The 57671-nt window shown below is 48.3% G+C and carries 59 protein-coding genes and 1 tRNA gene; 39 read left to right on the forward strand and 21 right to left on the reverse strand.

The annotated features are described in order from the left end of the window. Window positions 1–206: 206 nt before the first annotated feature. The gene (locus LBQ00_06910; GenBank protein ID MDR2018583.1) at window positions 207–1658 is read right to left on the reverse strand and encodes a sigma-54 dependent transcriptional regulator; all 1452 of its coding nucleotides are present in this window, start codon (window positions 1656–1658) and stop codon (window positions 207–209) included. 723 nt (window positions 1659–2381) lie between these two features. Between LBQ00_06910 and LBQ00_06915 the strand changes: the two genes are divergently transcribed. The 3 genes from LBQ00_06915 (at window position 2382) to LBQ00_06925 (ending at window position 5049) form a co-directional block, all read left to right on the forward strand. Further along, complete coding sequence (locus tag LBQ00_06915) at window positions 2382–2747, forward strand: hypothetical protein (GenBank protein ID MDR2018584.1); 366 nt, start codon at window positions 2382–2384, stop codon at window positions 2745–2747. A 509-nt stretch (window positions 2748–3256) separates the two neighbouring features. After that, window positions 3257–3418, forward strand: coding sequence for a hypothetical protein (locus tag LBQ00_06920; GenBank protein ID MDR2018585.1), 162 nt, complete (start codon window positions 3257–3259; stop codon window positions 3416–3418). A gap of 146 nt (window positions 3419–3564) precedes the next feature. Then, a complete protein-coding gene (locus LBQ00_06925) occupies window positions 3565–5049 on the forward strand; it encodes a response regulator (GenBank protein MDR2018586.1) in 1485 nt (494 codons plus the stop codon). Window positions 5050–5501: 452 nt separating this feature from the next. Here the strand turns inward: LBQ00_06925 and LBQ00_06930 are convergent, their stop codons facing one another. Next, entirely contained in the window at window positions 5502–5669 is a 168-nt protein-coding gene (locus LBQ00_06930; protein MDR2018587.1) for a hypothetical protein, read from the reverse strand. Between LBQ00_06930 and LBQ00_06935 the strand changes: the two genes are divergently transcribed. The 5 genes from LBQ00_06935 to LBQ00_06955 all read left to right on the forward strand — a co-directional run bounded on the left by LBQ00_06935 (window position 5639) and on the right by LBQ00_06955 (window position 8791). Then, entirely contained in the window at window positions 5639–5938 is a 300-nt protein-coding gene (locus LBQ00_06935) for an HDOD domain-containing protein (protein MDR2018588.1), read from the forward strand. The genes LBQ00_06930 and LBQ00_06935 overlap by 31 nt on opposite strands. Window positions 5939–6070: 132 nt before the next feature. Then, window positions 6071–6304, forward strand: a complete 234-nt coding sequence (locus tag LBQ00_06940) for a hypothetical protein (protein ID MDR2018589.1) — start codon at window positions 6071–6073, stop codon at window positions 6302–6304. A 14-nt stretch (window positions 6305–6318) separates the two neighbouring features. Then, a complete protein-coding gene (locus tag LBQ00_06945) occupies window positions 6319–7269 on the forward strand; it encodes a diguanylate cyclase (protein MDR2018590.1) in 951 nt (316 codons plus the stop codon). 74 nt (window positions 7270–7343) lie between these two features. Then, window positions 7344–8501 carry a DNA/RNA nuclease SfsA gene (sfsA, locus tag LBQ00_06950; GenBank protein MDR2018591.1) on the forward strand — a complete coding sequence of 386 codons (1158 nt, stop codon included), beginning with the start codon at window positions 7344–7346 and terminating at the stop codon, window positions 8499–8501. A gap of 38 nt (window positions 8502–8539) precedes the next feature. Continuing rightward, on the forward strand, window positions 8540–8791 hold the full coding sequence (locus LBQ00_06955; GenBank protein MDR2018592.1) for a hypothetical protein: 252 nt from the start codon (window positions 8540–8542) through the stop codon (window positions 8789–8791). Between the two features lie 164 nt (window positions 8792–8955). On the opposite strand, the gene LBQ00_06960 is transcribed toward LBQ00_06955, so the two are convergent. The 3 genes from LBQ00_06960 to pyrF all read right to left on the reverse strand — a co-directional run bounded on the left by LBQ00_06960 (window position 8956) and on the right by pyrF (window position 11258). After that, window positions 8956–9567, reverse strand: a complete 612-nt coding sequence (locus LBQ00_06960; GenBank protein MDR2018593.1) for a nitroreductase family protein — start codon at window positions 9565–9567, stop codon at window positions 8956–8958. A 235-nt stretch (window positions 9568–9802) separates the two neighbouring features. Continuing rightward, complete coding sequence (locus tag LBQ00_06965) at window positions 9803–10552, reverse strand: RNA methyltransferase (GenBank protein ID MDR2018594.1); 750 nt, start codon at window positions 10550–10552, stop codon at window positions 9803–9805. Then, window positions 10527–11258 carry an orotidine-5'-phosphate decarboxylase gene (gene pyrF / locus LBQ00_06970; protein ID MDR2018595.1) on the reverse strand — a complete coding sequence of 244 codons (732 nt, stop codon included), beginning with the start codon at window positions 11256–11258 and terminating at the stop codon, window positions 10527–10529. The genes LBQ00_06965 and pyrF overlap by 26 nt, the downstream gene beginning before the upstream one ends. A 289-nt stretch (window positions 11259–11547) precedes the next feature. On the opposite strand from pyrF, the gene LBQ00_06975 reads away from it, so the two are divergent. From LBQ00_06975 to LBQ00_07020, 10 genes are all read left to right on the forward strand, one after another. Next, window positions 11548–12909, forward strand: a complete 1362-nt coding sequence (locus tag LBQ00_06975; GenBank protein ID MDR2018596.1) for a hypothetical protein — start codon at window positions 11548–11550, stop codon at window positions 12907–12909. 138 nt (window positions 12910–13047) lie between these two features. Beyond that, a tRNA-Leu gene (locus tag LBQ00_06980) sits at window positions 13048–13132 on the forward strand. Between the two features lie 478 nt (window positions 13133–13610). Continuing rightward, window positions 13611–14363, forward strand: coding sequence for a 3-oxoacyl-ACP reductase FabG (locus tag LBQ00_06985; GenBank protein MDR2018597.1), 753 nt, complete (start codon window positions 13611–13613; stop codon window positions 14361–14363). Between the two features lie 48 nt (window positions 14364–14411). Beyond that, a complete protein-coding gene (gene had, locus LBQ00_06990; GenBank protein ID MDR2018598.1) occupies window positions 14412–15521 on the forward strand; it encodes a 6-hydroxycyclohex-1-ene-1-carbonyl-CoA dehydrogenase in 1110 nt (369 codons plus the stop codon). 31 nt (window positions 15522–15552) lie between these two features. Then, a complete protein-coding gene (gene oah, locus LBQ00_06995) occupies window positions 15553–16695 on the forward strand; it encodes a 6-oxocyclohex-1-ene-1-carbonyl-CoA hydratase (GenBank protein ID MDR2018599.1) in 1143 nt (380 codons plus the stop codon). 132 nt (window positions 16696–16827) lie between these two features. Next, entirely contained in the window at window positions 16828–17598 is a 771-nt protein-coding gene (locus LBQ00_07000) for an enoyl-CoA hydratase/isomerase family protein (GenBank protein MDR2018600.1), read from the forward strand. Window positions 17599–17617: 19 nt separating this feature from the next. Then, window positions 17618–18790: a Xaa-Pro peptidase family protein gene (locus LBQ00_07005; protein ID MDR2018601.1), complete on the forward strand. Its 1173-nt coding sequence runs from the start codon at window positions 17618–17620 to the stop codon at window positions 18788–18790. Between the two features lie 481 nt (window positions 18791–19271). Then, window positions 19272–20597 carry a DNA repair protein RadA gene (gene radA, locus LBQ00_07010; protein ID MDR2018602.1) on the forward strand — a complete coding sequence of 442 codons (1326 nt, stop codon included), beginning with the start codon at window positions 19272–19274 and terminating at the stop codon, window positions 20595–20597. Between the two features lie 90 nt (window positions 20598–20687). After that, a complete protein-coding gene (locus LBQ00_07015) occupies window positions 20688–21314 on the forward strand; it encodes a hypothetical protein (protein ID MDR2018603.1) in 627 nt (208 codons plus the stop codon). 284 nt (window positions 21315–21598) lie between these two features. Next, a complete protein-coding gene (locus tag LBQ00_07020) occupies window positions 21599–23398 on the forward strand; it encodes a hypothetical protein (GenBank protein MDR2018604.1) in 1800 nt (599 codons plus the stop codon). A gap of 3 nt (window positions 23399–23401) precedes the next feature. Here the strand turns inward: LBQ00_07020 and LBQ00_07025 are convergent, their stop codons facing one another. The 4 genes from LBQ00_07025 to LBQ00_07040 form a co-directional block, all read right to left on the reverse strand. Continuing rightward, window positions 23402–24133, reverse strand: coding sequence for a glycosyltransferase family 2 protein (locus tag LBQ00_07025; GenBank protein MDR2018605.1), 732 nt, complete (start codon window positions 24131–24133; stop codon window positions 23402–23404). 213 nt (window positions 24134–24346) lie between these two features. After that, the gene (locus tag LBQ00_07030; protein ID MDR2018606.1) at window positions 24347–25474 is read right to left on the reverse strand and encodes a hypothetical protein; all 1128 of its coding nucleotides are present in this window, start codon (window positions 25472–25474) and stop codon (window positions 24347–24349) included. A gap of 8 nt (window positions 25475–25482) precedes the next feature. Continuing rightward, window positions 25483–26949: an MBOAT family protein gene (locus LBQ00_07035; protein MDR2018607.1), complete on the reverse strand. Its 1467-nt coding sequence runs from the start codon at window positions 26947–26949 to the stop codon at window positions 25483–25485. Between the two features lie 274 nt (window positions 26950–27223). Then, a complete protein-coding gene (locus LBQ00_07040) occupies window positions 27224–27586 on the reverse strand; it encodes a hypothetical protein (protein ID MDR2018608.1) in 363 nt (120 codons plus the stop codon). Between the two features lie 766 nt (window positions 27587–28352). Here LBQ00_07040 and LBQ00_07045 point away from each other — a divergent pair. The 11 genes from LBQ00_07045 to LBQ00_07095 all read left to right on the forward strand — a co-directional run bounded on the left by LBQ00_07045 (window position 28353) and on the right by LBQ00_07095 (window position 40004). Then, window positions 28353–30317 (forward strand): aldehyde dehydrogenase, encoded by a 1965-nt coding sequence (locus LBQ00_07045; protein ID MDR2018609.1) that lies wholly within the window; start codon window positions 28353–28355, stop codon window positions 30315–30317. Next, the gene (locus LBQ00_07050) at window positions 30310–30849 is read left to right on the forward strand and encodes a (4Fe-4S)-binding protein (protein MDR2018610.1); all 540 of its coding nucleotides are present in this window, start codon (window positions 30310–30312) and stop codon (window positions 30847–30849) included. The genes LBQ00_07045 and LBQ00_07050 overlap by 8 nt, the downstream gene beginning before the upstream one ends. A gap of 34 nt (window positions 30850–30883) precedes the next feature. After that, the gene (locus tag LBQ00_07055) at window positions 30884–32035 is read left to right on the forward strand and encodes a (Fe-S)-binding protein (GenBank protein ID MDR2018611.1); all 1152 of its coding nucleotides are present in this window, start codon (window positions 30884–30886) and stop codon (window positions 32033–32035) included. 24 nt (window positions 32036–32059) lie between these two features. Beyond that, on the forward strand, window positions 32060–32290 hold the full coding sequence (locus LBQ00_07060; protein MDR2018612.1) for an FAD-dependent oxidoreductase: 231 nt from the start codon (window positions 32060–32062) through the stop codon (window positions 32288–32290). 132 nt (window positions 32291–32422) lie between these two features. Continuing rightward, window positions 32423–35200 carry an FAD-dependent oxidoreductase gene (locus tag LBQ00_07065; GenBank protein MDR2018613.1) on the forward strand — a complete coding sequence of 926 codons (2778 nt, stop codon included), beginning with the start codon at window positions 32423–32425 and terminating at the stop codon, window positions 35198–35200. 102 nt (window positions 35201–35302) lie between these two features. Continuing rightward, on the forward strand, window positions 35303–35995 hold the full coding sequence (locus LBQ00_07070) for a hydrogenase iron-sulfur subunit (protein ID MDR2018614.1): 693 nt from the start codon (window positions 35303–35305) through the stop codon (window positions 35993–35995). Window positions 35996–36013: 18 nt separating this feature from the next. Beyond that, the gene (nuoE, locus tag LBQ00_07075) at window positions 36014–36466 is read left to right on the forward strand and encodes an NADH-quinone oxidoreductase subunit NuoE (protein ID MDR2018615.1); all 453 of its coding nucleotides are present in this window, start codon (window positions 36014–36016) and stop codon (window positions 36464–36466) included. Window positions 36467–36476: 10 nt separating this feature from the next. Continuing rightward, on the forward strand, window positions 36477–38402 hold the full coding sequence (locus LBQ00_07080; GenBank protein ID MDR2018616.1) for a 4Fe-4S binding protein: 1926 nt from the start codon (window positions 36477–36479) through the stop codon (window positions 38400–38402). Next, window positions 38399–39004 carry a (2Fe-2S)-binding protein gene (locus LBQ00_07085; GenBank protein ID MDR2018617.1) on the forward strand — a complete coding sequence of 202 codons (606 nt, stop codon included), beginning with the start codon at window positions 38399–38401 and terminating at the stop codon, window positions 39002–39004. Before LBQ00_07080 ends, LBQ00_07085 begins: the two co-directional genes overlap by 4 nt. A gap of 381 nt (window positions 39005–39385) precedes the next feature. Next, window positions 39386–39568, forward strand: coding sequence for a hypothetical protein (locus tag LBQ00_07090; GenBank protein ID MDR2018618.1), 183 nt, complete (start codon window positions 39386–39388; stop codon window positions 39566–39568). Window position 39569: 1 nt separating this feature from the next. Then, a complete protein-coding gene (locus LBQ00_07095; GenBank protein MDR2018619.1) occupies window positions 39570–40004 on the forward strand; it encodes a hypothetical protein in 435 nt (144 codons plus the stop codon). Here the strand turns inward: LBQ00_07095 and LBQ00_07100 are convergent. Next, window positions 40001–41425 (reverse strand): glycosyltransferase family 39 protein, encoded by a 1425-nt coding sequence (locus LBQ00_07100; protein MDR2018620.1) that lies wholly within the window; start codon window positions 41423–41425, stop codon window positions 40001–40003. The two genes, LBQ00_07095 and LBQ00_07100, sit on opposite strands and share 4 nt — an antisense overlap. Before the next feature lie 335 nt (window positions 41426–41760). Here LBQ00_07100 and LBQ00_07105 point away from each other — a divergent pair, with 335 nt between their 5' ends. The 10 genes from LBQ00_07105 (at window position 41761) to tsaB (ending at window position 50150) form a co-directional block, all read left to right on the forward strand. Further along, window positions 41761–42453, forward strand: coding sequence for a methyltransferase domain-containing protein (locus LBQ00_07105; protein MDR2018621.1), 693 nt, complete (start codon window positions 41761–41763; stop codon window positions 42451–42453). Window positions 42454–43042: 589 nt separating this feature from the next. Then, window positions 43043–43834 carry a 30S ribosomal protein S2 gene (gene rpsB, locus LBQ00_07110; GenBank protein ID MDR2018622.1) on the forward strand — a complete coding sequence of 264 codons (792 nt, stop codon included), beginning with the start codon at window positions 43043–43045 and terminating at the stop codon, window positions 43832–43834. 14 nt (window positions 43835–43848) lie between these two features. Then, window positions 43849–44454 carry a translation elongation factor Ts gene (tsf, locus tag LBQ00_07115; GenBank protein ID MDR2018623.1) on the forward strand — a complete coding sequence of 202 codons (606 nt, stop codon included), beginning with the start codon at window positions 43849–43851 and terminating at the stop codon, window positions 44452–44454. Window positions 44455–44458: 4 nt separating this feature from the next. Next, window positions 44459–45163, forward strand: a complete 705-nt coding sequence (gene pyrH / locus LBQ00_07120) for a UMP kinase (protein ID MDR2018624.1) — start codon at window positions 44459–44461, stop codon at window positions 45161–45163. Between the two features lies 1 nt (window position 45164). Further along, window positions 45165–45722: a ribosome recycling factor gene (frr, locus tag LBQ00_07125; GenBank protein MDR2018625.1), complete on the forward strand. Its 558-nt coding sequence runs from the start codon at window positions 45165–45167 to the stop codon at window positions 45720–45722. An 8-nt stretch (window positions 45723–45730) separates the two neighbouring features. Further along, window positions 45731–46450, forward strand: a complete 720-nt coding sequence (locus LBQ00_07130) for an isoprenyl transferase (GenBank protein MDR2018626.1) — start codon at window positions 45731–45733, stop codon at window positions 46448–46450. Continuing rightward, window positions 46451–47248 carry a phosphatidate cytidylyltransferase gene (locus LBQ00_07135; GenBank protein ID MDR2018627.1) on the forward strand — a complete coding sequence of 266 codons (798 nt, stop codon included), beginning with the start codon at window positions 46451–46453 and terminating at the stop codon, window positions 47246–47248. It begins immediately after the preceding gene. Further along, window positions 47245–48396, forward strand: coding sequence for a 1-deoxy-D-xylulose-5-phosphate reductoisomerase (dxr, locus tag LBQ00_07140; GenBank protein ID MDR2018628.1), 1152 nt, complete (start codon window positions 47245–47247; stop codon window positions 48394–48396). Before LBQ00_07135 ends, dxr begins: the two co-directional genes overlap by 4 nt. Continuing rightward, window positions 48389–49471 carry an RIP metalloprotease RseP gene (gene rseP, locus LBQ00_07145; protein MDR2018629.1) on the forward strand — a complete coding sequence of 361 codons (1083 nt, stop codon included), beginning with the start codon at window positions 48389–48391 and terminating at the stop codon, window positions 49469–49471. Before dxr ends, rseP begins: the two co-directional genes overlap by 8 nt. Beyond that, window positions 49461–50150, forward strand: coding sequence for a tRNA (adenosine(37)-N6)-threonylcarbamoyltransferase complex dimerization subunit type 1 TsaB (gene tsaB, locus LBQ00_07150; GenBank protein MDR2018630.1), 690 nt, complete (start codon window positions 49461–49463; stop codon window positions 50148–50150). The genes rseP and tsaB overlap by 11 nt, the downstream gene beginning before the upstream one ends. Before the next feature lie 317 nt (window positions 50151–50467). Here tsaB and larC read toward each other — a convergent pair whose 3' ends face one another. From larC to ffh, 11 genes are read right to left on the reverse strand one after another with little or no spacing between them, the layout of a single operon-like run. Further along, entirely contained in the window at window positions 50468–51619 is a 1152-nt protein-coding gene (gene larC, locus LBQ00_07155; GenBank protein MDR2018631.1) for a nickel pincer cofactor biosynthesis protein LarC, read from the reverse strand. After that, the gene (gene larB, locus LBQ00_07160; protein ID MDR2018632.1) at window positions 51616–52356 is read right to left on the reverse strand and encodes a nickel pincer cofactor biosynthesis protein LarB; all 741 of its coding nucleotides are present in this window, start codon (window positions 52354–52356) and stop codon (window positions 51616–51618) included. The genes larC and larB overlap by 4 nt, the downstream gene beginning before the upstream one ends. Window positions 52357–52384: 28 nt before the next feature. Then, the gene (locus LBQ00_07165) at window positions 52385–52750 is read right to left on the reverse strand and encodes a YraN family protein (GenBank protein MDR2018633.1); all 366 of its coding nucleotides are present in this window, start codon (window positions 52748–52750) and stop codon (window positions 52385–52387) included. Next, window positions 52740–53330, reverse strand: a complete 591-nt coding sequence (locus LBQ00_07170) for a ribonuclease HII (protein MDR2018634.1) — start codon at window positions 53328–53330, stop codon at window positions 52740–52742. Before LBQ00_07170 ends, LBQ00_07165 begins: the two co-directional genes overlap by 11 nt. Next, window positions 53330–53677, reverse strand: a complete 348-nt coding sequence (gene rplS, locus LBQ00_07175) for a 50S ribosomal protein L19 (GenBank protein ID MDR2018635.1) — start codon at window positions 53675–53677, stop codon at window positions 53330–53332. The genes LBQ00_07170 and rplS overlap by 1 nt, the downstream gene beginning before the upstream one ends. Further along, a complete protein-coding gene (locus LBQ00_07180) occupies window positions 53661–54236 on the reverse strand; it encodes an RNA methyltransferase (protein MDR2018636.1) in 576 nt (191 codons plus the stop codon). The genes rplS and LBQ00_07180 overlap by 17 nt, the downstream gene beginning before the upstream one ends. Beyond that, the gene (gene trmD / locus LBQ00_07185; protein MDR2018637.1) at window positions 54229–54963 is read right to left on the reverse strand and encodes a tRNA (guanosine(37)-N1)-methyltransferase TrmD; all 735 of its coding nucleotides are present in this window, start codon (window positions 54961–54963) and stop codon (window positions 54229–54231) included. Before trmD ends, LBQ00_07180 begins: the two co-directional genes overlap by 8 nt. Then, complete coding sequence (gene rimM / locus LBQ00_07190; protein ID MDR2018638.1) at window positions 54960–55460, reverse strand: ribosome maturation factor RimM; 501 nt, start codon at window positions 55458–55460, stop codon at window positions 54960–54962. Before rimM ends, trmD begins: the two co-directional genes overlap by 4 nt. Then, on the reverse strand, window positions 55460–55693 hold the full coding sequence (locus LBQ00_07195) for a KH domain-containing protein (GenBank protein MDR2018639.1): 234 nt from the start codon (window positions 55691–55693) through the stop codon (window positions 55460–55462). The genes rimM and LBQ00_07195 overlap by 1 nt, the downstream gene beginning before the upstream one ends. Window positions 55694–55716: 23 nt before the next feature. Beyond that, the gene (gene rpsP / locus LBQ00_07200) at window positions 55717–55971 is read right to left on the reverse strand and encodes a 30S ribosomal protein S16 (protein MDR2018640.1); all 255 of its coding nucleotides are present in this window, start codon (window positions 55969–55971) and stop codon (window positions 55717–55719) included. An 11-nt stretch (window positions 55972–55982) separates the two neighbouring features. After that, window positions 55983–57314, reverse strand: coding sequence for a signal recognition particle protein (ffh, locus tag LBQ00_07205; protein MDR2018641.1), 1332 nt, complete (start codon window positions 57312–57314; stop codon window positions 55983–55985). Window positions 57315–57671 lie beyond the last annotated feature (357 nt).

The raw sequence follows: 57671 nt of genomic DNA on the forward strand, positions 1-57671 counted from the left end.
TGCATCTATTATGCGTTTACGTAAGTCCTTCGATAATGGCGCTGGCGTCCTGTAAACACCCCTTCTTCTTGGATATTTACAGAATATTCTATAGTATGTGTTTTGTTAAGTTGGTATAAGTTGGTAAGGAGAATGGGAGAATGGGAGAATGGGAGAATGGAAAGCGAAACAGCGGGCGATAAGGTCTTGAGATATCAGGACCGGTATTACTTCAGCCCGAGTCTTTTCATCTTTTCTATTAGAGTGGTCCTGTTCATATTTAGGGCTTGGGCTGCCTTGCTCTTGACTCCTTTGGTTTCGTTGAGGGCCTGGAGGATCAGTGATTTCTCGAATTCAGTTACGAGTGTTTCGTAACCTTTCCCGATGTCGACGGGGACCTCCTCCTGTCTTTTGTCCGCGGTATAAAATTTTTCCGGAAGATCTTCAACATCTATATACCCGGTTTTTTTCAGTACCACGAGCCTCTCTACGAGGTTCTGAAGCTCTCGTACATTGCCGGGATAATCATAGTCTATGAGCGCGTTCATGGCCTCTTCGCTGAAACCTTCTATTACGGCGTTATTCAACTTGTTAGACCTTCCAAGAAAGTAATCGAACAACAGGGGGATGTCCTGACGCCTTTCGCGTAAAGGAGGAATGTGGATTGGCACCACGTTGAGCCTGTAATAGAGATCCTCCCTGAACTTTCCTTCCGCCACAAGATCTTCAAGCTTTCTGTTCGTCGCGGCGATAATCCTCAGATCAACCCTGATCGTTTTTGACCCGCCGATTCTCTCGAACGTTTTCTCTTGCAGGACTCGCAGCAATTTGACCTGAAGGTTGGAGCTCATGTCGCCGATCTCATCAAGGAAAATGGAACCCCCGCTTGCAAGCTCGAACCGGCCGAACCTTGTGTTTATCGCCCCGGTAAACGCGCCTTTTTCGTAGCCGAAAAGCTCGCTTTCCAGCAGGCTTTCTGGGATGGCCCCGCAGTTGACTATCACAAGAGGATTATCTCTTTTCGAGGAATTATAATGGATTGCCCGTGCCACCAGTTCTTTTCCCACACCGCTTTCGCCTGTGATGAGCACGGTGGCGTTTGTGTCGGCCACTTTCTCAATGAGCTCGAAGACTTTCTGGACAGGAAAACTGATTCCGATAATGTTCTCAAACTTGTATTTATCCTTGAGGCAGCTCCGGAGCATCGTATTTTCCCTGGTCAATTTATTCTCAGAAAACCTACGAAGTAAATTTGCTTTTAAGGTAAGCCCTTTCGGAATATTCTCGTTCTTCAGGAGAGTGAAGTAGTGCATTGCTGAATCGACGGTAGCGAGTACTTCCTCAAGTTTGAAGGGTTTCAGAAGATAATCGAACGCACCGCACCTCATGGCATTGATGGCCGTCTCAAGGCTTCCATACCCTGTCATGACGATGCCCAGAGTGTTGAGGAATTCTTTCTGTATGAAATTAATGAGTTGAAGTCCATCGATCTTAGGCATTACCAGGTCGGTGATGAGGACCTGGTAATTGTTGTTCTTGAGAGCCGCCAACGCTTTCTTGCTTTCAAAGAATGCATCGACTTCATACCCATTGGAGACCAAGAATTCCGTCAGCATAGTAAGAATGCTTTCTTCGTCCTCTACAATTATGATTTTACCCTTGTAAATGTTATCAGTCATAAAGGATCATTTCAGGTCTAACTCAAACCTCATGGGGACCATTATACAATTTTTTCATTGTTTTTTCATTGCCTGAAATTTAAATAAATTAAACTCGAAGACGATTTGACCGACCTATGGACCAGAGAGCGGTTTAGAATGTGGGATCTCCAGTGGAGGCCAAGGACAGTCCGCCCCGGCAGCAGTATTGTTTCTACCGTGGCCAAAGCAGTGATGCAGTGAAGGGTAAATATGGTGGCTCTTGCCCAAAGGAGGAGTCCAGAAACATCACCTCTTTTCTCTGCCATCCTTTATAAAAAAGTAGAAGGTTAACGGGATAATCGGGATTCTTGTAATGAAATTTGAGTTCCACGTTGTGACCGAACCACGATTGGTATTACCATACCTTCTTCAAGCTGATGCCAGCCTTTTCGAACTCTTTTCAGGCCTGCCCCGAGATAATGTTCATCAAGTCACCAATTGAGTCGGCCGAGTCGGCCATTTCGAGGCCGATCTTATCGCTATGGCGCTTTCTTGTCGTCTGCGAGTCTTATATCTCTGGATATGGCTACATGTTTTTTGAAGACCGCATGGACTGATGGAAATGGGATGCGGTGAACCGACATCACCGACACTGTGAACGGAGGCGAGCTTAAAGCCCTGATTGATACGAGGGATAAATATACGCCATAGTTCCTTGAATGAAATAGACAACCTATCGGCAGCCTTCAGAGACAATGTGAAATGGGACGTGAACGGCTCGACGGTTACCAACTAAAGCTCATGAATGTAGTCGCATCCGATCTTACCGACAGGATAACATCCTACAGACCTTGGGCGTCATTAGGTGTCAAATTCAGCAAAGAATTAAGAATTACCTTGCCTATGTTGTTAACAGTTAGACAAAAAGCAACAACAATCCAGCAGCAACAATCCATAGGAGGCCCGGTCGACTTTAGTAAATCCATACAATCCATACAATGCCTATGGCAGGTGAACGTAATGGCTGACGAGTACGACAAGGGCGAGATCCCCAGGAGGAACATCTCTTTCCTTTACGGATATCTCATAAAGCGGCTAAGAGAAGTCCATGCGCCGCTTAAAAAATAGGGATACCCGTGATGACAAGGCATCTCTGTGCTGTGGTACTGTGATGGGTCGGATGGTTGGGGTGTTTTGGCAGCATGGATTTACACTCCATACTTTCCCTTTTCCCGTTTGCAATGACACGTGGCAAAGATTTTGCAGATATATTCACAAGAGGATGACAAAAAGATTTTAAAAATGGTGAATGACAAACATATAAGATATATCGTATACTTATAATGGATAACAATAAGGAGTTGCGTGAAATACTTGAGGGTTATCTAATCCAAAGGATGAAGGCGATTTCATAGACGGCGCCGGTGACGGGAAGGAGGCTCTGGAAAAGTATTAGACAAATCCGTACAACCTCATCATCAAAGACCTCAATACACTTTGAATGCCCGAATTTACGGGGACCTAACTTCTTAAGAGAGGTCGCGAAGTACAAGAGCAATACGGATTTATCATCATTACCGGCTATGTATCCCTTGATATGGACATAGAAGCGTTCAGAGGTTGGACTCGACTACATTGTGAAGCTTTTCAGGATGGAAGAACTGAAGATTGTAGTTGAGAACGCCAGGGATAAGATCATGTTGAAGAAGGCGAATGCGCGGCTTTTCGAGAAGTTGACCCGCTTCTATGAGAGGCTTGCGCGGTACAGACGGCTGATAAGTCAGGGGTATCAAAACTGATTGACGTGGAAGGAATCCTTAATGAAATGATGAAACTGGACCTGCTTAGAAAATGAAGGTTTTAGACTTGATGATGCGGCGCGGCATGGAGAGGATTTTATGAAAAAGTTACGGTATGAAACGTTGGCGCGGACAGAGGTTTGTGAATGATAGAAGGTTCGAAAGTTCTGCTTGTTGATGACAGTGAGGAAGTAATTGAGATTCTGTCCGATTTTCTCCAGATGAACGATTGTGAGGTGCGCGTTGCGTATACTGGGCGGATGGCCATTGACATCTTCGACAGAGAAGAGTTTGACATCGTTATCCTTGATGTAAAATTACCCGATACTAACGGCTTATCACTCCTTGACACTATAAAAGTCAAAAATCCGACAGTAGCGGTAATCATGATTACAGGCCATCATGAGCCTGATTTTATCGTAGAGGCGATGAAAAAAGGCGCTTCCGATTTCCTGATGAAGCCTTTTGAATGTGATAAGCTTATGCTTTCCATGATGCGGGTTCTCCGCGAGAGGGAACTTCTCATTGAGAAGGACAGCATTCTCCAAAGCATTGAGGATAAGCAGAAAATCGAGATGCTAAACAGGGAACTGCAGAACAAGATAAGAGAATTGACGACAATGTACCATATTTCCAACAAGTTCAATTCCCTCAACATATTCGATGACGTGTACGAAAAGATGATCCACATCATAGGCGAGGTGATGGATACGAAATCGTGCGGGTACTATATAGTTGACAGGGAAAAGAAGGAGTTGATTCTTTACAGGGGCAATGGAGGCAAGAACGAGGTTTCCAATGATAAGAGAGTTGCCCTCTCTGATGAGTTTCTCGGGCATTCACATTTGTCGAAGAAGTTTTTCTACGAGGGCAGTAAACTCTACCTGCCCCTTCTGATCAAGGGTGAATGTATTGGTTTCATTATGGTGGACGGTAAAGCGAACGGTATCGGAAAGGATGCGTTTCATCAAGGTGACCTGTTTTTTCTAAGACTTATCACTGAAAAAGCATCAACGCAGATCGAAAACCATATGTTGTACGAGAGTCTCTTCGAAAACGCACTCCAGACACTTACATCCCTGATCACTGCTATCAATAAAAGAGATCTCTACACGGAAGGACATTGCAAGCGCGTTACGGAGGCGAGTCTGAAATTGGGGAGGGTAATAGGGGTTACCGATTACGAAGAAGATGTCCTCAAGGTAGTTGGACCTATCCATGACTTGGGTAAGGTCGGGGTGCCCGATTCCATACTGCTAAAACCGAAAAAATTGACTTACGACGAGTATCAGATAATGAAAGATCACTCCGCATGTGGCGAAGAGATAGTGAACCGGTTTGAAATATTGTCCAGTGAGGCAAAAATCATCCGTTACCATCACGAGAGATTTGACGGCATTGGTTATCCCGATACTCTCCATGGAGACGAAATCCCGAAGTGTGCCCGGATCATCGCGGTGTGCGACGCCTACGACGCCATGACAAGCGATCGACCTTACCGGAAGGCGCTCAGCAAGGATGTTGCCCTTGCTGAGATCAAAAAGTGCAAAGGTATGCAGTTCGACCCCGAGATATCGGACGCCTTTTGTACCATGCTGGGCGAAAGAGAAATGAGAGGTGGTGTGAATTAAGAGGCTAATATTTCGGAGGTAGAAGACAGTCTGCCGGTTGAATTCAGGCGCGTAGGTCACGAAGAATTCTTGAGACTCGAAAATATCCTGCGCCACAATTCTTCCTGTAAGTCGGGAAGGTTCCGTGTAACCGAGTTTCAGGGTGGCTTTGCCTGTATGCCTCCCCTACTGGGAGGGGAGAACAATGAGCTTTTTTTGTGTACCTTAACGTGTTCGACAGAAAGCCGGACATGATAATAAATCTCTTTAAATCAAGGAAGAATGGGTCCCTTCATGCTCCATAGAAAAGCCGAGCGGGAAAGCCATTATTGAGATCATAGACGGCAGTCAGTCGGAGGAAATGCCCGCGAAGCAGCCGCTTTTGAGTATTTCCTATTATTTTTTGTGGTTTTTTCGCCTGTTGTGGTATATTAAAAAGAGTATTTTATGCTCCGATTGATCCCGGATACGCTTCAGCCCGTAATGATTTTACCCAAATCGGTTATCAACGCCAATGGTGTCGTGTAATATTCACGGAGGATACCGAACTTACCGTCGCACTTATCGACAGGATACACGACATGGATATAGAACCGTTTTTGTAAAAGGAATGCCTCAAGCCCCTGTCTTTTATTCACCAATCTATGGCTTTCCAGGCAGAATATCCTACATGTCCCAAGGGGTTGTACCGCTACTCGGGTTAAAAGTGATAAAAGGCTTGTTCCTCGGTATCTGTGCTTTCAATCGGATGCAGAAAACCATGATAGGGCTATGGGAATACTGCTTCGCCTGCCTGAGCGCCGCGAGGGTTCTGGCGAAGAAAAAGGAGATAAAAGAGTTTAAGGAGGTCTCCATTTCGGGGGGGCTTTTACGATCCCGGGAAAGCGATCCTTGTGATCCAGTATACTGACGAATATAAAACTTTTAGGTGATGCTGAACGTAAAGATATACTGATTGACAAAACGGAAAAGGCATATTTCGAGGTGATCCGCGTGGAAGTCGTCACCTGGATAACTCAAAGAAGCGGAGTTTTTAAAGAATATGATTGAAATGACAGGGAAGCATAATCGACTTGATGTTTCACGGTATACCTGCATGGAGATGGCAATCGTCCATCTGGCGGATGTTTTTGTGAAGGCCATGGGATTTGGTTTTGCGGGTGACCGTATCATACCGGTTGTTAACTCGAATGTACGTAAACTTCTCGGCCTGACTGAAGGCGACCTCAAAGAGACGGAGGACGGCATGGAGGCTGCCGCCAACCTTTTTCAATAGCCTGTTCAATTACCATGAAAACGATCGTTCTTATCTCTCTCGACATGGTCATGATCAGCATAATCGACAAAATCTTGGAGAAATTTTACAGGGTCGTTGTCTTCATGGATATGCGTTCGGCCCTGGACTATATCTATAACTCAATACCAGACCTGATGATCGTGGATATCATGAACCCTGATGATCAGACCATAATTACCGTCCTCAACAGTCTGAAAGAAGATCCTATTTTCAGCCAGTTGCCTGTTCTCACCCTTCTTGCGGATACCAGGTTTTTACCTTCCTTTTGGGAAAGTTTACCCGTCGAAGATTTCTTGAGAAAATCAGATATTAAGAAAGAGTTAATCCTTAGAGTGAGCCTTGCGATCCTGAGGTCGGAAAGGGTTGTAGAGATAAACCCCCTTACCCGCCTCCCCGGGAATATTGCGATCAACAAGCAGATACAGTCGAGGCTTGATGGTGGGCGTGAGTTTTCCCTTGCCTATGCCGACCTTGATTATTTCAAACCTTTTAATGACTACTACGGTTTCAGCCGTGGCGACGAGGTGTTGAAAATGGCGGGCAGACTTATCGGTAATATGGTGAAAAGTAAACAGCCTAAGGACAGCTTTGTAGGCCACATCGGCGGAGATGATTTCGTGTTCATAATGAACCCGGAACTTGCAGGAGAGACTGCGAAAGAGATCATACGTGCCTTTGACAGGATAGTACCTACATTCTATAACGCAGAGGACAGAAAAACAGGACTAATCATGTCCCGTGACCGCCAAGGGAATAGGAGGAGTTTCCCAGTGATCACCATCTCAATCGGGATTGCCCTGAGCAGGGTCGGGTCTTTCTCTCACTATGGCGAGTTGGCAGGGATTGCCTCGGAGATGAACTCCTATGCAAAACACCTCGAAGGAAGCTGTTTCGTAATGGACAGGAGGCATAATAGGACATCGTGGCGCGGGAGCATCAAGTGAATCGCATAGGGGAGAAGAAGAGCGAAGAACATAGATAGTAAAACTTTTATTGCGAGAGGAGTGGAGAGAAATTATTGAGTCCCCTCGCATTATTCTGGAATATCCGCAAAGCCCGCTTCCTGAGCCGCCCTAACCGGTTTCTCGTGCGATGCGAACTCGACGGACTGCCCGTGGAGGCGTTCCTTCCTAATCCGGGAAGGCTTCTGGAACTCCTGCTGCCCGATTCCATCGTGTATGTCACGGAAGACGAGGCGTTTAAACGGAGAAAAACATGCTTTACGGTCGTTGCTGTGGAGCGTGAGAATCGGCCGGTCATGCTCCATACCCATCGGACGAATGACGTAGTCCGTCATCTTATAGTGAAAGACAGAATCCCTGGGTTAGAGGGCATGCGTATCGTGAGGGCCGAAGTACCGGTTGAGCACAGCAGGTTCGATTTTCTCCTTGATGACGGGACCTCCTCGCCGGTCTACCTTGAAGTGAAATCATGCACGCTCGTAGGTGAAAGGGTAGCCATGTTTCCCGACGCGGTCACCGCGAGGGGCGCGAGACATCTCATTGAACTTAGAGAGCTTAAGAAGAAGGGTGCAAGAACGGCCGTGCTTTTCGTGGTCCACTGGCCCACGCCCATTTTTTTCATGCCCGACTACCATACGGACATTCATTTTGCCCGGACCCTGTTGGAAGTGCGGCATGATGTTCAGGTAATCCCTCTGGCGGTGAAATGGCGGGATGACCTGACTCTCGATACGGAGGTGAGACTCCTTAGCGTACCGTGGGACTATATAGAAAAGGAGGCCCGCGACGGAGGAAGCTATCTGCTGGTCCTCCGCCTTAACGGGGGTCACAGGATTCCGGTTGGAAGTCTTGGGGATACATTTTTCAGGGAAGGGTACTACGTGTACGTGGGTTCGGCCATGACGAACCTTAATAAGAGGATTGAACGGCACCTGAGGATAAGGAAACTCCACCACTGGCATATTGACGAGTTGAGGGCGATATGTGATGTGCGGGCCGCCCTTGCCATCCGTTCATCGGAGCGCCTTGAATGCGTTTTGGCAGAGGCAGTTTCCTCCATGGCAGGTTGGCAGGTGAACGGGTTCGGTTCCTCGGACTGCTCGTGTCCGACTCACATTTTCGGCTTTGAGAGCGATCCCCTGGAGTCAAAGGCCTTCCACAAGATGCTTCAGTACTTCCGAATGGGCCGGTACGTGGACCGGACCGGTTTCTGACGTTTCATGCCTTATTCATCATTAGTACGGGTCTGACCGTGGCTCCTTTCCTTGAATCATCAATAGGTTTTGTTGATTTCCCGAAACTCATAGAATCTAATCGGGCGATTGAAGGGAAACCGTCTGTTGAGGTGGAACCGATTAGTTTGGAGATAAAGAACCAGGGCACATCTCCCTTAAATGATCCCCCTTTGCCGCGTACCTACGGCAGAGGCGTCCATGGAGAGGGCGAGATAAAGGACATGAAACCGGAATTAGCCTCAAAAATTTTTGTACACGGCATCACTTAGGCCGACTCCCAAGACGGACAAAGATTGTTTCTAAAAATCCTATCGATAGCAGACCTGACAATTTGCTTATGGTGTGTGTTGAACACCTTTAGCTTCCTTTGATTATTGGCAATTTCAGATGCCGACTGTCTTTAAGGGACCACTCTAAATTTTTGTATCCTTATTCAGTCTATGATGATCTCTTGAACGGCGAGTCTTTTCCGTGGGGCAGGAGATTCGTCAGGGTAGCCCACGGCGAGAAGGGCGACCACATACAATGTATTATCGTCCCAGCTAAAGAGGTCCTTGATCTTTTGCCCGTCTATGAGGCGTACCCAACAGGTTCCGAGGCTGAAGTCGAGCGCCCTTAGCGCCATGTGTTCTATTGCTATGGCGACATTAAGTGCTAGGGTGGGGCCAAGTTCCGCCACACTCATGGTTCTAAGCAAGTCCGTTCGCTTAAGGATTATCTCGACTACCCGATCTTCGATAGCGCCTATCTTTCCAAGGTCCTGTGTACCTGAAACCGTGCCGTTGAGGTAACCCATGACGTCGGCGCAGCAGACGAGGACGACAGGGGCTTCGGCAATAAAGGACTGTCCATAGGATGCGTCGGCAAGTTTCAGTCTCGTCTCCCGGTCTTTTACGACCTTGAAACGCCAGGGCTGGGCGTTGCAGCCGGAGGGGGCCAGGCGTGCCGAGTCCAGCAAAACGGTGATATGTTCTTCGGGGACCGGGACGGGTTTAAATTTTCTGATGCTTCGTCTCTGCGCTATGGCTTCTTTGACTGTCAACACGAGAACCTCCCCGGGTGATGCATATGGTCTTACGGATCCAGTAGATAAAATGTTTTGCTTTTTATAACTATATCATATCAACCGCTCAAGCCGCATGGGATCACCAAAGCCGTCATCCATTCCCTTGGTCGGTCCTTATGTAAGCAAGATTTAAACGTACTGCGCCGAACCGATTCTAATCCGCGAACTTTACCCAAGGGAAAGGCGGCACGGAAGTAAAGCCTAAAGAGGCGCCTCATGGCCTCCTGTTAAGACCGTCCGGGCTGGTCATTCTTTGCCTTCTTGCCTCACAGACTGCCGCCGCGAACGATGTCGCCACATTCAGCGAACGGAACGCAGGGGAAGTAGGGATATTGAAAACCTCGTCGCACTTTTCTCTGGTAAGTCTTCGGAGTCCGCTCTCTCTGCCGAAGACGAGACAGACGGGACCGCGTAAATCGGCTTCCCACAATGGTCTGTCTGCGGCCTCGTCCAGGCCGTAACAGAAAACGCCCGATTCCTTTATCCGTTCAAGGTATCGCGAGAGATTGGTGACTCTCACGAATTCAACATGGCTGAGCGCGCCTTTCGCTACCCTGGCAACGGTGTCGGTTACGCCGCACGACCGCTCCTTAGGTGCAATCAGGGCGTCCACCTCGAAACAGGCGGCGCTTCTCATGATATTCCCCAGATTCTGAGGGTCCCATATACCGTCAAAGGCTGAGAGGAGCGGCGCTGCAAGCCCCTTAAGTCCTTTCAAGAAAACGTCCTGGTCGGTGTATGAAAACTCATCTGTTTCCAGGCAGAAGTGACACTTTTCGCCTTTGAATTGTCTTGCGAAAAGCTCTCTGGGCATTACCTTGAAAGATATGCCCTGCTTCTTCGCGGCCTTAATAATCTCGTCGGAAAGTCTCTCATATCCTTTCTCGACGGAAAGCCTCCGGACCGTGTCGGGACGGTCCGAGATGGTCGAAAGGATGCTATTTCTGTCTGTAAGAAGCGGCATCTCCCATATCCTTTGTTATTCTGGTCAGTAATTCTTTAGGGTTGTCTCCCGCCGTCACGGTCCTGCCGAGAACGATGTAGGTAGCCCCTTTAAGTATTGCCTCGCCAGGCGTGATGGTCCTTTTTTGGTCGTTCTTTTTCTCGTCCACCCTGACTCCCGGCGTAACGATAATGAAGTCGTCGCCTGCGAACCTTCTTATCATTTCGATATCGTGACCGCTTGCCACTACCCCGTCAAGTCCTGCTTCCCGGGAGAGAAGGGCCAGTTTCTCGGTCAGTTCGTGGGCGGTCATCTGAAAACCCACCCGCTTGAGTTCATTGTCATCAAGGCTTGTAAGGACCGTAACGCCGATTATTTTCGGCCTTGATATTCCGAGATCCTTTGCCGTGTCGTTGATCGCGGTCTTCGCTTCCTTCATCATGGCGAATCCACCGGAGGAGTGGACATTAAGCATGTCGACGCCAAGTTTCACGGCTTCTATGGATGCTTTGGCCACCGTGTTCGGTATGTCGTGGTATTTCAAATCAAGAAATACCTTTGAGTTCTTCAGTTTTATGAAATCCACGATTTTCGGACCACAGTGCGTGAAAAGCTGTTTTCCTACTTTGAACATCCCCACATAGTCTCGGAATTCGAGGACAATTCTCTGGGCCTCTTCAAAGCGGTCCACATCAAGGGCAAGGATGATCTTTTCTTTTGGGTCCATTTCGCCTCCTCATTCATTCGCCTGTACGTCTGTGTGCAAAACATCATATTTAGTTCTTTTACCCTATTTTTATCTCAGATGTAAAGAAAGCAGTCGATGGATTAATGGTGATCATCCGCCTTCCGAAATAATATTAAATTTTTTTAATTATTTGCTTGACAAAAAAATTAGGTGTTGCTATAAAATTAAAAAGTTTTAATAAAAAGGAGGTGGAGTCACACATAAGTAGTACCAAATTAAGTAGTACCAAATTATAAAGTAGTACCAAATTATAAACAAGGAGGCAGGAATGAAGAAAACTGTTATTGTTTTACTTGCATTATTTCTTGCGTTACCGGCAGTTAGCTTCGCCGGCAGCGCAACCAGCAAATGGGATATGACCATCGGCGGTTACGTGAAGTTTGATATGGGCTGGGGAAGCCAGGCACAGGGTCAGGATGCGTACGTAGCCCAGAGAAAGGGTTGGGGACCTTTTGAGACCGCTGCTGACCAGACCGGCAACTTCTATATGTACGGCGGCGAGACAAGGCTCAACTTCCTCGTAAAAGGCCCGGATGCATGGGGTGCGAAGACGTCCGCCTTTATTGAAGGTCACTTCAGAGGAAACGAAACTTCCAACAGCGCCACCGCTCAAAACCAGGGTTCCTTCACCCTGAGGCATGCGTACATGCAGTTCGACTGGGCGAATACGAAACTGCTCATCGGCCAGACCTGGCAGAAGTGGGGCGTTCTTCCCACCTACGCAGGCACTATCCTTGAGTACAATGGCATTGGCCCCTTCCTTAAGGGTTCCAGGCAGCCCCTCGTGAGAGTTGAGCAGAACTTCGCCAAAAACTGGAACTGGGCGTTAGGCGTTATCTCTTCAGCAAACACACTGGGTTCAGATCCCGGTTCCACGCCTACCGGCGTAGTGAACAGCTACACCAAGAGCCAGCTGCCTTTCTTCGAAGGTTCTATCGGCTGGACGACAGACAAGTGCGGCAGCATCGGTCCGTGGCAGATGCTTTTCAACTTGGAAGGTTTCTACGGACGTCAGAAAATGACTTACAGTTTTCTTGACAGTTTGATTGGTGATACCAATTTATTGAGGGGCGATAAAGACGTTAACGCCTATGGTATCGCCTTCAAGGGCTTCATCCCTATTATCCCGGAGAAGAAAGGCAACAAGCAAGGCGCCCTCTCTCTGTCAGGCGTTGTCTTCTATGCTCAGAACCCAGGATGGTTCATGGGTCCTGCAACCACACAGACTTATAATTACAACCCATATGGCGGCTATCTTGGTCTGTATCCTGCGTATCACACGCCTACTACCTACGGCGGATGGGGACAGTTGTCCTACTGGTTCACGGACAAGTTCTATGCCAATGGCTGGTTCGGATATACGAGAAACAACCTGAGCAGCTACTATGGTAATGGGGATGGCAGCTTCTTTGGAGCACCAGTCAATGCGAATGCGATCCAGAATACTACCCAGGTGATATTGAATCTTTCGTACGACGTAAACGCAGCGATCAGGTTCGGCATTGAAGGCGCCTATTTCAACACCCGTTACGCGGGTTATCAAATGTCTAACCTCATCCCTGGTGTGCCTGTGGGTCAGAAAGACGGTACCTACTACACGGTCAGGGTCGGCGCATTCTACTTCTTCTAAGAAGAACGATCTGTCTACCTGTGGGGAGGCTTATGCCTCCCCATTTTTTTTTAAGCTTCCCGCAGTCTCTCCCTTCACGGTGTTTATTGACATTGATCAATATTATTTGCTAAACTCTAATAGCTTATAAGACATAAGGCCGGAGTGGTGGAATAGGCAGACGCGCCGGACTCAAAATCCGGTGGAGCTTGGCTCTGTGCGGGTTCAAGCCCCGCCTCCGGCATTAACGCTCTTTTGTTGATTCCCGACTTTAACAGGACAACAGGCCTGCACCAGGAAAGCATTGTTTAGCGCGGGCGGTACTGACTGCATGAAGCAGGCGAACTCTAAAGCCACTGTCGCCAACATATAATAGACAAAATGTCGTTTCCCCAATGCTGTATGCTTTGCTTCTTTATGATTGACACGTGGTCAATAAGAGGGGATAAAAGAGCTTGATTTCCGCCTGATTGGTCAAGTATGAGGATATTCCATGCAGAACCTTGGGGATAGTAGAGATGAGCGCATAGGCAAGGAACGCGCATCTCCCCCGGGCGCTTTCAGCTCTTCCTGTTCCGGCGACTCACGACTGCCGTCAGGTGTCATGAAAAGCAGCACTTGTGAACATGTTTTTTAATCTTTTGTCTTGACATAATTTGACGTTCAAATATAATATTATAGTTAATACTTTTTTTCACAATTAAAATAAAAGCGAGGTACCTATGAAGCTAGAGGGCAAGAACGCCGTTGTCACTGGCGGTGGACGAGGGGTAGGAAGGGCTATTAGCTTAGCATTTGCCAAAGAAGGCGCGAATGTCGTCGTGAATTATGCTGGGAATCAGACTGCGGCCGACGAAGTAGTAAAGATGATTCAAGGCATGGGCAGAAAAGCTGTTGCCGTAAAGGGCGATGTAGGTCAGGAAGAAGATGCCAAGAGAGTGGTTGACGCCTGTGTGGAGAATTTCGGGTCTATCCATATTCTTGTCAACAACGCGGGTATTTCCAAACCGAAAATGCTGCATAAGCTTGATGTTCCCACATGGGACGAAGTAGTCAATGTGCAGATGAGAGGCCCCTGGCTTACGACCAAGGCGGCTTCGAAGTATTTCATGGAACAGAACTATGGAAGGATCATAAACGTCACCTCGGTGGCGGGTGTGGTGGGAACCATTGGCCAGATTAACTATGCTGCGGCGAAAGGCGGGGTGATATCTTTGACCAAATCGGCAGCCAGAGAACTCGCGAAGTTTAAAGTCACGGCAAATGTCATCTCTCTCGGTATCGTCACCACCGAAATGACCCACACAATTTCAACGGATGAAAAATTGAAAGAAATTTACACAAGAAGGATCCTCCTCGGAAGATACGCGGAACCGGAAGATGTGTCGCCGGCATTTGTGTTTTTTGCATCAGATGACTCACAATACATTACGGGTCAGCTCCTGTGTGTAGACGGTGGCTACGGAATGACGTAAGAAGCGAGGAGGGGGTGATGATTTTTAATTCAAATACGGAGGTGTTTTATGGCTGATGTACCAAAAACGATAAAACAGTGGCAGATGGTCCAACCGACTTCGGTTAACAGAGAGACGAAAGAAGTAACGCCCGGCAAGCTTGAGATTGCCGAGATACCGGTGCCCGAGTTGAAAGAAGGCGAAGTGCTGGTACAGGTGGCGGGTTGCGGCGTATGCCACACCGACCTTGGTTACTTTTTTGACGGTGTCCCGACTGTAAGTAAGCCACCCTTGGCCTTGGGTCATGAGATCGCCGGGACGGTCGTAGCAGGCGATGCCGCATGGATCGGGAAAGAGGTAATTATCCCTGCAGTTATGCCTTGCAGAAAGTGTATTCTCTGCAAAACAGGCAGAGGAAACAGATGCCTTGCCCAGAAAATGCCTGGAAACAGCATAGGCGTGTATGGCGGTTTCGCGAGCCACATCCCGGTACCCACGATTGACCTTTGTGAAGTCAAGAACAGAGGCGGCTATGCCCTTGAGCAGCTTGCCGTTGTAGCGGATGCGGTTACCACCCCGTACCAGGCATGCAAAAGAGCAGATCTCCAGCCCGGAGACAACGTAATTATCATCGGCGCAACTGGCGGAGTCGGCGTGTATATGGCCCAGACCGCCAAAGCTCTCGGCGCGAAGAACGTGATCGGTATCGCCCGTAACCCTGAAAAGCTGAAAAGAGCTCTCGGATTCGGCTGCGATGCAGTAATCAGTACCTTAGATAAGACGAATAAGGACATTGTCGGCGAGTGGAGAAACTTCTGCAAAACGACCGGCGCCGTAAATACGGGCTGGAAGATATTTGAAGTAACAGGCTCGAAAGCCGGTCAGGACTTGGCTCTCGACCTTCTCTCCTTCGTAGGTAAGCTCATCCTCGTCGGCTTTGGAATGGCGAAGAGCGAGTATATGTTCTCCAAGCTGATGGCTTTTGACGCTGAAGTTATCGGAACTTGGGGTTGTCTGCCGGAGTATTATCCGATCGTCCTTGACATGGTACTGAGCAAGAAGATACAGATCGACCCGTTTGTCGAGGTCAGAAAGATGAGCACGATCGCAGCAACATTTGCAGAGATTCATAAGGCGGGATCCCCTGAGAAGAGGGTAGTCCTTACGCCTGATTTCTAGTAACATTTATCAAATTTAAAGGAGGAAAATTATGTTAGATTGGATGCCAAGAGAAGAATCAATGAAAGACCACAGCAGACATGGCACGAACCACTGGGGAACGGAAGCCCCGTGTACCGTGTATGAGAAGAAGCCCCTTCTGGATGCAAAGGGCAACGTAGTTCCCGGTCTTTACGTAGCATGGATCAGACTCAACAACCCGAACCAGTACAACTCCTATACCACCGAGATGGTGAAGGGCGTCATCGCCGGTTTCGAGAATTCCTCCACAGACCGCTCGGTTGTTTCCGTAGTCTTCACTGGCACGGGTCCGAATGCGTTCTGCACCGGCGGCAACACGAAAGAATATTCAGAGTACTACAGCATGCGTCCTGAAGAGTACGGCTCATACATGGAACTCTTCAACAATATGGTAGACAGCATATTAATGTGCAAGAAACCGGTAATCTGTCGCGTAAACGGCATGAGAGTTGCCGGCGGCCAGGAAATCGGCCTTGCCTGTGACATCGCTGTATCCTCCGACCTCGCCATTTTCGGCCAGGCAGGCCCGAGACACGGTTCTGCCCCTGTGGGCGGCGCCTCCGACTTCCTCCCGTACTTCCTGAGCGCGGAAGACGCGATGTGGAACTGTGTAAGCTGCGAAATGTGGTCAGCATACAAGATGAAAGCAAAGAACCTGATCTCCAAGGCTCTTCCTGTCCTCAAAGACGACAAGGGCGCATGGGTACGGAATCCTCAGGTCATCACCGACACATTCGTGAAAGATGGCGAAATCGTGTACGGCGAGAACAAGGCCGGTCAGGAAGCAAAAGACGCGAGAGCATGGGTAAATGAGAAACTGAAAAACAACGCCTATGATTTCTCACTTCTCGATGGAGAAGTAAACCGCATCAGCTTGATCTTCGCGAATCTGTTCCCGGGCTGCTTGATGAAGTCAATTGACGGCATCCGCCAGAAAAAGAAATTCTTCTGGGATACCATGAAGAACGATCACAGATATTGGCTGGCAACGAACATGATGGGCGAGGCTTACTTAGGCTTTGGTGCTTTCAATACCAAGAAGATGACCGGTATGGACACCATTGATTTTATCAAATATCGTCAGCTCGTCGCAGACGGCGCGCTTGTGGACGACAATTTCATGGCAGCAGTTATGGGTAAACCGCAGAAGTAACAACGAAAAAAGAGAAAGGGGGGATTTGTCCCCCCTTTTTTTATTACTGGTTCCTGGCTCCTGGTCCTCCCGCGGGGTCGCCCGATTCCGCTGGGAACCGGCGCTTGAACCTTATCCGAAGGGAGAATTACTATGGCTTACAATTTTATAACTTACGAAAAAAAAGATAAAACGGCCCGCGTTACCCTGAATATGCCGCCCTCCAACTGGATCACCATTTCCATGATGAATGAGATTAACGATGTGATCATCAATGCAAAGAAGGACCCGTCCCTGCAGCTCCTGATTTTTGACCATGCGGGAGACAAGGCGTTCTGTGACGGTGTTGATGTGGCGGACCATACGCCGGATAAAGTAGGCGACATGATTGAGGCTTTCCACAGGATGTTCCGGCTTATGGCTGAACTTGATTGCACCACCGTGGCGGTAGTAAACGGCCGGTCCCTGGGCGGAGGGTGCGAACTGATGGCATATTGCGACATCGTGATCGCATCAGAGAAATCGAGAATAGGCCAGCCTGAAATCGCGGTAGGTGTATTCCCTCCCGTGGCAGCGGCGTGGTTCCCGAAGATCATCGGCCTCAAGAAAACATATGAACTCCTCCTTACCGGCAAGATTATAAGTGCCAAGGAAGCAGAGGCGATCGGTCTTGTCAACGTGGTGCTGCCCGTTGAAGGCTTCAAGGAAGGAGTTGATAAGTTCCTGGCAGATTTCCTCAATAAAAGCAGACCCGTTGCCATGTGGACGAGACGGGCAATCAAAGCAGGACTCAATGTCGATTTCCTGGAAGCCCTCAAGGCATCGGAAATGATTTATCTCCACGACTGCATGGCCACCGAGGATGCAAGCGAGGGGATTTCTGCATTCATGAATAAGAGAAAAGCGGTCTGGAAAGACAAGTAAAGAACTGCAATATTCCTCTATGATATATGCACCACAGGAAGAGATTTACAACAGGATAGAGAAACTCAAGGTACTCATGGAAAAGGCCTCTCTGGACGGGGCCTTTTTCCATTATAAGATTGATTATTTCTATCTTTCTGGCACTATGCAGGATTCTCTGCTTTTCGTGCCGCTCAAAGGGGAACCTATCCTTTTCGTAAAAAGGGAGATGTCGAGGGCCGGAAGGGAATCGCCTCTTAGCGAGATGGTCCCCATGCGGTCCGTCAGGGACGTAATTTCCCACATCAAACCCATGAAAAGAGTGGGACTTCAGCTCGACGTGATTCCCTACAACGATGTGGTGAAGTTCAGAGACGTGACGGGCGATGCAAATCTGACCAATGTCTCGCCCCTTGTGAAAGAGTTGAGGAAAATTAAATCGCCCTTTGAAGTGCGCCTCATGGAGAGGGCGGCTGATATACAGAAGAAAGTGTACGGTATTGTTCCCCATGTGCTAAAAGAAGGGATGAGCGAGATCGAAGTGGGAGGTATTCTTGAGGCACATGCAAAGAAACTGGGACACGAAGGACTGCTCCGTGTCCGGTCTTATAACTACGAGGCCTATACCTGGCACATCCTAAGCGGACGTACTGGAACCATCGTGAGCCAGTCGGACTCTCCCATGGGCGGTCTTGGGCTTTCGCCGGCATTTCCCGTGGGAGCGAGCATGAAAAAGATCAGGAAAGGTGAGCCGATACTGATCGATTTTGGTATATGCTATCACGGGTACCAGGTGGACCAGACGCGCATGTATGCCATCGGGTCAATGCCAGATCTCTTTGTGAAAGCCTACGAGGCGTGCCGGGAGATCCATTACCGTGTTCTCGACAAAGCGCTCACCGGGGCGACAAGCAAGGACTTATTCGAGGAGTCGGAAAGGCTTGCCGTCGAGATGGGTTTCGGTGACGCCTACCTGGGTTACAAGCCCCATAAAGTGAGATTCTTGGGTCATGGAATAGGCATTGAATTGGCCGAGTTTCCCTTTATTTCAGCAACACACGATTACCCTATCGTCGAGGGAATGACGTTTGCCATAGAACCGAAAATGGTATTCCCAAAGAAGGGGGCGTGCGGTATAGAGAACACTGTTCTCATGGAAAAGGATGGATACAGGATACTGACTGATATGGATGAGAAAATCGTCATTATATGAGAATCCTGTTTAGCGCTGGCTGTTTTTTTCATATTCCGGCAAGAGATTATCCATTGTTACCGGAAAAGCAGGTTTCAAAGGCTGCGATCTGGTGATCTACGGCCGCTATATTGACAGGGCCAGGGAGTGTCTCAAGATGCTTCCCGCATCCCGTCCAGATATTTGGTGTACACTCCTTTCTGTCAAGATGAAGCCCTGAGGCGATGTGACCGGCAAAAGTTCTTGGAATTTTTTGAGACGAAACGGCTGAAGCGTGTCCATATTAGTGATTACGTCAATTTCAGGAGCTGTTTATTCTATAAAAAGGAGCCGTTGTTGCCCATGGCCATATTCCTTAACGCCATGAGAAAGCTTGACTGTCAGGGATTCATTGCTTTATGAGTTTGTTCTTTAAGAAACTGCCGAAGGCGTGGAAGTAGCTTATCGCCATGTTTTCTTATCAGGTTTCGTTTCTGAAACCGTGTTCATGGAAGGCTTTAGAATGAAAAAGAAGACCGTTTTTGTATGCGAAGGCTGTGGCTATGAGACAGCCAAATGGATGGGGAAATGCCCCAGGTGCGCTGGATGGGACACGTTTAAGGAGCTCAGGGTAGAGAAGGACGAGACTACCGCCCCGGAAAAACCCGTACTTGTCTCCGATGAGGACCTGACGGAGGAACGGGTGGTTCTCGGTATTGAAGAAATGGACAGAGTGCTGGGGGGCGGCCTCACGTGCGGTTCCGCCATCCTTCTCGGAGGCGACCCCGGCATAGGCAAGACGACCCTCTGTTTTGAGATAGCCTCCAGGATGGTCGAGCTGGGTCATGGCGTTCTCTACGTTTCCGGGGAAGAGTCTCTACGTCAGCTCTCCGCGAGACGGAAGAGGCTCATGCTTGGGAAACCGTTCCCCATACTTACCACCAACCGGCTGGAAGACATCCTAAGTGCGTTGAACGAACACAACTATAACCTCGTAATTATAGACTCTATTCAGTCAGTCTACAATTCCGAACTTCCCATGCTTCCAGGAAGCCCTACCCAGATCAGAGACGTATCGTCCAGGCTCATAAGGGAGATGAAAAGACAGGAGACGGCACACATTTTTATAGGGCACGTCACAAAGGAGGGCGCCATCGCGGGACCCAAGATCCTGGAGCATATGGTTGATACGGTGCTTTATTTTGAAGGAGATAAAACACTGTCTTACCGTATGCTCCGGGCGATAAAGAACCGTTATGGATCGGTCGACGAGGTCGGTATTTTCCAGATGCAGAAGGGAGGCCTCGTGAGCGTGGAGAACGCCTCACAGTTCTTTGTCTCTGAAAGGAGTGATATCGGCTCGGGCAGTACGCTATTCCCCCACATTACAGGGTCGAGGCCAATCCTGCTTGAGGTCCAGGCCATTACCCCGAAAACGAATTTTGCCATGCCCAAAAGACTCTCCCTTGGGTACGACATGAACCGTCTGTCGATCCTCATTGCAGTTATCGAAAAGGTGTTAGGCAAGACTCTGTTCGACAGGGACGTATACGTGAACGTGACGAGCGGCATGAAGGTAGGTGAGACCGCCATTGATCTTTCCGTTGCCGGCGCCATCCTGTCGAGCTACTTGGACCTCAATATCGGGAAAGACACGGCCCTCTTGGGAGAAGTCGGTTTGACCGGAGAAATAAGGAGGGTCGCAGGGGCGGACATGAGGATCAAGGAGTGCGAGAGACTGGGAATCACCAGGATTTTCTGTCCAAGAGGCGCCGAGGGTGTAACTGGCATGGATATTGTCCCGCTTAAAAATCTCAAAGACTTCCATGACCGCCTGATCAAGAGGTAGCCCACCTTCCTTTGGAAAGAGAAACCTGTTGACGCAAAAGTTAACGTGGATTATTCTTTAGGCCAATTTTGAGATAAGGATTTCTTTTTCATGCTTTTCAATTCCTACGAATACCTTCTCCTTTTTCTGCCCCTAAGCCTGATCGTCTATTTCGGACTGAACAGGTTGCACCTTACCCTTGCGTCGAAGATATGGCTGATCGTAACGTCTCTTTTCTTTTACGCTTGGTGGAACCCCAGATGCCTGCCTCTGCTTATCATATCAATCTTGATTAATTTCTCGATAGGTACCGCGCTCTCCCGTTCCGGCATCATGAGTGATCTTAACCGGAAGGTTCTCCTTATATTCGGAATATGCGTAAATACCCTCCTTCTTGGATACTATAAGTATACCGATTTTGTGATCGCCAACCTAAATCAATTCTTTCACTTCGATTTCAGGCTTCAGCATATCGTTCTTCCTATCAGCATAAGTTTTTTCAAATTCACACAGATCGCGTACCTTGTGGACGCGTACAAAAAGACAGTCAACGAATACGATCTTCTCAATTATTCATTGTTCGTAAGCTTCTTCCCTCACCTCGGCGTTACAGGAGACCTGATCCTTGCCAGGATCTTTCATTATAATCCGCCGGCAGTACCTCCCGATTTCGGGATTCTGGTGACGAGAAGCAATATTGAAGAGTATCTTGCCGATTTAGAAAGACAGGCGCCGTGAAATGATAAGAGACTGTTTCAATCAATTGGATTTCCACGATTTGGCATGCAAGGTAAAAACTTTCCATCACCTCTCTTGGGGAGAGAGCGCCGGAGTGAAAAGATGAAGTTATACTTCGGCGATATCCCTCCGCGTGCCGCTTTGAGGTTCAAATGAGACCTTCCAAGCAAGAGGTCCGGTTCCTGCTGTTATTTCTTCTGTTTGGCTGCGCATTCGCTGCAGCATTTTTTTTCCGTAATCTATTATCCCTTCCTTTCAGTAATCCCTGGAATGTGTTGGGGCCAATGGCCATCGTGAAGCAGAACCCCAACAACAATATATTGCGCTTCCTGTTTATAATCGGTCTCCCTTCGCTGCTATTACTGCTTATCTCTTGTTTCTCCTCCTTAAGGAAATTCTTAGGTAATGAACCGGCGGAAACCGCTGAGTTTCCCGCTCCTGAGTGTGATAAGACATGGATAAGAACGGTCCTGTGGCTCGCGGTTATCGCTGTTGTGGCCGTGGTGGCTGGAAATTATTACACCTACCATAAAACGTCCGTGTTGTTCGATGAATTTCACGAAGGGGAGACCTTGGGTGCCGCAATCGACTATTTGAAGGGGAGAGTGCCCTTCAGGGATACCATATTTGTCCACGGTGTGTTTCAGGACCCGCTCCGCAGTGTGCTCGCTTTCAAGATATTTGGGAAATCAATCGCATCAGTTCGGACCCTCGAGTCATTGATGCAAATCCTTAGCCTGTTCCTCTTCTCGGCCTCCATCTTTTTTCTGTTCAGGAGAAATATCTACTATTCGGCAGTTGCGCTGGCGGTCCTGCTCATCATCATGCTGGTAAATCCCTTTCATCTTTCCTTCATTATTATTACGCGGGACGTTTGTCTCTGGCTCTTTATCATCGTCTCGGTTCTTCTCGTAAGCCATATGAGAGACGACGCGGAAGAGACGTCGGCCGGAGGAGAAGGGCGTGTTCTTTTCTTTCTTTTCAGCTTTATTCCTATGCTGGCACTTGTTCATTCCGTGGAAAGAGGATTTTTCCTTCTCGCCGCATCGCTCATAAACGGCATCCTTATCTATCTCTTCCATTTTCACGGAAGGGACCGGAAGGCACTGCTATGTCACGGCCTTGGATATGTTGCTGGCCTCCTTGTCCTCGGCTTCGCCATCGGCTGGGCGTACAGGGATTTTTTCCTGTACAACGTGGTTATTATGCCAAAATATAAGGGACTCCTTGATGCCTATCTCTATCCCTTCGAGAGGGCCAGGTATCTGCTGCCCGTAATTTTCATCGCAGCAATACTCTGGTTTCTCACCATCCGTTTCGTGAAATTGATGCGTTCTTCAAAAATGGGAGTCATTCAAAAACTCAAGGCCTTCTACATCAGGTATTTTATTGAGATAGTCCTGGCCATGGTCTCGGTCTTCTATTTCAGGAGTCCTCTCGGGAGAGCGGATACCATCCATGTGAAGTACGTGTCGGCCTCCATATTTATTGCCGGAGTGTATATCCTGATGAAGCACTATCTTGCGCCCATGCTTATGAGGAAGGGGTGGACGGGGGCAAAAGCCCTTGGAGTCGGAGCCTCCAGCATGCTCGTTCTTTTTATTTCCTTGTACACGCCAGACCTGAATTGGAAAGAGTTCTATGACTTTCCGGCAGGAACTCCCGACGAAGAGATCGTATCTTCCGACGACTTGGAAGTTGCCGCATACTTAAAGACTAACCTAAAGGATGATGAGTACTTCCTTACCATGACGAACGAAGCGACATGGTACTATCTTGTGGATAAGGCGAGCCCCACGAGGTTCCAGATCGTATGGCTCGCATTGCCTTACTTCTTTCAGAATGAGATAGTTGAGGATTTGAATAAGAAGAACGTCAAGTTGATCCTTTATGAGAACCGCAAGATATGGATGAAAATTGATGGGATATCGAACGAAAGAAGGCTGCCTATCCTTGTGGACTACATCAGACGCGAGTATGTGCCTTACAAAAAGATCAAAAACAGCGAGATATGGATTCGCAGGTCAGCGTTGGAAGGGAAGCATCGGGACGGAGAATTCCTCATGCCGGGTACGGTAAGGTGACGGTCAGTTTCCTTTCAGGAGTCCGTATTTCATGATGCAGTAAAGGGCCCTCACGCCGTCCTTCCAGTTTATTTTTTTACCCTCCCGGTATGTCCTCCCATAATAAGAAATGCCTACTTCGTAAATCCTGACGCCGGGAACGCGTGCGACCTTGGCTGTCACCTCAGGCTCAAAGCCGAACCGATTTTCCCTGAGTCTGATTCCCTTTATTATGTCGGTCCTGAAAAGCTTGTAGCACGTCTCCATATCCGTGAGATTGAGATTTGTAAGCAAATTGGAACAAAAGGTGAGAAACCGGTTGCCTATGGAATGGGAAAAGAAGAGCACCCTGTGGGCTCCCCCTCCCATGAACCTGGACCCGTAGACTACATCAGCATGTCCGTCCAAGAATGGCTTCAAAAGCAGCGCGTATTCATCGGGATCATACTCCAAGTCGGCGTCCTGGATGATGAGACAGTCTCCAGATGCCTCCATTATGCCTGTGCGTAATGCCGCTCCCTTGCCCAAGTTGGTCTCATGCTTCAGATAGCGTATCTCTGCTGCAGGATTTTCCCTCTGATACCTCTTGATTTCTTCCTCTGTATTATCGGAGGACTCGTCGTTTATGACAATGACCTCTCTGGCGATTCCGTTCGGGAGGCTGGCTTTATTGATTTTACCGAGGACGGCGAAGATCGTCTTCTCCTCATTGTATACCGGCACAATTATCGACAGTTTTGATATCTGTTGTGGCATAATTTTCTATTGCCCCTCGTATATTGTCGGCCACTCTGAGGTGAACCGGGTATGTTCGGGTCAGTAGTTTCCTGAGCAGTATGACGTACCGAACTTCCCTGCGTCAAGACAATTTTAGCTTGGGTGTAGCGATCCGGTGAAGACGGCGGGTCTGGTACCAGTCAACAAATTACATTCCATTCTTTATCGCTCAAAAATCAAGAAAATTATGTCTCAACGAGACTTAGGGGAGATTTTGCCCTCTTTCTTCCCGGATATGGCATCGGCCAGCAACTCTGCGGCTATCCTTACCCCTTCTGCGCTCCAATGGGTGTCGTCGGGCAGATATAGAACCGGACCGTTTCTTCTGTATGCCTCATCAAAGGCGCTCTGAAGGTCTATGGTTTCTATGCCCTTTTTCCTCATAGCGTCGATCGTTTGGCCGAGGAAGACAGGCTTTTTCTTTGATGGAAGAAGGTCGTGATAAATATTCTCTTTGTTTGGAATAGGAAGGAAGATGAATCTTATGTCCATACTTTTGAGTAAGTCGTTGTAAGATTTGACCACTGTCAGGGCCCTTTCTAGTTGGTCGGGCGGGACATCCTGGACTGCCAGGTCTCCAAAAAGGAAATGCATTGAGGGGATGTTTTGTTTCGGAGGCGGGATCTTCTCTCCATGGAGAAAGACCATCGTGATGGCCCTCCTCACACTTGCCCGATAATAATGGAGCATGTTGGCTTTGAACAGGCGGTCGACGGGTACCGCGACGCCCTGTAGTGAGCGGAACCCTTTTATGGCGGATCTAAGTTCCATAAACTTCCTCTCTAACACGGACGGGTATGTGAGTTCCGGCTTAAGAGTGCGGAGCGAAGGGACATCCCGTTCTATTGTAGCCACTATCACCACGCGGGGTTTATCGTGCGTCAACTGCCGGTCCCGGAGGAATACGTTGAGGCTTGCCGGCGCAAACGAATAGACCCGTACCCCGAGTCGGCTCTCCAGGGCTACAGAGAGGGTATCACTTTGGGTAAGGCCGGTGCCCACCGTATTGGAGTCCCCAATAATCACAATTTCCGGTGCCCTGGTGTCATCCCTGTTCCTGTAACCGAACTGATCTGTATGCCACTCCACCGTTTTTTCGAGGGCGTAGACTGTATGGTGCGTGATATCGCCCTGCTCTGTCTTGGTTATGCTTATCCTCGGATAAAAGTATCCGGGGAGTATATTTTTGAGCGTGTCCACCTTCACGGACTCCCACACTCTGAACGTGAAAAAGTCCAAAGGGAGCGCGAATATCTCGACGAGCGCCAGAACTACGAACGGAGCAGCGAAAAGTATGGATTTTGTGACAAACTTCTTCACGGGATCCCTTAAAATTGAAAATATATAAATTGTTTGGAACCAAAATTGCTAAGGAGGAGTATTGCCGCAACAATGGCATAATAGGCGGCCCATCGCAGCCAGATTGGTTTAGAGCGGAGCATGTTCCGTACGTTCCCCCTCACCTGAAGCGTGTGGACCATCCCCATGACGGTGATGGAGACTATGGCCACGCAAAACTCAAAGAAGTGAGACGATACGAAAGATGCAAGCGTGTTGGTGCCCGCTGTTTCCGAGGCGCTCCCCCAGCCAGTAAAAAGCTTTGAGACTATATAGAAGGCGTCCGATATCGTGTTTGCCCTGAAAAAGATCCACGTAAAGGTCACGAGGCAGAACGTAATGGCCATCTGGATGCCCTGGTGGAGTCGGGGTAACCGGACAAGTCCGAGTGTGGCAACCGTTTTCTCTCTCGCGCTCTTGGTAAGGACAGACAGAATATAGTAACATCCATGAATGGCTCCCCATACTACAAAGGTCCAGTTTGCTCCGTGCCAGAGGCCGCTCACGAGAAATACGATCATAATGTTCACATGCCATCGGGGAATGGAAATTCGACTGCCCCCCAACGGTATATAAAGGTAGTCTCTGAACCATGTAGAAAGCGATATGTGCCATCTTCTCCAGAATTCTGGAATTGAGCGTGAGAAATAGGGTCGTTCGAAGTTGTTTATCGACCCGTAGCCGAATACCTGGGCTATTCCTATGGCAATGTCCGAGTAGCCGGAGAAATCACAGTAGATCTGAAACGCAAAGAAGAGCGTGGCCAAGGCGAGAGTGGGCGCATCATACTGACCCGGCTTGCTGTATACCAGGTCGACCATGATGGTCAAGGTGCCTGCAATTACCATTTTTTGGAAAAAACCCCACAATATCAGTTTAAGTCCGTCTGAGACCCTGCGGTAGTCGAACATCTGTTCTTCGCGGAACTGGGGAAGGAGTCTCGTCGACCGGTCAATGGGGCCTGCGATCAGTTGAGGAAAAAAAGCGACGTAGAGGGCAAAGAGGCCGATATTCCTTTCCGGTTCTAGTTTTCCCCGGTAGACATCAATTGTGTAGCTCATTATCTTGAAAGTGTAGAAAGAGATGCCAACAGGGAGGGCGATGGAAAAGACCGGGATTGCCGCCGCCACGCCATGGTGATGGAATACCGTCCGAAGGGATTCCGCAAAAAAGCCTAGGTATTTCAGTGAAAAGAGCAAACCTGCGTTAATAGTGACGGTCAGAGCGAGGATTGTCTTCTTTCCCCTTACGGTGATGGATCGACCGAGTCTGATGGCCAGATAGTAGTTGACTACTGTGATGAGGCCGAGAAGCGCCGCATAGGATGGTTCCCATGACATATAGAATACATAACTGCCGAAAAGAAGGAGCATCCACCGGAAGCGAGCCGGTATTGCGAAATAGACGAAACCGATGCCGATGAAAAAAAGGAGGAACTCGACGGAATTGAATAACATACAATTAACGCAACGCCGTAGCCTGCCGCATCATACATGGCCGCAGGTCTTCGTGCATTCCTTATTACCTCTCCTTGCGGACGGGATCAGGCAGGACTTCCGGGTGGATGATTCGTTCCTGCCAACCGTACATCAAACCCTCCATTCTATCATATAAATGAGAAACTTCAAGTGGTTTCTTCTATCTGCCAACATGCGTCCGGCGAGACCATTTACCCGGTTCCCCGAACACTCGCGGTTCCCTGCCACTCTGATACGTGTCCGCCCGTTGTCGTTACCTGGTGGGGAAAGGGCGCTTCTGTATCAGTTCAATATCGACTTGGTCTGCGAAGGATTCTTTCAGTGCCTGGGTGAGTTTATCGTAGTCATCCTGGCGTTCCATTTCCAGTACGAGCTCACTCTCATCCAGAACTTTCATTTTAGCATGCTTTTTGACCACCTCGATAACTTTCACCGGATCGGATGTTACCCACCCCTTCATGCGGCGAATGAGCTCTTCACCGGTGAAGGGCCGTTCAATCGTCATCTGTATTTCTCTTTTCTTCGCTTCCCAACCCACCAAGGCAGACCGGACGATCCTAGGCGTGACGGGGTCATGCATAGCCGCGCACCTGAACCATAATTTTGCTCTGACCATTTCTCTCACCTCCAAGGTTAACATGAACGAATCATTCAGGATAAATGTTTTTCATGATTTTTGTCAAGGGTAACCAAGCCTTAGAGCGTTGCGCTAGATTTGGCTCCTGTGGGGCTGATATATCCTATATTTATCAATATAATAGATTATTGGTTAATTAAAAAGAATTTTAAGCAATAATGAGAAATGATATAATAATTGAAAGAATATTGGTCAAAATTAAATACATATCACATATAATGTATTCAAAAGATAGTATTTAGGGCGGATAATAGTATTTATCTTTACTTGCAGGCAACTATTGCAATTAAAAGCCATTTAGAAGCCAATAAATGATGTTGCCCAACCGTGATGACAAGATTTATTGTGATAGAATTCACTTGACAAATACCATTTTTTCAATGTATTTAAGTTACTAAAATATTCCTATGACATAATTTGTGGTGAGCGCACCTGTTTATGGAGTGGCAAGTATATTATTTTTGACTTTGCGGGTAGAATTTAAAGTGAAGCGCTTACTTGACGGATAAGCTTTGTTTGCAGTAGAATATTGTTGCTTTCCTTATGAAAAAAAGATGTGGAATTGAAAGCATAACGAGTCTAAACGGATTACTTGCGGGAGAGACGAAAACGGTGTCGGTTAAAGCTTAAGTGCCGATATACTTCTCCATGTGAGAATTTGGACAAACTTACCCCTGCATGCCATGGCTTGGGGGAAGACATATAGATGCAGAGTCAATAAAGATAACGAAAAAGGGGCTAAGAGATGAGGTACGCAGAGACAGGATATAATTTAGAGATTGATTTGGCAACAGGAAACGTTGAAAGGGTGGAAACAGACCCGCGACTGACGGAACTTCACCTGGGTGGTCTGGGCACCAACGCCAAGATGATATGGGACAGGGTCCCTGCGGACGTTAAACCCTTTGACGCCGAGAATCTGCTTATATTCAGCAGCGGGCTTTTATGCGGCACACCTGCGCCGGGCGCCAATCGTACGATTGTAAGCGCCTATTCCCCTCAGACCGAGTTATTCGGGTATTCAATGATGGGGGGATTCTGGGCGCCGGAATTGAAATATGCAGGCTATGACAAGGTGGTTCTTCGGAACAAGTCCCCGAATCTGGTGTACATATGGATAAACAACGATAAGGTGGAAATCCGTGACGCCTCTCATCTGAAGGGCAAGGGCGCTGTTGAAACTGCGGAGCTTATTAAGAAAGAGATAAATGATCCTGGCGCACAGGTGGCGGCCATCGGTCTTGCCGGTGAAAATAGGGTTTTCATGGCGTCCATTGAGCAGGGCCGTTCAAGCGCCAGCCGGCTCGGGTTGGGTGCCGTCATGGGTGACAAAGGGGTAAAGGCAATAGCCGTCCGCGGGACCAAGGATGTAAACCTTGCGAAACCAGCCGAGTTTGTAAAACTTTGCGAAGAAGTCCTGGACTATATAAAGCTCCGCGAAGAAAACCCGGTCCCCGGCGTTATGCCGATTCTGGCCGGTCTTGGGTCGCCCCAGGAGATGAAGCACATTGATGAGAAGTGGCACACTGAAAACTTCATGTGGGGGAACTCCCGTGTCCGGAGAAAAGATTTCTGGACCAAGGAAATTGCAGAGAAATGGAAGGATGTCCAGCTGAACGTACGGACCAGGCTGATAAGCTGCTACAATTGTCCGATGAAATGCGGTGCCATAATCTCCGTGCCGGGTATCTCGACTTACATGATGAAATGCTTCTCAAAACTGACGTATGCAATGGCGGCTTTTGTCGACGATCTGGACTTCGGTTTCAGGATCGCGCAGCGCGCCACTGAATACGGAGTAGATGGATTCTCAGTGCCTCAGGCCATGGCCTTTGGTTTTGAACTTCGAGAGGAAGGCATCTTGGGCGAGGAATATTTTGAAGGATGTCCATCAGACAACGAAGGGAAGTTTTATTGGATGCTCGACAGGCTTGTTAGACGCGAAGGGATCGGAGATATTCTTGCTGACGGTACTTACTGGGCTTCCAAGAAGATCGGCAACGGCGCAGAAAAGTTCGCCCACAATAATATCAAGAAACATGAACAGTTGCCTCTCAAGCTCGGAATGCTGAACCCCGTTTATTATCTCATGTATGCAACGGGCGAAAAGATCAATATCACGCAGATTGAAGGGCAGTTCCCACAGTCGCCTTTCCCTACCATGGAAGAGAGAGAAGCTTTTATAAAAGATTGGATTCAGTGTCCGGACGACAAATTTAAGAAATACCTCCTTGACTGGGAGTTAAGAGGAGAATTCGCGAATCCCACGTATCCTACCCCTGAGATTGCGAGTGATATTGTCGACTGGCAGGAGATGATACATTACTTTGACGATGCCCTCGGCATCTGTGCAGGTCTGTCGTCATTCCCCCTGAAGCCTCCGTACCATATCCACAATTTCCCGAAGATTATCTCGGCGGGAACGGGCATGGAACTGGACGAAGAAGGCCTGAAGGAGATTTACAAGAGAAACAGGAATCTAGTCAGGTCCCTTAATGTAAGGCGAGGAATGCGGAGAGCCGATGAGGTTCCGCCTGAAGACCATTGGAAGAAGAGATTCCCCGAGCTTGAACAGAAGCTTCTGGATACCTACTACGAGATGAAAGGTTGGGACAATGACGGTATCCCCAAGAAAGAGTCTTTAGAGAGACTGGGCTTGGATTATGTAGCCGAAGACTTTGAGAAGAGAGGTATAATCAAAAATGGCTAAAGTAAAAAAGAAAATCAAAACAATCAAAATTGATCTTGATAAGTGTAACGGTTGCCGGGCATGTGAGGCGATATGCTCCGCCTTTCACGCTACCCCAAAATATAGCAGTAATAACCCGGCCAGGTCGCGCATCCGTATGATCCGCGACCCGCTGAGAGACGTGTATGTTCCCGTGTACGCGGGTGAGTATACAGCGGCAGAGTGTATGGGCAGGGATAAATATATAATTGACGGAAAAGAATATGATGAATGTGGTTTCTGCAGGGCTTCCTGTCCGTCGCGTGATGCTTTCAAAGAACCGGATTCTGGTCTCCCGCTCAAGTGCGATATGTGTGAAGATGACCCGCCTCTGGATAAACCCCTCTGCGTGAAGTGGTGCCTCAACGATGCCTTGATTTATGAAGAGAGGGAGGAGGAAGTGGAGGAAGACATAAAGGCGGAAGATGTTCAGATAGGGTTGGAATCCATGGTTGACAAGTACGGAATGGAAAAAGTGATGGATACCATTGTCCGTATGTCGCAGAAGGACTAAACCACATTAAGGCAAAATAAAGAGGATAAATAACGTGGAAACTGTAGCCCCCTTTAAAGAGGTAATCGACGAAATAAAAGAAAAAGGCGGAGATCAGGTCAGGTACTGCTACCAGTGCGGCAAGTGTGACACAGTCTGCCCTTGGAACAAGGTGACGAAGTTCTCAATGCGCAAGCTCATACGGGAAGCGACCTTCGGTCTCACAGAGATTGAGAGCGAAGAAATCTGGCGTTGCACCACGTGTGGCAAGTGCCCCCAACGTTGCCCAAGGGATGTGAAGCAGATTGATGACATGATGGCCCTGAGGAGGATGGCAACAAGTTACGGTGTCTTTCCTGGGACCGTAAAGCCAGTGAAGACGGTAGCCTCAGGTCTTAGCGCCCAAGGAAACCCCTTCAATGAAGAGCGTAGCGCCAGGACGGCATGGGCGGAGGGTCTCTCGGTAAAACCTTTCAAGGAGGAGATGGAGATACTATACTTTCCCTGCTGTTACGCCGCCTATGATCCGAGACTCAAAAAGGTAGCACAGGCCACCGCAAAGATTCTGAACAAGGCGGGCGTGAGTTACGGGATTTTGGGTGCCAAGGATAGCTGTTGCGGAGAGAGCGTCCGTAAGACCGGAAACGAAGACCTTTTCAAGAAACTCGCCAAGGAGAACATCAAAAATTTTATTGACAACGGAGTAAAGAAGATTCTTGTCTCTTCTCCCCATTGTTACCATACTTTCAAGAACGAGTATCCCCAGTTTATGGTGAACTTTGAGGTGATCCACATCTCCCAATACCTTTCTGAACTTGTAAACAGCGGGAAGCTCGAGATTAAGAAAGCTTATGAAAAGAAAGTTGCTTACCACGATCCATGTTATCTCGGTCGCCATAACGGCGTATTCGATGAACCCCGGGAGGTCCTGCAGAAGACCCCTGGCATAGAGATGGTGGAACTTGCCGAGACAAAACTCGACAGCACATGTTGCGGTATGGGTGGAGGCAGGGTCTGGATGGAGACGGAAAAACATGAGCGCTTCTCGAATATCAGGGTGGAACAGGCGATTGAGACTGGGGCGAAAGAGCTGGTTACTTCCTGTCCATACTGCATTGTTGCTTTTGAAGACAGTCGTCTGGTAATGAACAAGGCGGATGACATCGAGATCAAGGATATCACGGAGATTCTCCAGGAAATAATTTAGAGAATGAAGATGAGGTGATAAGAGGTGGAAAACGTAATAGAGTTAAAGACAAATATTCAACAACTTCGTAAAACTCTCGGAGATGCGGATTTCGGAGATGTCATGGTTGTTGGCGGAGGTATCAGCGGCATTCAGGCTTCCCTTGACTTGGCCACCGCAGGGTTTAAAGTGTACTTGGTCGAGAAGGCTCCGTCGATCGGCGGCCATATGGCCCAGCTCGACAAGACCTTTCCGACCAACGACTGCTCCATGTGAATACTCGCACCTAAACTGGTCGAGGTCGGCCGGCATCCAAATGTAGAGGTACTCACCTATACTGAAGTAAAAGATATAGAAGGAGATGTAGGAAACTTTAAGGTAACGTTAACAAGAAAGCCTCGGTATATTATTGAGGAGAAATGCACAGGTTGCACGAGTTGCGTGGAGTACTGCCCGGTTAAGTATCCAGATGAGTTCAACCAGGACATATCACAGAATAAGGCGGTCCACATATACTTTCCCCAGGCGATTCCCCTGGTTGCGTATATTGATGAGAGCTGTCTTTATCTCAAAGAAAAAAAGTGCCGCATCTGTGAAGGAGTCTGTAAGAACGATGCCATTGATCTCAATCAGGAACCTGAGAAATTAGAGATCAATGTGGGAGCTGTCATTCTGGCGGCGGGATTCGATTCTTTCGATCCCAAGGTACGAGAGGAGTACCATTACGGGGATTTCGAGAACGTGATTACCAGCATGGACTTTGAGAGACTCTTGTCCTCTACGGGTGCCTATGGCGGAGAAATACTGAGATCGTCAGATCTCAAGCACCCCAAGAAGTTAGCGTGGATCCAGTGCGTTGGGTCCCGCCAGGTTATTGAAGGAGGCAACAGTTACTGTTCGGCTGTATGCTGTACGTACACGCAAAAACAGGTTATTCTTACCAAAGACCATCACCCAGAATCGGAGTGCACAATCTTCCATAATGATGTCCGCTCCTATGGGAAAGACTTTGAACGGTACTACCAGAGGACGGAAAACCTCCCTGGTGTCCGTTTCTTTAGAAGCTATACCTCCATCGTGAGAGAGGACCCGGTGACGAAGAATATCTTCGTCAGGTACTCCACTGCGGAAGATGGGGTGAAAGAGGAAGAGTTCGACATGGTGGTGCTCTCCATCGGCCTTAATCCTCCGAAGCAGGCCAAAGAACTGTCCGATAAGTACGGCATTGAACTCACGGACCATAATTTCGCGAAAATCTCCGAAACCAACCCCATGGTTACCAACAAGGAAGGCATCTTTGTGACCGGTGCGTTCCAGGGTCCCGTTGACATCCCTGAGTCTGTGTTCAGTGCCTCCGGCGCCGGTTCTCAGATTGGTGAGCTTTTGGACTACCGTCGGGGTGCTCTTACGAAAGAAAGGATCTATCCAGAAGAGAGAGATGTCTCCCAGGAAGAACCGAGAATAGGAGTTTTTGTCTGCCATTGCGGTGCGAATATCTCAAGCGTTGTCAATATCTCCGACACAGTCGAATACTGCAAGACATTGCCCAATGTGGTCCACGCGCAAAACCAGGTATTCTCGTGCGCTACCAACTCGGCGAAAGAGATTACCGACATTACCAAAGAAAAAGGTTTAAACCGGGTAGTGGTCGCTGCGTGCTCCCCGAGGACCCTTGAGCCCCTTTTCAGGGACACCCTCCGTGAGGCGGGAATAAACCAATATTACTATGAGATGGCAAATATAAGGGAGCACAACTCTTGGGTCCACTCGAAAGAGAAGGAAGAGGCGACCAAGAAGGCAAAAGATATCATCCGCATGTCGGTGGCCCGCGCCTGCCATTTGGAACCCCTCCAGGAATTCGATCTTCCAGTTGACAAAAGGGCTCTTATAGTTGGCGGAGGGATGGCCGGTATGACGTCCGCCCTTTCCATTGCAAAACAAGGCCATGAGGTCTACCTTATTGAGAAAGAGAATGATTTGGGCGGTATGGCCAATAAGATCCATACCACCTTAGAGGGGCTTGATGTTCAGGCCTACCTCAAGGACCTTAAGAAAAAGATCTACGAGAATCCGCTGATCCACGTCTATACAAATGCGACGATCACCAATGCCACGGGTTACATTGGGAACTTTGTCACTACCGTGAAGTCCGACCGGGGAGTGACTGAGATCAAACACGGCGCGTCGGTTCTCGCCATAGGCGCCGAAGTCTATAAACCTACGGAGTACCTATATGGTCAGGATGAGCGGGTCATGACCCACTTGGAACTGGAAGAAAAGATATTCCAGGGAGACGAGAAGGTCGCGAACGCCCAAAGCCTCGTTATGATCCAGTGCGTGGGTTGCAGGAACGAAGAGAGAAACTATTGCAGCAGAATCTGTTGCAGCGAGTCTGTGAAAAATGGGTTGCTTCTCAAAGAGAAGAATCCGGACATGGATATTTACATCCTTTTCAGAGACGTGAGAACCTATGGTCTTCGGGAAGACTTCTACCGCGAAGCGGCAGCCAAAGGTGTGCGGTTCATCCGCTATGAGCAGACGGACCCGCCGGTTGTGGAACCGGGTGAGGCTGAGGATGGACGGGAAGTCCTAAAAGTAACGTTGACCGATTACGTTCTTGGCAATAAAATTGAGCTTGATGCCGATGTGGTGGCCCTGGCGGCAGCTGTCATCCCCTCTTCAGCCACCAAAGAGATTGCGGGATGGTTTAAAGTAGTCTTAAGCCCGGACGGATTCTTTAAGGAAGCCCATGTGAAACTGAGACCGGTCGAGTTTGCGACGGACGGCGTTTATCTCTGCGGACTTGCCCATTATCCCAAGTTTATGGCTGAGACAATCAATCAGTCCTATGGAGCTGCGGGCAGGGTACTCACACTCCTCTCCCACGATACGGTCGTTGCCTCTGGCTCCGTCTGCGAGGTGGACGAGGATAAATGCGTCTCCTGTGGGGCATGCATCACTGCATGTACCTATGGAGCCATTGATTTCTACGAAAGTCCGAATGGAAGAAAGGCGCGGGTGAATCCTGTCCTCTGCAAGGGAGACGGTCTTTGCAATACGAAGTGTGCCACGAGCGCTATAATGTTGAAGCACTTTACCGATGAAGAGGTTTTAAGTGAGATTGATGCGGGAGTCTCCGATGAGGAGATCATACGCCAGATTGATAAAGCGATGGGAAACGCATAGAAGAATAAAGCCGGGAGGTGAGAAAGAATGAGTGCAGCACTTAAATTTAAACCGAAAATATTAGGTTTTGTCTGCCACTGGTGAGCGTACGGAGCTGCTGACCTGGCTGGAGTTTCCAGACTGCAATATACAACTGAAATGAGGCTTATTCGTGTCATGTGTTCCGGCAGAGTGGATATGTCATTTGTACTCCGGGCTTTCTCGAAGGGAGCAGACGGTGTGTTTGTAGGGGCCTGTCATTTAAGCGAATGTAACTATATTACCCATGGTAATTACCATACCTTGAACATGGTGCTTCTGCTGAGAAAAGTGTTGGAACAGATGGAGATAAACCCGGAAAGACTCAGGATGTCATTTATGTCCGGGTCCGAAGCAAACCTGTTTGTCGAACATGTGAATGATTTTGTCAAGAAGGTGAAGGAACTTGGACCCTTGGGTAAAAGCGAAGAAATAGACCCGGAGATCATGAAGTTCAGGCTTAATACGGCAACAAAACTTATCCCTTACATAAGACTTGTTGAAAGGGAAAGGCTCCGGGCGCCCGTTATGTCGGAAGAAGAGTATTACAAGTTCTTTGCGTCTGAAGGGTTGGGGAAATTGTTTAACGAAACAATTGTGGAGAAATTGGCTATAGGCCAGATCGTCTCCCTCCTGAAGGGAGGGCCCCTTACCACGGCGGAAATTGCGACGGGCATAGGTCTTACCCCTTCGGAGGTTTCGAAGCACCTTAACAGTTCGTCAAGACAGAGACTGGTAAGGTACGATACAGAGCAGAATCGCTATGCCCTGGCGTGAGAGAAGAGGATAGAACACATGAATAACGAGAAAATCGACCAGATCATTGACAAACATCACAGCGAGGCGAGTTCGCTAATCCAGATACTGCTTGAGATCCAGAGCGAGTATCATTGGCTTCCCAAGGAAGCTTTGGAGAGAGTGGCTGAGAGACTCCAGGTCCCCATGACCAGAGTCCAGCACATTGCGACTTTTTACAAAGCCTTCAGTCTGGTTCCTAAGGGACGTCATGAGATCCACATCTGTATGGGTACCGCCTGCCACGTGAGAGGCGCTTCACGCGTTCTCGATACAGTGGAGGAACTGACAGGGATCAAGCCAGGAGAGACAGACCTCGACCTGAAATTCAGTCTGCAGACCGTGAACTGTTTAGGTTGTTGCGCCCTTGGGCCCGTGCTGGAGATAGATGGAAAGACCCACGGCAAGGTATCGCCCGCCCAGATGGCGGAAGTGCTAAAAAATTACGAGTAGGAAGAACATTATGGCGCGTATAAATTCACCATTTGAATTGGAAGAACTCAGGAAGCAGATTCTGTCGGTAAGAGACCCGAACAAACCTTGTATCACGCTATGCGCCGGATCGGCCTGTAACGCCTCCGGTAGCAGGGAGGTTGCCAGAAGCCTTGAAGAGGAGATTCAAAAGCAGGGCTTGAGCAGTACTGTGGATATCAGGCAGACGGGTTGCCACGGATACTGCGAGCGGGGTCCCATTATTGTCGTGGGCCCCGAGAAAATATGCTATTTTCAGATAAAGCCGGAGGATATTGCTGAAATAATCACCGAGACTATCGTGAACAAGAAGGTGGTGGATCGTCTTCTTTATGTTGATCCCGCCACCAACGAGAAAATTGTCCATGAGCACGACATTCCTTTCTATAAAAACCAGGAGCGTATCGTTTTCGGCGCTAATAGCAGTGTCGATCCGAAGAGCATTGACGACTATCTGGCGATCGGGGGTTACAGTGCCCTTGCTAAAGCCCTCTCCCAGATGACCCCGGATGGGGTGTTGCAGGAAGTGAAGAAGGCAAATCTCAGGGGTCGTGGCGGTGGAGGTTTCCCTGCAGGTGTGAAATGGGAAGGGTCCCGCAATGCGCCCGGAGATATCAAGTACGTGATTGTAAATGCTGACGAGGGTGACCCAGGGGCGTACATGGATAGGTCCCTATTGGAAGGGAATCCTCATGCGGTCTTGGAAGGTCTTGCCATTGGCGCCTATACGGTAGGCTGTTCCGAAGGTTACATCTACGTCCGGCAGGAATATCCCTTGGCCGTTGAGAACATCTTTACCGCCATCAGGCAGGCTGAAGAGTACGGTCTCTTGGGCGAGAACATCCTCGGTACAGGCTTCAGTTTCAAGGTAATCGTTCATCAAGGTGCGGGCGCTTTCGTTTGTGGTGAGTCAACTGCCCTTATGACCGCCCTTGAGGGGAGGGCCGGAGAGCCACGACCCAAGTATATCCGTTCTAACGTTGTGGGCCTCTGGGGAAGACCGAGTGTGCTCAACAATGTGGAGACTTGGGCGAATGTTCCCCTTATTATCAATAAAGGTGCCGACTGGTTTACCAGTATCGGTACTGAGACCTCAAAAGGAACAAAAATCTTTTCCCTCGTGGGAAAGATCACCAACACGGGCCTCGTTGAAGTGCCCATGGGTACCCCAATCAAAGATATAATCTATACGATAGGCGGCGGTATTCCAGGAGGTAAGAAATTCAAGGCAGTACAGACCGGAGGACCATCCGGAGGATGCCTCCCCGAGAGCCTTCTTGATCTGCCCGTCGGTTTTGATGAGCTCACCAAGGCAGGCTCAATGATGGGTTCAGGCGGCATGATCGTAATGGATGAAGATACGTGTATGGTGGACGTTGCCCGCTACTTCCTCGACTTTCTGACCGATGAATCGTGCGGCAAGTGTGTTCCCTGTCGTGAGGGTATGAGGCAGATGTTGAAGATCCTCACAAATATTACCCAAGGCAAAGGGAGGGAAGGCGATATTGAGCTTCTTGAGGAGTTGGCCGAGACCGCCATTGAAGGAGCCCTCTGTGCATTGGGTAAAAGCTCACCAAATCCGTTTTTGAGTACCCTCAAATATTTCAGAGACGAATACGAAGCCCACGTGAAGGAAAAAAGATGCCCGGCACTGTCCTGTAAGGAATTGATTTCCTTCTACATTGAGCCGGAGAAGTGCAAAGCCTGTATGACCTGCGCCAGGAAATGTCCCTCGGACGCGATTATAAGCGGCAAAAACCTGATCCATATCGTTGACCAGGAGAAATGTACGAAGTGTGGAACATGCTTCGACGTATGTCCTCCTCGTTTTCGTGCGGTGACGAAAATCTCAGGCGTGCCTGTGCCGCCCCCCATACCTGAAGAAGCGAGAACGATAGTCAGGGAGAAACAAAAATGAGTGAAATCCTCTTTGAGATTGATGGAAAACAAGTAACGGCGAAAGAGGGGATGACCCTCCTTGAAGCAGCAAAGACTGTAGGGATAAAAATACCCACCCTTTGCTACCACGAGAAGCTTGAACCCTTTGGGGGTTGCAGGCTCTGCATCGTGGAGGTGGAGAGCCGCGGGTGGACTAAACTCGCTGTCTCCTGCGTCTACCCCGTGGAGAAAAATATTATCGTAAGAACGAGGTCCGAGAAGGTGGATAGGATCCGAAGAATGATCCTCCAACTTCTGCTTGCCCATGCCCCTGATGCTTTTGATCTTCAGGATCTGGCAAAAGAGTACGGCGCGGATAAAGACCGTTTTGAGAAGGAACCTTCTTTCTGCGTCCATTGCGGTCTCTGCGTAAGGTATTGTGATGAAGTGAAGAAAAAGAATGCTATTGGCTTTGTTGATAGAGGTATCCGCAAAGAGATTAACTTCATCCCTGATATTGCCGCAAAGGAGTGCTGGAATTGTAAGGAATGCTTTCCCCTCTGCCCCACCGAGGCGCTCCAGGCAGCTTTCGTGCTTGTTGAGGCCCTCGCATTTCCGGCGGCTGAAGCCGCAAAAGGATAACGTATTTATATCTCCGGACCACCAGGCCCGGATGATTCACGATGTCAGCCGATGCGGGCCGTCTACGGGCGGACCGCATGCGGGCTTACCTGCTCTGCCATTTCAAACTAATCGTGGCCGTTGATTGAATCCTGCAGGATTAGAATTGAGGTTTGTTTTCAAGGAATGCGCTGCATAGGTCTTAAGGACGGGACATTGAGAATGGACCCCGCATTCCGGCTCCATGAGGTGAAAGCTCCACAACCGTCTTGAGGAATCAGGCAATAACGGCAGGTAGGATGAAATCGCTTGGGGTGTGAGCCGGAGAACTTGACAACCGTGATGAGGATGAGATTAACTGAGTGTATATGTCATTCAAGAACCAAGTTTTGGAGGTGAACCATGAACGAAAACGAGAAGCTGATACTGAGTGCGGCAGTTGCCTGTGATGAGAAAAAAATGCTTTCCTGTGCAAAAGCGCATAGACTGGCGCAGGAACACGAAATCTCGTTGAAAGAGATCGGTGATACGTGCAATCGTTTAGGCATCAAGATAACCGAATGCGAACTTGGTTGCTTCAAGTAATATGAAGGTTATTGTAGTATCAGGTGCACGGTCCAATGTGGGGAAGACCCATCTTGCACATGCGCTGGAGAAACTTCTGCCTGGTGCGGTGCGGGTAAAAATTGGTCATCATGTGCGCAAAGCTGGAGGTGATCCCAATTTCTACGGTATGGGTACGAGTTTTTCAGCCATTGCAGCAGAGCATGGGAGCGCCCGCTTTGTGATAATTGAGAGTAACCGCATACTTGAGGAGATTACCCCGGAATGTGTGATTTACCTTTCCGCCGATAGCCCTAAACCCTCGGCTGAGATTGCAGCCAGAAAGGCGGACATTATCCGAGGGGAAGCCGTTCCGGACTCCACGATATCGGATCTCGCGAAGCGGATGGGATGCAATAAAGCAGTCATCAGGAAAATCGTGGAATTGTCGGGTGCGTCGACCATCGTTGGATATTAAGGGTTTGGACTCAAGCGGTAGATTTTCACAAATTCATTGTCATCGTCGAATTTTACAACCGGTTCCATTGTATTTAGACACTCCGCGATAAACGGGTTTTCTCTCGCTATTTTCTCGTCTACTGCCGCATAGGCGACCCCTTCCATCTGGGCTTGGGCGAAAAATTCGGGGCATGTATCCACCCCTTTTGCGAGCCAGGGAAGGTAGCTCCATTTCCCCCTTGAGTAGAAAGATATAAATGGAAGTCTTGATGCCACGATTGTGTGGGGATCATGGGATAGAAGATAGAGACCTGCCTTTTTATTGAATACGCGACCTTGATCGGGTAGATTGATCCCCTGAAATAGAGAGAAGCTGATGATAATGGCTACGATGGCATAGCAGGCCTTTGTGCCGGGACGGAATCTCTGTATTACCGACTTCAGCGAAAAGAGCCCTGCTACAAAAAACGGAATAAGCAGAGGAAACAGCTCGACATAGAACCTTTTTGAGAAGGCGGACATGGCGATCATTGGCATTACGTGAAAAAGAACCAGCAAACTTATAAGTATCCGGTAATCCTTTTTGGTCCGCTTGATCCCCCATACTGCCAGTAGAGCAAACTGTGGCAGTATGCCATTAAGTAAATCAATGAAAACACTATAACTGCGTATGGCGATGCGGGAAAACCCGGCGATGGGAAGGAGATATGCGTTGGGAGAGCCGCTGGTGATACTTTGTTGTTTGGCGAGAATCGCCTTCTTACTGAACACAATGAGACCCGTTTCCAATTTCATCCAGTAAATGTATGCACCCGTAAGGACGGCAAAGGAGAGGAGAAAGAGAAAGAAGTAAAGAAATCGTTTCCTTGCAAGGAGCAAGGCGGATAGGGGAATGCAATAGATCAGATACTCCGGTCTCGTCAGATAGGTGAGCGAAAGAAAGAATCCCGAGAGCACTATATGTTTTTGATTGCCTTTGCTCCACCCTGTGTAAAATGTAAAGACTGTCACAAGAACAAGCAATGTGGCAACCGATTCGGTGAGGACTGAAGCTGAAAACTTCACCAAATACGGATTTATGGCGACAAAAAAAGCACCGTAAAGTGCCTGAACTTCCCCTATCAGTTTTTTGCAAAAGAAAAAGGAGAGGTACACCGTGAAAAGGCCTGCTGTAAAGGAGACAACGACGGCCGCTGTCTCAAGATCGGGAATAACGAGATGGGTGAACCCGATGAGCATAGGGTAAACGGGCGGGAAAATCCCGTTCAAGCCTTCACGGAACGCCCCGCGGGAATAGGCTTCGCCTATATTGGCATAGAACGTTCCGTCCATATCGATGGCGGAAGTGGTGAGAACATTAAGGACTCGCAGCGCTGAGGCGAGACATAGGATGAAGAACAGGATCAGACGGGGGTTCTGGACTTGAAAGTCTGTCTCCAACCTCAGCCATGGATATATTGCTTTCCGAAGTGTATCGATCGCTATTCCCTCCTACCGTATATTATGGAATGCGGAGAGCCGATCTTTGTTGATGCTGACAGATTCCTCTTTATTCATATTCTTAAAGGCCTGAAACGCTGCCGTGGATAATGCTGTAGAACATGGTTCATATCATACCATTTTTGAAAGTCCTTGGGAAGCTTAGATTCTATGCGGAGTTCGTAGCGTGACTCTTTCACGGAATGAGAACGGACTATGGCTGCTATTGACAGGCAGGGTCGCCTTTGAGTATATTCTGACTTATTATCCGCACTGTTTATTAGTGAGGTGGTATTATGTATGATGCTTCGGGAGGGAAGAATTTGAGGGGGATAAAGATTTATGCGCTCGGTCTTGCAAAGAGAGCCCTGGAAAAGGGTCTCGGTAAGTTTGGCTATGGGATTACCAAGATTGACAGGTGTGCCCTTGCGGCACGGCATGCAGGTCTCAACAACCTCGCCGGTAACAACAAGAGGATACATTATGCGTGCGGATTCCAAATGTTCAAAGGATGGCTCAATGTCGATGCTGAGTTGCTCTTTAAGACCAAGCCCGGATTTCTTTGCGAGACAGTAAATCTAGTGGGTCCTCACCCTTTCCCCGATAACTGGTTTGACTACGGCTTCTGCGAAGACTTTTTAGAACATCTGAATCAGAGCGATTCCATGATTTTTCTCTCCGAAACGTATAGGACATTTAAGCCCGGAGGAGTCCTCAGGCTTTCCTTCCCAGGGCTTGAAGGGGTTCTGGAGAGGCACTATCAGGGACAGACGTACGAGGCGTATAGAAAAGGCAAAACTGAAGCCTACACGTCGTGGAACCATGTGCATTTCTATTCCAGGGAGGAATTGATCCTAGTATGCAGGCACATAGGCTTCATGGATATCAAGTTCGTGAGTTACGGCGAATCTGCCCATGAACCTTTAAGGGACCTTGATCATAGAGAAGAACAGAAAGACTTGAATATCTACGTTGAGTTGACGAAATAATTTTCCTCCGACTTAACAGCGACATTATTTAAGGAAGTCTTAATGCACCCCGCAAACCCATAAACTTCGAGAGACTTGTACTCTTACTCCATGCTGACATACCACTATTGAGACGGCAAGGATGCCGTAGCGCTCCGTGCGGCATGACGACAGTCTTGAGCGAATAGTGAAAACAAGAATAAATTGAGACTGCTGCAATTTTCTTTGGAAAGGAAGCCCGGCATCACTGCATACGAACTCTCGTTTCGTCTATTACGGCATGCTGTGTGCATTCCTGACGGGCGGTCCTCACCCACGAAGACGGTAAGTTTCGTGACGTTATGGATAAGACTTTCATTGGATGTAGCCTAAGGTATAGGCCATCATGGAGAGGCTTCCAAATGTTTTTCCATAACGAATACGCATCCTCAAGACCCAACGCTCCTTACGCGCCATTGCCGTTCCCATCCCTTTTCTATTGAAATATTTGAAATCATATGGTAATTATTCCTAGAAATCAAATTTACACGTCCTTCAATTGGCCATAGGGTGCAGGCAATCTGTCTATTGTCAAAAGGCGAAGGGCGGAAGAATAAAACTAGGAGGTCTCATGTCTAATCTTACCATCAAACAATTACTCGAGGCAGGCGTGCACTTTGGGCACCAGACTAAGCGCTGGAACCCCAAGATGAAACCGTACATCTTCGGCGCCAGGAACGGCATCTATATCATCGACTTGCAGAGGACGCTAAAAATGTTCAAGGAAGCGTACAACTTCGTAAAAGAGGTAGCCGCCAGGAATGAATATGTCCTTTTTGTGGGTACAAAGAAGCAGGCCCAGGAAGCCATATCCGAGGAAGCAAAGAGATGCGGGGCGTTCCATGTCAGAGTAAGATGGCTTGGAGGTACCCTTACAAACTTCCAGACAATCGAAAAAAGTCTTGACAGGCTGAGGAAATATGAGGAACTGAAAGAAAGCGATATTTACAAAGTGCTTCCCAAGAAGGAGGCTATCGGTATAGAGAAGGAGCGGCAGAAACTAGAAAAGAACATAGGCGGCATCAAAGGCATGGACCGGCTTCCCGGGGTAATTTACATCGTGGATCCCAAGAAAGAATACATTGCAGTAAATGAAGCGAAGAAACTGGGGATACCGACAGTCGGCATAGTCGACACCAATTGCGATCCCGATGATATTGACTACATCATCCCCGGAAACGACGATGCCATAAGGGCAATAAAACTGATTACCTCAAAGATTGCTGATGCGGTCCTTGAAGGAAAGGCACTATATATTGAGGAGTTCCAGGCGAAGGAGGAAGGAGGCGAGGAGCCGAAGCCCTTCGTAGACGAGAGCATACTTGAAGAAAAATATGACGATCACACGAACAGTGGCAATTAGTGAGGAGGACACAAATGGAAATCACTGCGGAACTTGTGAAGAAACTAAGAGAAAAGACAGGCGTAGGACTCATGGACTGCAAAGAGGCATTGAAAAATGCCCAAGGCGACATGGATAAGGCCATTGAGTATTTGAGGGAAAAAGGACTTGCTAAACTGCAGAAACGAATGGGAAGAGTCGCCTCTGAAGGTATAATTGCATCCTATATCCATACAGGCGGCAAGATAGGTGTTATGGTCGAAGTAAACTGCGAAACGGATTTTGTGGCAAATACCCCACAATTTCAGGAATTTGCGAAAGATCTGGCCATGCAGGTCGCCGCATCCAATCCCACGTACGTAAGAAGGGAAGATGTACCAGAAGAAGCAAAAGAGAAAGAGAAACATATTTACCGGGTCCAAGCCATTGAGTCAGGGAAACCGGAGAAGATTGTTGACAAGATCGCCGAAGGAAAAATGGAAAAGTATTTTCAGGAAGTATGCCTTATCGAGCAGGCCTTCATAAAGAATCCTGATGTTACGATCAAAGACCTTCTGGAAGAGCTCATTGTAAAGATGGGCGAGAAGATTATTGTCAACAGGTTCGTAAGATTTCAGCTTGGCGAGACGCTCGCCGCCTAATAGTATGAAGTATAAAAAAATTCTCCTAAAGCTGAGCGGAGAAGCCCTGATGGGTACTAAAGGACACGGGTTGGACCCTGATACCCTTTCAGCTGTCGCATCCGAGATTAGAGGAATAAAGGACCTTGGATGCGAGATTGCCGTGGTAGTGGGCGCAGGCAACATTATGAGGGGCGTCAAAGCGGAGACGCAGGGCATAGACCGGGTAACCGGGGATTATATGGGTATGATAGCCACGGTAATAAATGCCCTTGCTCTCCAAGCTGCCTTCGAAAATGCGGGTATGCCGTCTTTGGTCCAGAGCGCAATCAGAATGGAAGGGATTGCGGAGCCGTACGTGAGGCGAAAGGCGATCTCACATCTTGCATTAGGTCAGATCGTCATATTCGCGGGCGGCACAGGAAATCCTTACTTTACCACCGATACGGCGGCAGCTCTCCGGGCGGTGGAGATTAAGGCTGATGTGATGTGCAAGGCCACTAAAGTTGACGGTATTTTCGACAAGGACCCGGAGATCCACAAAGATGCCGTGTTCCTGCCTGAGGTCACCTATATGGAAGCCATTGACAAAAACCTCGGGGTGATGGATGTAACCGCGATTACCCTTTGCAGGAATCACAAACTCCCGATCATTGTGTTTAATATAAGAGGGGAAAACATGAAGAAAGCGGTTATGGGGGAGCCCGTCGGGACTATCGTGAGGAGGTAATATGAAAAGCCAGGTTATGGAGGAACTTGAGGACAAGTTGAGGAAATCGCTTATCACTCTCCAAAAAGATATGTCCAAACTGAGAACAGGGGTAGCCTCCGTTACTCTGCTTGAAGATATCAAGGTCAGTTATTATAACCAGCCGACGCCCCTTAACCAAGTGGCAACTATCGGGGTGCAAGACAGCAGGACGATCACCATACAACCGTGGGATAACTCGGCAATCAGCGAAATAGAGAAAGCGATCCAGAAATCGGACCTCGGGGTAACTCCCATGTCAGACGGCAAAACCATCCGGCTTTCTTTCCCCAAACTTACCGAGGAACGAAGAAAAGAGTTGACCAAACTTGGAAGCAAGATGCTGGAAAGCATGCGGGTGGCAATGAGGAACGTGAGGAGGGAGATTAACGAGAAGATAAAGAAGTTGGAAAAAGATAAACTGATCTCAAAAGATGATCTTCATAAAGACCAGGAAGACGTTCAGAAACTGACCGACAGATATATAGAGATGGCGGAGAAGGCGTATTCGGAAAAGGAAAAAGAGATTCTGGAGATCTGACGCAAGGCATGTTCAACTTAAAAACTGAGAGTCTTCCGGTCCATGTGGCAATTATCATGGATGGAAATGGGAGATGGGCGAAAGAACGAGGCTTGCCGAGAGTACATGGCCATGCGATAGGTATTGACTCGGTACGGGAAATAGTTACCGCAACAAGAGACCTCAACATTCCATACCTCACCCTTTATGCATTTTCTAGGGAAAATTGGTCAAGACCAAGAGAGGAGGTGCGCGCCCTGCTAAAATTCCTTGAATTTTATCTTGAAAAAGAATTTCCTCTGATGATGGACAAGGGCATACGGTTCAACGTCCTCGGCGAAATCGGGGATTTCCCCGGGCGTCTTCAGACTAAACTGGCCAATGTCAGAAATGCGACCGCAAAGAACAAGGACCTTCTCCTAAATATTGCTCTGAGTTACAGCGGGAGAAAGGAGATACTACGGGCCGTATCCGCGATTGTTGACGACGTGAAAGCGGGAAAAGTCAAAAGGATCGGAGAGAATACTTTTAAGAGATATCTTTATACGAGGGATATGCCTGACCCTGATCTTCTGATCAGGACTAGCGGTGAGATGAGGCTCAGTAATTTTCTTCTATGGCAGATGGCCTATACGGAGATATTCGTGACCGATGTACTCTGGCCTGATTTCAGAAAAGACCAATATTTCGAGGCTCTCGCTGAGTTCGCAAAAAGAGATAGAAGATTCGGGAGTGTAAAGGAAGACTGAGTGAGAGAGATTCGTAAAAGGGTACTGGCCGGACTGTGCCTTGCCCCCCCAATAGTCTTTATTTTTTGTTTCCTGCCCCCAAAGGGCTTCTTTATTTTTGTCGTTTTTGTTTCCGTGCTCGCGGTCCTGGAACTGGTCCGCATGGGACGCATCAGGCACAAATACCTCCTTGCCCTCCTGGCGCTTTTGTGTCTCGTCCCTCTCTACCTGGAATCTCTTCGCGTATTCGTGCTATGGCTCCTATTTTCGCCAGTTTTTTACCTTTTTGCTGTTTCTCTTAAACTGCACGGCGAAAACGACAAAGTCAACAGAGACATCATGGCGGCATTAAACACCCTGTTTCTCGCTGAGCTGTTCGTGGTGCTTCCCCTTTTCTATTTTTACCTCCTCAAAGAGACTGGCGATTTTTATCCCCTGATCCTTCTCTTTGCCGTATGGGCAAGCGATATAGGAGCGTTCATTTTTGGGAAAAACTTCGGGAAAAAGCGGCTTGTGCCGGCCATCAGCCCAAAGAAAACCTATGAAGGCTTGGCAGGTGCCATAACAGGAAGCATGGTCATAGTGGGCCTTTCAGGCAGATTCCTCGGGCTTGGTGTTTCGGAGGCTTTAGCTCTTGGAGCGATGATAGGCATCCTGGGTCAGACAGGTGACATTTTCGAGTCTATATGGAAACGGGTGGGCGAGGTGAAGGATTCTTCTTCCCTCATTCCGGGGCACGGAGGTATTCTCGACCGAATGGACAGCTTTATTTTTACTGCGCCCTTTCTTTACCATTATCTCGCGGGCCTAAAGGTATGAAGAAAAAAGTTCTTGTGCTTGGATCGACAGGCTCGATAGGACGGGCGACTCTTGATGTGATTGAACATCTGGCCGACAAATTCGAGGTAGTGGGCCTTGCCTGCAAAGAGAACTTGGATCTTTTAACAGAACAGGTCAAGAAATTTCGACCCTCCTATGTCTCCATATACGGTAGCTACGGAAATACGACGAAGCAGATCGGGACGGCGAGGGTGCTTCGCGGTATGGATGGGATCAAGGAGATGATCGGTATGGATGTCCACACTGTGGTAAATGCCATGCCTGGCAGTGTAGGACTGGAACCGACCATTGAAACCCTCAGGCAAAACAGGGTACTTGCCCTCGCAAACAAGGAGAGTCTCGTGATGGCGGGCCGTCTTGTCAGGCGTTTTCTGAAAGAGGGATCCGGGAAGTTGATTCCTGTCGACAGCGAACACTCCGCCCTATATCAGCTCCTTTGCCGTGTCCCGTCGGCAGAACTGAAGACCCTCGTGATCACCGCCTCAGGAGGGCCTTTCTGGAATCACAGAAAAGATGCCCTTAAAAAGGTCAGGTTGGAAGAGGCTCTTAAACACCCGACATGGAAAATGGGGAGCAAGATCACCCTAGACTCGGCGACCCTGATGAATAAAGGTCTTGAAGTGATTGAGGCCCGCTGGCTTTTCGACATTGAGGGGGATCGCATCAAGGTTCTTGTCCATCCGGAGAGTATAATTCACGGCATAGTCGAATTCGTCGATAACGGATTTATCTCCTATATGTCCTATCCTGACATGAGGATACCCATCTCTTACGCTCTGAACGAGGAAGAGAGGCATCCCCTCCCTTTCGGCAAACTGACCATGGAAGGATCGTTCGGTCTGACCTTCCACCCCCCTGATCCAGACAGATTTCCGTGCTTGCGCATTGCGTACGAAGCTCTGAATTATGGCGACAGTGCCATGATCGCTATGAACAGCGCTAATGAAATAGCAGCCCAGGCTTTTATGGATAGAAGGATCGGTTTTACCGACATCCCTTCCGTTATAGAGGATGCCGTTCAACACCACCCGACATCAGCAGTTATTGACACTCTTGACGCAATATGGGAAATTCATGAGTGGACGAAAGATTATACGGAAAAGAAGATAGAGGAGCTCTATGATTAATGTTATTTACGGCTTTATAGCGCTGAGTCTACTTATTTTGGTCCATGAATTGGGCCATTTTATTGTGGCTCGTCTTGCAAACGTGAAGATACTGACCTTCTCTCTCGGGTTCGGCAAGAAGCTTTTCACTTTTAAAAAAGGTGAAACTGAATATGCCCTTTCTCTTGTACCTATCGGTGGCTATGTGAAACTTTTAGGTGATTCGCTTGAGGAAGACATAGCAGATGAGGACATTCCTAGGTCTTACGTGCATAAGCCGCCTTGGGTAAAGATTCTGATAGCCGTTACTGGCCCCCTATTTAACATACTTTTCGCTTTTGTCATCTTCTACTTTGTGTTTATAAGCGGATTCTCAGTGCCTTCGACAAAAGTAGGCGGAGTTGAGGAATGGTCCCCAGCATATGAAGCAGGTATCCTGGTGGGGGATGTCATTGAGAGTATCGACGGAAAACTCGTGCAGGAGTTTGATGATCTCCTTGAGGTTATGTCTAAAGCATCGGCAGGTCCCCTCGGATTTACCATCAGGAGAGGAGACCATGTGTTCAATCTTACCATAACCCCGAAAGAAATTGAGGCCAAGAACCTTTTCGGGGAAACAATAACGAGGAAAATCATTGGCGTCAGATCTTCTACCGATTTGGTTAAGAAGCAAGAGACTCTGCTTGGGGCTGTACCCAAGGCATCGTACCAGACTTGGTATCTTTCCAAGGTCACCATTCTTGGCCTTGTAAAGCTTATTCAGGGGACCATTTCACCGAAAAACGTGGGAGGACCCATATTGATCCTGCAGGCAGCGGGCAAGCAGGCCAGGGAGGGAGCGGCCAACCTCATTTACTTCATCGGAATTATAAGTATAAACCTAGGCGTGGTGAACCTTATGCCCATACCTATTCTTGATGGTGGTCACATAATGATGCATGCAGCGGAGATGGTAACCAGGAGGAGGCTCTCGACCAAAGCCATAGACATTGCCCAGAAAATCGGTTTAGGTATCATCATTGTTATCATGGTCTTTGCTTTCTATAACGATCTCGACAGAATTTTCAATTTTTCGAGGCTCCTAGGTGGAAAGTAGGCTCATCCTCGGAATTGATAACTCCATTGATTTTTTGAATATCGCCCTTTCGCTCGAAAACAGCCTGGTTGAGGAGAGATGCGTAAAGAGCACTCTTCCACCTTCTCAGATCATTTCAGGGCATGTTGGGCAGATCCTTAAGGGACACGGATATGCAGTGGATGACCTATCCCTTTTGACAGTGACCCTTGGACCAGGTTCTTTTACGGGCATGAGGGTAGCCATCGCTTTTGCAAAAGGCCTGAGCGCCGGCCGCGCTATTCCTCTTATTGGCGTGTCGACCCTGGACGTCTTGGCTGCTTCTTTCTCCTTCATGGAAGGCCACTATGCCTTCCCTCTTATCGACGCCAAGAAGGGTGAGGTTTTTGGCGCCCTTTACAGGGTTTCCGGGGGAGACATGAAACGGCTCAGCGACTATGGCGCGATAAAACCGAAGGATGTGGCAGGCATAATCAGAACACCATGCATATGCTTCGGGACAGGCATCCGCATTTGTGAAGAATTCATATCCAAAATTGAAGGGGTCACGATCATCAGAGATACATTTGCGGCGGTCTCGGCTTGGAGACTGATACTGGAAGCAATAAAACGAGCCGACACGAGGCCCGCGATGGATTTACAGCCGATTTACGGCAGGAGGTCCGAAGCAGAGATCAATTTTAGTGTTACCGTCACATGAATGTACAGCTTCCTGGATTACATAACAGCCCGCCGCTGGCCCTTTTGTTCTTTCAAGGTAGGAGATGGGCCGTTGTCTTGGGGTGGCGTCAGTGCAGGCAGAATAGAGTGAGGTTAGGCGTTCCCGTTCCTAATCGTGCGCATTTCGCGACCAATGCCCTGGAACTGGCCGGAACAACGCGAAAGTGAGGGGTGAAAATGTCTTGGAGAATTCTGCGGAGACTGCGGCGCAATGTAGTGGAAGACATTTGTGAGAGTAGTGTCGGGATTGAGTCCGGCGGATAGGTATTCTTCATGGGGTTGATCCTGGCGGCAATCCTAAATTTCTTTCTTCAGATTCTCAAGGGCCACCCTGTAGGGTATGCCCTTTTCTTCAGCGATTTTTTTTACGTCTTCGAATTCGATGTGGGATTTAAGGAACTCTCCTTCCTCATTATAACCGTGTTTAACTCGTACGGGGCCGTACTTGGTTTCTACCGTCTTTTGATCTCTCCTGAGTACCCTCCTTCCTTCCTTCCTCAGTCTCATGCCGAAGGTGGAGGTCTCAAGAAAGACAGCGCTCACGAGGCGCTGAAGTCGCTCGTCGGGAACAGAGAGGGAAAGTCTCACGCCCACGCGCCCTTTCTTCATATACACGGGAAAATAGAGCACATCAATGGCTCCCTCTGCCTTCAATCTCTCGGCTACGGTGCCTAAATATTCCATCTCCATGTCATCAAGATCTGTCTCGATCACCCAGACTTCCTCGTCACTTGAGGGCGATGTGGTTTCGCCAACAAATATCCTCAGGGCGTCTGGTTTTTCCGTTTTGTAGGAGCCGAGACCATACCCTACTCTTTGTACGGTCATGGACGGCGCCATTCCGTGGTCCTTCACATAGTGTCTCACGATTGCGGCCCCCGTGGGCGTGGTGAGCTCAACGGGAATATCAAGAAACACCGTCTTGTGTCCGCTCAGTATTTCCACTGTTGCCGGTGCGGGATTAGGCACAATGCCGTGTGCCGTCTTTATGGTGCCCCTACCATGAGGGATCGGTCCCGAAAATACCTTGTCTATGCCCAGGTGGCTGATTCCTTTGGCCATTGAAAGCACGTCTATGAGAGTGTCGATGTGTGAGAGCTCATGAAAGTGGGTCTCCTCCTTCGTAACACCGTGAACTTTTGATTCCGCGTCAACAAGGATGTCAAGCATGGCCTTCGCATCATTCTTTATATAGTCTTCTGTGGAAAGACCATCAATAAGTTTTATCATATCCCCGGGAGAGAGATGGATGTCCGAGTCATCAATGGCCATATGGGTGCCTTCTATCACACCCTGCCTGGCCTTCACCGGGACGATGGCTGGTATGGGGAGCGGCAGCTTGTTCAGAAGCGTCTCAATCTCGCCGAATGGTACGCCTGCGTCCACCATGGCTGCCATGGCCATATCGCCGCTTATTCCGAGGATCGGGTCCAAATAAAGGATCTTCATAATCTGTTTATGAGGGTCGCAAAATAGGCCGCGCCGAAACCGTTGTCGATGTTGAATACTGAAACGGTGGAGCACGAATTCAGCATGGAGAGCATGGCCGTAAGTCCGCCGAAACTTGCCCCGTAGCCTATGCTTGTGGGCACGCCGATGACAGGAACGCCCACCATGCCTGCCACTACGGATGGTAGGGCGCCTTCCATGCCTGCCACTACGATGATTACCCGGGCACATTTCAGAACATCAAAATTATTGAACAACCTGTGGATGCCGGCAACACCCACGTCATAGAGCCTCTCAGTCTTATTGCCGAAAAAAGAGGCGGTGACATAGGCTTCTTCCGCGACTTTGGAATCGCTGGTGCCGGCGGAGACCACGAGTATCGTACCATTTCCTTTTATAGTGTCATCCTGCTTTATATAGAAACAGCGTGCATTCTCATTGTAGACTCCCTCAGGAAACTTCTCAAGGATCTTTCTGCCCACCTTTCCATCCACCCTGGTGACAAGAACATCCGTGTCATTTCTTCTCATGGAGTCGACTATATCGAGAATTTGTTTCGTAAACTTCCCTTCCCCGAATACTACCTCCTGGAGCCCTTTCCTGACGGTCCTGTGATAATCAATCTTCGTATGCTTCAGATCTTCAAATGGCATCCCCTTTAAGACGTCATATGCCTCTGCGACAAGAATTTTCCCCTCCCGCACTTTTGTAAGCAGTTCCAAGATCTTTTTATCCATAATAGTCAAGAGCTATTTTTGTTTTGTATCAGTTATTGTTCCACTCTTCCACTATAAACGCGTGCTTAACCACTTTCGCTTGTCCACTGTCTATGCCCACTACATCAAAACGAATCTTCTTATCCAGACATTTGTGGTCCTTAAGGTAGTACGTGGCGGACCGGACCATATGCTGTCTCTTTTTCTTGTCGATGGCAAAAAGAGATTCGCCGAAGGTCGAAGAGTTTCTATTTTTTACCTCCACAAAAACCAGGCAGTCTCCGTCTTCCGCGATAATATCAATCTCGCCCAAGAAGCTCCTGTAATTTCGTTCTATTATTTTATAGCCCCTGTGCTTCAACAGGGCAATGGCTGTGTCTTCTCCCTCTCGGCCTGTTTCTTTCTTATTTGGCACAATATTCCTTTACACCTCGGAATGTCTTCCTGTGTATGGGCAGGACGCCGTAATCTCCGATAGCTTTTTTGTGTTCCTTAGTGGGATACCCTTTGTGCTGCTTGAAATTGTATCGGGGATAGATATGGTGGTAGACCTCCATTATGGAGTCACGCACTACTTTGGCGATGATGGAAGCGCTCGCAATAAAGAAACACTTCCGGTCGCCTTTTACAATCGGTTTTCCATTGGGGAAATTTTTTATGCCCACATTGCCGTCGATAAGGAGGAGGTCTGGGGACCGGACGCATGCGTTTTGTACTGCCCGCTCCATAGAAAGAAGACTTGCCCTCAGGATATTTATCTTGTCGATTTCTTTGTGGGTTGCAATTCCTACACCTATGGCGTAGGCATGTTCCGCGATCCACGGAAACAATTCCAACCTCTGCTTCTCGCTCAGGAGTTTCGAATCTTTGACATTTCTTCTGCTTTCAGGCATCCCTTTCCATACTACACAGGACGAAACCACAGGACCAGCAAGAGGCGCCCGCCCCGCTTCATCTACTGCTCCTATCAGGCCTGTAAGCAGACAGCAACCCATTACACCCGTTTTTCTTTAAGTTTTGCCGCCTTGCCTCGCAGATTCCTCAGGTAATAAAGTTTAGACCTTCTTATTTTACTTTTGCTCAAAACATCTATCTTGTCGATAAGGGGTGAGTTTACGGGAAATGTCTTTTCTATGCCCACGCCGTATGAGACTTTCCTGACCGTGAAAGTTGCTCTCGTATTTCCGCCTCTTTTCCTGATGACCACCCCTTCAAACATCTGGATTCTCTCTTTATCCCCTTCAAATATCTTCGTGTAGACTTTCACATTATCGCCCACGCCGATCTCAGGCAAGTCAAGCCTCATATGTTCTTTTTCTATCAAATCAATTATCTCGTTCATCCCATCCTCCTCTTTCGCCAAATATTCTATCGAGAATTATGCCAATTGCCACTCTCAGGGAAAGGTGGTTATAATTGCCTTTTCCCTTGATCGGCATAAGCATTTTATCGCACCTGTCTACCACCTCTTCCGAAAGCCCCCATCCTGTCCCAAAAAGGATAAGAACGGGCCGATCTCCAGTCTCCATGCGGAGGAACAACTCGTCCGGGCTTATTGTCTTTCCTTGCCTCTCTCTTGAAGAGGTACCCACTATTAGTGGATCGCTCTTGATGTCGTGGACCATTGAATTAAAATCGCTGACGACTCTGACTTTTTTCAGGGCTTCACTTCTCCCGGGATTATACGTGGCCCCGTATCCATTAAGCCAGTGGTCCACCAGCTTGCCGACAATTTCCCTCTGTTTTGCGAGAGGAGTAACAATATAGCATAAACCAATATCAAATGTCATACAAGTTCGCGCAATGTCATGTATTTCAAGATTAGTCACACTTGTGGCCACAATCGCGCCGTTCTTATCATACACGGGATAGTGAATTACCGCTATGCTAACGTTATTCATGGATGTCCTCCATGGTTTTCCGGATGAAGCCTTCGTCCTCTTCCGTTGGAATGAATCTCTCCATCAGGTCGGGGCGCTTCAGTATCGTCTTCTTTATAGCTTCCTGTCTCCGCCATTTTCTTATCTCTTCATGATTGCCTGAAAGAAGCACTGGTGGAACGGCCATATCCTCCCATTCTTCCGGCCTCGTATACTGGGGGTACTCAAGCAGATGCTCGTGGAAGCTCTCGCTGACGGCGGATTGTTCATTGCCCAATACTCCCGGGATGCACCGAGAAATGGCGTCTATCAGCACCAGGGCTGCCACTTCGCCCCCCGACAAAATATAGTCTCCTATCGAAATTTCTTCGTCCACGAAAGTGAGCACCCTTTCGTCCACGCCTTCGTAGCGGCCACAGATCAGACTCACATGTGACAACATGGAAAACCGTTCCGCCATAGACTGGTCGAATATTCTGCCCTGGGGCGTAAGCAGTATGGTTTTTGATCTCCCTAAGTTTTTTTCCACATAATCTACGGCACGATGAATAGGCCCTACCTTCATGACCATGCCAGGACCTCCACCATACGAACTGTCATCACATGTCTTGTGAATGTCCTCGGCAAAATCTCGTATATTCACTATGTTGAACTGCAGAATTCCTTTGTCCGCAGCTTTCTTAATGATGCTCTCTTGGAGCGGCGATGCAAATAGACCGGGGAACAGCGTAAAAATGGTGAAGATCATGAGACAGTAGCGCTCCCGTCGACTATGATCGACGAACCTTCAAGATCTATTTTCAAGACAACTTCTTCAATGAGGGGTATGAACAGTTCTTCATCGCCGACCGACACGGTCAGCAGGTCATTTGCTTTCGTATGAACTATAGACTTCACTTTCCCGATCCTGTCGCCCTTCCGGTCTGTTACGTCGAGACCGACTAATTGATAATCATAGTATTCGTGCGATTCTAAACGAGGAAGGTCCATCTCTCTTACGAACAACTCCTTGTTCACGAGAGGGAAGACTTCCTCAGGGCTTTCCAATCCTTTAAATTTGATGTAGAACAGACCCTTTTGGAACCTTTTTCCTGTTACCTCAAGTTCCTCGTAAAGGTCATCTTTCCTGTGAAACAGAGAGCTATATCTCAGAAAATTTTCCTTTACCTCGTTGTAATATCTGAATCTTATCTCACCCTTTATGCCGTAGGTTCCAAGCGCCCTACCGACAGAAATGTATTCCATTACTCAATTATTTCCAGTACCGCCCTTTTCTTCACTTTTGTTGAAGCTGTACTTAAGATGGTTCGCATTGCCCTCGCAGTCCTGCCCTGTTTACCAATCACCTTCCCAAGATCGTCTTTGGAAACATTTAATTCTATCACGGATGTTTTCTCGCCTTCAATTTCGGAGACTTTAACTTGATCGGGATTGTCCACCAATGCCTTTGCGATGTATTCGATTAACTCTTTCAACACGATCCCACCTCCATGATGATTTATTATGCTGGCTCTTTGAACATTCCTTCCCTCTGAAATAGATTCTCAACGGTCTTTGTGGGCCTTGCTCCTTTTGTGTACCAAGCCTTGATCTTTTCTTTATCGAGTGTTATCTGTATTGGATCCTTGAGAGGGTCGTATGTGCCCACGTTTTCGATGAATCTCCCGTCTCTCGGGGACCTGCTGTCAGCTACTATAATTCTGTAAAATGGTTTCTTCTTTGAACCGTATCTTGCTAACCTGAATTTGACTGCCAAACTGTCACCTCCTATTTTAATAATAACTGCTTTTGAAGACCTTTCAAACCACCTTTTGTAAATTTTTTCATCATCTTTTTGGTTTCCATGAATTTTTTCATGAGATCGTTCACGTCCTGAACTTTAGTCCCGCTGCCTTTAGAGATCCTTATTCTTCGGCTTCCGTCGATGATATTGGGATTAAGACGCTCCTTCCGGGTCATGGAATTGATTATGGCCTCAATCTTTTTCATGTCTTTCTCGGCCGCTCCGAAGTCTATCGCCCCTTTCATTTTGTTGAGGCCCGGGATCATGTTGAGGATTGACTCCATTGATCCGAGTTTCTTCATCTGCTTCAACTGATTTTTGAAATCCTCAAGGGTGAATTCATCTTTCCTGATCTTCCTCTCAAGTTCCTTGGCGTTTTTTTCATCAAAAACATCCTGCGCTTTCTCTACAAGGGAGACCACGTCTCCCATGCCGAGTATTCTGGATGCCATCCTTTCCGGATAAAAAGCTTCCAAAGCGTCGAGTTTTTCACCCATCCCGACAAACTTTATCGGCTTGCCTGTCACCGCTTTTATAGAAATGGCGGCGCCACCTCTCGTGTCTCCATCAAGCTTGGTGAGAATAATACCGTCTACCCCCACCTTCTCGTTGAAAGTTCCAGCAATGCTAACTGCGTCCTGACCGGTCATTGAATCAAGGACGAGAATGGTTTCTCGAGGGTTCAGGAATTTCTTTTGTTCCACTATTTCTCGGACCATTCCGTCATCAATGTGGAGCCGACCGGCGGTATCAACGATCATGGTGTCAAACCCGTTCTTCATAGCATATGCCTTGGACTCCCTGCAGATGGCGAGAGGGTCTTTGACATCCTTAAGATAAAATGCAGCTACGTTGATCTGGTTGCCCAGTTTGATCAACTGGTCGATAGCTGCAGGTCTGTACACATCCGTTGCAACCAGAAGGGGTTTTCTCCCTTTTTTCCTGAGCATGAGGGCAAGTTTTCCTGCTGTGGTCGTCTTTCCTGAACCTTGAAGGCCGAGAAGGAGAATGGCTACGGGAGGAGACCCTGCCACATCAAGGGGTTTGTTGGTACTGCCCAGAAGTTCGCACAATTCGTCAAAGACAATCTTTACGAATTGCTGCCCGGGGGTTATGCTTGAGAGTACTTCTTCGCCGAGCACCTTCTCTTTGACTTTGTCGAGAAAATTCTTGGCGACTTTATAATTGACATCCGCCTCAAGGAGAGCAATCCTCACCTCCCTCAGGGAATCCTTTATGTTTGCCTCTGAAAGTTTCCCGTAGCCTCTGAGTTTTTTAAATGTACTTTCTAATCTTTCCTGTAATTTCTCAAACATAGCCTAATAACATAATAGAAAATAGGGTAATAGTCAACTGAAACGGCGCAGGCGCACTTCAGACAAACCGTACCAGTCATATTTCTGTTTAAACAAGCCTTCCAATAGGAAACTAAGGACATCATTGGAACGAAGCATCTGGGATCCCACGCCTTCCTGTAAGGTGCTGCTTAAAGCACCTGTTTTTGGTTGTCTTTAGCTCCCGATATATTAGAATAAGGAGAATGAGGCTATTTTACAAAGGCTGCTGGGTGGCGTCAATTAGATTTTATGGCGTGTAGGTCTCTATTGTATCCGGCAATGGCACGCGTGTAACCAGCAGTCAGACCTTGCTTTGTCTATGTTTATAATATTTTT

It is taken from the genome of Syntrophobacterales bacterium, assembly GCA_031274925.1.
Classification (GTDB): Bacteria; Desulfobacterota; Syntrophorhabdia; order Syntrophorhabdales; family Syntrophorhabdaceae; genus PNOM01.

Coding starts and splice junctions, on each gene's coding strand:
- LBQ00_06910 (MDR2018583.1), bottom strand. CDS start 1,658: ATGACTGATAACATTTACAAGGGTAAAATCATAATTGTAGAGGACGAA.
- LBQ00_06915 (MDR2018584.1), top strand. CDS start 2,382: ATGGGACGTGAACGGCTCGACGGTTACCAACTAAAGCTCATGAATGTA.
- LBQ00_06925 (MDR2018586.1), top strand. CDS start 3,565: ATGATAGAAGGTTCGAAAGTTCTGCTTGTTGATGACAGTGAGGAAGTA.
- LBQ00_06935 (MDR2018588.1), top strand. CDS start 5,639: ATGCCTCAAGCCCCTGTCTTTTATTCACCAATCTATGGCTTTCCAGGC.
- LBQ00_06940 (MDR2018589.1), top strand. CDS start 6,071: ATGATTGAAATGACAGGGAAGCATAATCGACTTGATGTTTCACGGTAT.
- LBQ00_06945 (MDR2018590.1), top strand. CDS start 6,319: ATGAAAACGATCGTTCTTATCTCTCTCGACATGGTCATGATCAGCATA.
- LBQ00_06965 (MDR2018594.1), bottom strand. CDS start 10,552: ATGCCGCTTCTTACAGACAGAAATAGCATCCTTTCGACCATCTCGGAC.
- pyrF (MDR2018595.1), bottom strand. CDS start 11,258: ATGGACCCAAAAGAAAAGATCATCCTTGCCCTTGATGTGGACCGCTTT.
- LBQ00_06975 (MDR2018596.1), top strand. CDS start 11,548: ATGAAGAAAACTGTTATTGTTTTACTTGCATTATTTCTTGCGTTACCG.
- LBQ00_06985 (MDR2018597.1), top strand. CDS start 13,611: ATGAAGCTAGAGGGCAAGAACGCCGTTGTCACTGGCGGTGGACGAGGG.
- had (MDR2018598.1), top strand. CDS start 14,412: ATGGCTGATGTACCAAAAACGATAAAACAGTGGCAGATGGTCCAACCG.
- oah (MDR2018599.1), top strand. CDS start 15,553: ATGTTAGATTGGATGCCAAGAGAAGAATCAATGAAAGACCACAGCAGA.
- LBQ00_07000 (MDR2018600.1), top strand. CDS start 16,828: ATGGCTTACAATTTTATAACTTACGAAAAAAAAGATAAAACGGCCCGC.
- LBQ00_07005 (MDR2018601.1), top strand. CDS start 17,618: ATGATATATGCACCACAGGAAGAGATTTACAACAGGATAGAGAAACTC.
- radA (MDR2018602.1), top strand. CDS start 19,272: ATGAAAAAGAAGACCGTTTTTGTATGCGAAGGCTGTGGCTATGAGACA.
- LBQ00_07015 (MDR2018603.1), top strand. CDS start 20,688: ATGCTTTTCAATTCCTACGAATACCTTCTCCTTTTTCTGCCCCTAAGC.
- LBQ00_07020 (MDR2018604.1), top strand. CDS start 21,599: ATGGCCATCGTGAAGCAGAACCCCAACAACAATATATTGCGCTTCCTG.
- LBQ00_07025 (MDR2018605.1), bottom strand. CDS start 24,133: ATGCCACAACAGATATCAAAACTGTCGATAATTGTGCCGGTATACAAT.
- LBQ00_07035 (MDR2018607.1), bottom strand. CDS start 26,949: ATGTTATTCAATTCCGTCGAGTTCCTCCTTTTTTTCATCGGCATCGGT.
- LBQ00_07040 (MDR2018608.1), bottom strand. CDS start 27,586: ATGGTCAGAGCAAAATTATGGTTCAGGTGCGCGGCTATGCATGACCCC.
- LBQ00_07045 (MDR2018609.1), top strand. CDS start 28,353: ATGAGGTACGCAGAGACAGGATATAATTTAGAGATTGATTTGGCAACA.
- LBQ00_07050 (MDR2018610.1), top strand. CDS start 30,310: ATGGCTAAAGTAAAAAAGAAAATCAAAACAATCAAAATTGATCTTGAT.
- nuoE (MDR2018615.1), top strand. CDS start 36,014: ATGAATAACGAGAAAATCGACCAGATCATTGACAAACATCACAGCGAG.
- LBQ00_07080 (MDR2018616.1), top strand. CDS start 36,477: ATGGCGCGTATAAATTCACCATTTGAATTGGAAGAACTCAGGAAGCAG.
- LBQ00_07085 (MDR2018617.1), top strand. CDS start 38,399: ATGAGTGAAATCCTCTTTGAGATTGATGGAAAACAAGTAACGGCGAAA.
- LBQ00_07090 (MDR2018618.1), top strand. CDS start 39,386: ATGAACGAAAACGAGAAGCTGATACTGAGTGCGGCAGTTGCCTGTGAT.
- LBQ00_07095 (MDR2018619.1), top strand. CDS start 39,570: ATGAAGGTTATTGTAGTATCAGGTGCACGGTCCAATGTGGGGAAGACC.
- LBQ00_07105 (MDR2018621.1), top strand. CDS start 41,761: ATGTATGATGCTTCGGGAGGGAAGAATTTGAGGGGGATAAAGATTTAT.
- rpsB (MDR2018622.1), top strand. CDS start 43,043: ATGTCTAATCTTACCATCAAACAATTACTCGAGGCAGGCGTGCACTTT.
- tsf (MDR2018623.1), top strand. CDS start 43,849: ATGGAAATCACTGCGGAACTTGTGAAGAAACTAAGAGAAAAGACAGGC.
- pyrH (MDR2018624.1), top strand. CDS start 44,459: ATGAAGTATAAAAAAATTCTCCTAAAGCTGAGCGGAGAAGCCCTGATG.
- frr (MDR2018625.1), top strand. CDS start 45,165: ATGAAAAGCCAGGTTATGGAGGAACTTGAGGACAAGTTGAGGAAATCG.
- LBQ00_07130 (MDR2018626.1), top strand. CDS start 45,731: ATGTTCAACTTAAAAACTGAGAGTCTTCCGGTCCATGTGGCAATTATC.
- dxr (MDR2018628.1), top strand. CDS start 47,245: ATGAAGAAAAAAGTTCTTGTGCTTGGATCGACAGGCTCGATAGGACGG.
- rseP (MDR2018629.1), top strand. CDS start 48,389: ATGATTAATGTTATTTACGGCTTTATAGCGCTGAGTCTACTTATTTTG.
- larC (MDR2018631.1), bottom strand. CDS start 51,619: ATGAAGATCCTTTATTTGGACCCGATCCTCGGAATAAGCGGCGATATG.
- larB (MDR2018632.1), bottom strand. CDS start 52,356: ATGGATAAAAAGATCTTGGAACTGCTTACAAAAGTGCGGGAGGGGAAA.
- LBQ00_07170 (MDR2018634.1), bottom strand. CDS start 53,330: ATGGGTTGCTGTCTGCTTACAGGCCTGATAGGAGCAGTAGATGAAGCG.
- rplS (MDR2018635.1), bottom strand. CDS start 53,677: ATGAACGAGATAATTGATTTGATAGAAAAAGAACATATGAGGCTTGAC.
- LBQ00_07180 (MDR2018636.1), bottom strand. CDS start 54,236: ATGAATAACGTTAGCATAGCGGTAATTCACTATCCCGTGTATGATAAG.
- trmD (MDR2018637.1), bottom strand. CDS start 54,963: ATGATCTTCACCATTTTTACGCTGTTCCCCGGTCTATTTGCATCGCCG.
- rimM (MDR2018638.1), bottom strand. CDS start 55,460: ATGGAATACATTTCTGTCGGTAGGGCGCTTGGAACCTACGGCATAAAG.
- ffh (MDR2018641.1), bottom strand. CDS start 57,314: ATGTTTGAGAAATTACAGGAAAGATTAGAAAGTACATTTAAAAAACTC.